This window comes from Tabrizicola piscis (assembly GCF_003940805.1).
GTDB classification, from domain to species: Bacteria; Pseudomonadota; Alphaproteobacteria; order Rhodobacterales; family Rhodobacteraceae; genus Tabrizicola; species Tabrizicola piscis.
This window is the reverse complement of record NZ_CP034329.1, coordinates 57,672-114,630: the sequence shown is the minus strand read 5'-3', so window position 1 is coordinate 114,630 and position 56,959 is coordinate 57,672. Positions and strand designations below refer to the sequence as shown.

52 protein-coding genes and 2 pseudogenes (2 of these 54 only partly in view) are annotated in these 56,959 nt (G+C 61.9%); 22 read left to right on the top strand and 32 right to left on the bottom strand.

The window, feature by feature from the left end:
• The 6 genes from EI545_RS20860 to EI545_RS20835 form a co-directional block, all read left to right on the top strand.
• Positions 1-353: the 3' portion of a DUF6878 family protein gene (locus tag EI545_RS20860; protein ID WP_125327878.1), read on the top strand. It extends 139 nt beyond the left edge of the window; only the last 353 of its 492 coding nucleotides appear in the window; its start codon lies off the left edge, out of view; the stop codon is at positions 351-353.
• Positions 354-363: 10 nt separating this feature from the next.
• Positions 364-741: a DUF6915 family protein gene (locus EI545_RS20855; protein WP_125327877.1), complete on the top strand. Its 378-nt coding sequence runs from the start codon at positions 364-366 to the stop codon at positions 739-741.
• 1 nt (position 742) lies between these two features.
• The gene (locus EI545_RS20850; RefSeq protein WP_125327876.1) at positions 743-940 is read left to right on the top strand and encodes a hypothetical protein; all 198 of its coding nucleotides are present in this window, start codon (positions 743-745) and stop codon (positions 938-940) included.
• 74 nt (positions 941-1,014) lie between these two features.
• Complete coding sequence (locus EI545_RS20845) at positions 1,015-1,434, top strand: hypothetical protein (RefSeq protein WP_125327875.1); 420 nt, start codon at positions 1,015-1,017, stop codon at positions 1,432-1,434.
• A complete protein-coding gene (locus EI545_RS20840) occupies positions 1,427-2,071 on the top strand; it encodes an antitoxin of toxin-antitoxin stability system (RefSeq protein ID WP_125327874.1) in 645 nt (214 codons plus the stop codon). The genes EI545_RS20845 and EI545_RS20840 overlap by 8 nt, the downstream gene beginning before the upstream one ends.
• 57 nt (positions 2,072-2,128) lie before the next feature.
• Entirely contained in the window at positions 2,129-2,722 is a 594-nt protein-coding gene (locus EI545_RS20835; protein ID WP_125327873.1) for a DUF6088 family protein, read from the top strand.
• 84 nt (positions 2,723-2,806) lie between these two features.
• Here EI545_RS20835 and EI545_RS20830 read toward each other — a convergent pair whose 3' ends face one another.
• The 3 genes from EI545_RS20830 to EI545_RS20820 all read right to left on the bottom strand — a co-directional run bounded on the left by EI545_RS20830 (position 2,807) and on the right by EI545_RS20820 (position 4,662).
• On the bottom strand, positions 2,807-3,484 hold the full coding sequence (locus EI545_RS20830) for a nucleotidyl transferase AbiEii/AbiGii toxin family protein (protein ID WP_174258200.1): 678 nt from the start codon (positions 3,482-3,484) through the stop codon (positions 2,807-2,809).
• On the bottom strand, positions 3,485-3,748 hold the full coding sequence (locus EI545_RS20825; protein ID WP_125327872.1) for a hypothetical protein: 264 nt from the start codon (positions 3,746-3,748) through the stop codon (positions 3,485-3,487).
• A 92-nt stretch (positions 3,749-3,840) separates the two neighbouring features.
• Positions 3,841-4,662 carry a type IV toxin-antitoxin system AbiEi family antitoxin gene (locus tag EI545_RS20820; protein ID WP_125327871.1) on the bottom strand — a complete coding sequence of 274 codons (822 nt, stop codon included), beginning with the start codon at positions 4,660-4,662 and terminating at the stop codon, positions 3,841-3,843.
• Positions 4,663-5,022: 360 nt separating this feature from the next.
• Here EI545_RS20820 and EI545_RS21480 point away from each other — a divergent pair.
• Positions 5,023-5,154: pseudogene (locus EI545_RS21480) on the top strand (IS3 family transposase); the annotation flags it as partial.
• Between the two features lie 33 nt (positions 5,155-5,187).
• On the opposite strand, the gene EI545_RS20815 reads toward EI545_RS21480, so the two are convergent.
• Entirely contained in the window at positions 5,188-7,548 is a 2,361-nt protein-coding gene (locus EI545_RS20815; RefSeq protein ID WP_125327870.1) for a 1-deoxy-D-xylulose-5-phosphate synthase N-terminal domain-containing protein, read from the bottom strand.
• 137 nt (positions 7,549-7,685) lie between these two features.
• On the opposite strand from EI545_RS20815, the gene EI545_RS20810 reads away from it, so the two are divergent.
• Positions 7,686-8,138, top strand: a complete 453-nt coding sequence (locus EI545_RS20810; RefSeq protein ID WP_125327899.1) for an Lrp/AsnC family transcriptional regulator — start codon at positions 7,686-7,688, stop codon at positions 8,136-8,138.
• Positions 8,139-8,208: 70 nt separating this feature from the next.
• Here EI545_RS20810 and EI545_RS20805 read toward each other — a convergent pair whose 3' ends face one another.
• The 7 genes from EI545_RS20805 to EI545_RS20775 all read right to left on the bottom strand — a co-directional run bounded on the left by EI545_RS20805 (position 8,209) and on the right by EI545_RS20775 (position 15,896).
• A complete protein-coding gene (locus EI545_RS20805; protein WP_125327869.1) occupies positions 8,209-9,249 on the bottom strand; it encodes an alpha/beta fold hydrolase in 1,041 nt (346 codons plus the stop codon).
• 29 nt (positions 9,250-9,278) lie between these two features.
• Positions 9,279-10,322 carry an ABC transporter ATP-binding protein gene (locus tag EI545_RS20800; protein WP_100196011.1) on the bottom strand — a complete coding sequence of 348 codons (1,044 nt, stop codon included), beginning with the start codon at positions 10,320-10,322 and terminating at the stop codon, positions 9,279-9,281.
• A gap of 1 nt (position 10,323) precedes the next feature.
• Positions 10,324-11,355 (bottom strand): ABC transporter ATP-binding protein, encoded by a 1,032-nt coding sequence (locus EI545_RS20795; RefSeq protein ID WP_125327868.1) that lies wholly within the window; start codon positions 11,353-11,355, stop codon positions 10,324-10,326.
• Positions 11,355-12,197: a carbohydrate ABC transporter permease gene (locus tag EI545_RS20790; protein ID WP_125327867.1), complete on the bottom strand. Its 843-nt coding sequence runs from the start codon at positions 12,195-12,197 to the stop codon at positions 11,355-11,357. Before EI545_RS20790 ends, EI545_RS20795 begins: the two co-directional genes overlap by 1 nt.
• Complete coding sequence (locus EI545_RS20785) at positions 12,194-13,060, bottom strand: carbohydrate ABC transporter permease (RefSeq protein WP_125327866.1); 867 nt, start codon at positions 13,058-13,060, stop codon at positions 12,194-12,196. Before EI545_RS20785 ends, EI545_RS20790 begins: the two co-directional genes overlap by 4 nt.
• A 208-nt stretch (positions 13,061-13,268) precedes the next feature.
• Positions 13,269-14,798: a type 2 periplasmic-binding domain-containing protein gene (locus EI545_RS20780; RefSeq protein ID WP_100196111.1), complete on the bottom strand. Its 1,530-nt coding sequence runs from the start codon at positions 14,796-14,798 to the stop codon at positions 13,269-13,271.
• A gap of 45 nt (positions 14,799-14,843) precedes the next feature.
• Positions 14,844-15,896: an NAD(P)-dependent alcohol dehydrogenase gene (locus EI545_RS20775; RefSeq protein ID WP_100196007.1), complete on the bottom strand. Its 1,053-nt coding sequence runs from the start codon at positions 15,894-15,896 to the stop codon at positions 14,844-14,846.
• Between the two features lie 311 nt (positions 15,897-16,207).
• Here EI545_RS20775 and EI545_RS20770 point away from each other — a divergent pair, with 311 nt between their 5' ends.
• Positions 16,208-18,070 carry a sigma-54-dependent Fis family transcriptional regulator gene (locus EI545_RS20770; RefSeq protein ID WP_125327865.1) on the top strand — a complete coding sequence of 621 codons (1,863 nt, stop codon included), beginning with the start codon at positions 16,208-16,210 and terminating at the stop codon, positions 18,068-18,070.
• Here EI545_RS20770 and EI545_RS20765 read toward each other — a convergent pair.
• From EI545_RS20765 to EI545_RS20745, 5 genes are all read right to left on the bottom strand, one after another.
• Complete coding sequence (locus tag EI545_RS20765; protein WP_164517416.1) at positions 18,043-18,843, bottom strand: 2OG-Fe(II) oxygenase; 801 nt, start codon at positions 18,841-18,843, stop codon at positions 18,043-18,045. The two genes, EI545_RS20770 and EI545_RS20765, sit on opposite strands and share 28 nt — an antisense overlap.
• Positions 18,844-18,925: 82 nt before the next feature.
• The gene (locus EI545_RS20760) at positions 18,926-19,867 is read right to left on the bottom strand and encodes an MBL fold metallo-hydrolase (RefSeq protein WP_164517415.1); all 942 of its coding nucleotides are present in this window, start codon (positions 19,865-19,867) and stop codon (positions 18,926-18,928) included.
• Between the two features lie 18 nt (positions 19,868-19,885).
• The gene (locus tag EI545_RS20755; protein ID WP_125327862.1) at positions 19,886-20,185 is read right to left on the bottom strand and encodes a hypothetical protein; all 300 of its coding nucleotides are present in this window, start codon (positions 20,183-20,185) and stop codon (positions 19,886-19,888) included.
• A 78-nt stretch (positions 20,186-20,263) separates the two neighbouring features.
• Positions 20,264-20,551, bottom strand: a complete 288-nt coding sequence (locus tag EI545_RS20750) for an aldehyde dehydrogenase family protein (RefSeq protein WP_164517414.1) — start codon at positions 20,549-20,551, stop codon at positions 20,264-20,266.
• Positions 20,552-21,147: 596 nt separating this feature from the next.
• Positions 21,148-21,444: a hypothetical protein gene (locus tag EI545_RS20745; protein WP_125327860.1), complete on the bottom strand. Its 297-nt coding sequence runs from the start codon at positions 21,442-21,444 to the stop codon at positions 21,148-21,150.
• A 177-nt stretch (positions 21,445-21,621) separates the two neighbouring features.
• Here EI545_RS20745 and EI545_RS20740 point away from each other — a divergent pair, with 177 nt between their 5' ends.
• The 8 genes from EI545_RS20740 (at position 21,622) to EI545_RS20705 (ending at position 37,041) form a co-directional block, all read left to right on the top strand.
• Positions 21,622-25,983 (top strand): strawberry notch family protein, encoded by a 4,362-nt coding sequence (locus EI545_RS20740; protein ID WP_125327859.1) that lies wholly within the window; start codon positions 21,622-21,624, stop codon positions 25,981-25,983.
• A gap of 3 nt (positions 25,984-25,986) precedes the next feature.
• Complete coding sequence (locus EI545_RS20735; protein WP_125327858.1) at positions 25,987-27,018, top strand: DUF7146 domain-containing protein; 1,032 nt, start codon at positions 25,987-25,989, stop codon at positions 27,016-27,018.
• A 364-nt stretch (positions 27,019-27,382) separates the two neighbouring features.
• Positions 27,383-28,315, top strand: a complete 933-nt coding sequence (locus tag EI545_RS20730; protein WP_125327857.1) for a DUF2493 domain-containing protein — start codon at positions 27,383-27,385, stop codon at positions 28,313-28,315.
• Between the two features lie 84 nt (positions 28,316-28,399).
• Complete coding sequence (locus EI545_RS20725; protein ID WP_125327856.1) at positions 28,400-28,660, top strand: WGR domain-containing protein; 261 nt, start codon at positions 28,400-28,402, stop codon at positions 28,658-28,660.
• Positions 28,661-29,088: 428 nt separating this feature from the next.
• Complete coding sequence (locus tag EI545_RS20720) at positions 29,089-30,258, top strand: IS5 family transposase (protein WP_125327898.1); 1,170 nt, start codon at positions 29,089-29,091, stop codon at positions 30,256-30,258.
• 147 nt (positions 30,259-30,405) lie between these two features.
• On the top strand, positions 30,406-34,248 hold the full coding sequence (locus EI545_RS20715; protein WP_125327855.1) for an Eco57I restriction-modification methylase domain-containing protein: 3,843 nt from the start codon (positions 30,406-30,408) through the stop codon (positions 34,246-34,248).
• Positions 34,245-35,282 carry an SIR2 family protein gene (locus EI545_RS20710; protein ID WP_125327854.1) on the top strand — a complete coding sequence of 346 codons (1,038 nt, stop codon included), beginning with the start codon at positions 34,245-34,247 and terminating at the stop codon, positions 35,280-35,282. Before EI545_RS20715 ends, EI545_RS20710 begins: the two co-directional genes overlap by 4 nt.
• 7 nt (positions 35,283-35,289) lie before the next feature.
• Positions 35,290-37,041 carry an ATP-binding protein gene (locus EI545_RS20705; RefSeq protein ID WP_125327853.1) on the top strand — a complete coding sequence of 584 codons (1,752 nt, stop codon included), beginning with the start codon at positions 35,290-35,292 and terminating at the stop codon, positions 37,039-37,041.
• 82 nt (positions 37,042-37,123) lie between these two features.
• On the opposite strand, the pseudogene EI545_RS20700 reads toward EI545_RS20705, so the two are convergent.
• Positions 37,124-38,172, bottom strand: a pseudogene (locus EI545_RS20700) (Fic family protein).
• Between the two features lie 626 nt (positions 38,173-38,798).
• On the opposite strand from EI545_RS20700, the gene EI545_RS20695 reads away from it, so the two are divergent.
• Positions 38,799-39,161, top strand: a complete 363-nt coding sequence (locus EI545_RS20695; RefSeq protein ID WP_125327852.1) for a bactofilin family protein — start codon at positions 38,799-38,801, stop codon at positions 39,159-39,161.
• Positions 39,162-39,167: 6 nt separating this feature from the next.
• Here EI545_RS20695 and EI545_RS20690 read toward each other — a convergent pair whose 3' ends face one another.
• Complete coding sequence (locus EI545_RS20690; RefSeq protein ID WP_245990433.1) at positions 39,168-39,428, bottom strand: WGR domain-containing protein; 261 nt, start codon at positions 39,426-39,428, stop codon at positions 39,168-39,170.
• Positions 39,429-39,524: 96 nt separating this feature from the next.
• Positions 39,525-39,734, bottom strand: coding sequence for a hypothetical protein (locus EI545_RS20685; RefSeq protein WP_125327850.1), 210 nt, complete (start codon positions 39,732-39,734; stop codon positions 39,525-39,527).
• 169 nt (positions 39,735-39,903) lie between these two features.
• Here EI545_RS20685 and EI545_RS20680 point away from each other — a divergent pair, with 169 nt between their 5' ends.
• The gene (locus EI545_RS20680) at positions 39,904-40,284 is read left to right on the top strand and encodes a hypothetical protein (protein WP_125327849.1); all 381 of its coding nucleotides are present in this window, start codon (positions 39,904-39,906) and stop codon (positions 40,282-40,284) included.
• 39 nt (positions 40,285-40,323) lie between these two features.
• Here the strand turns inward: EI545_RS20680 and EI545_RS20675 are convergent, their stop codons facing one another.
• The gene (locus tag EI545_RS20675) at positions 40,324-40,998 is read right to left on the bottom strand and encodes a hypothetical protein (protein ID WP_125327848.1); all 675 of its coding nucleotides are present in this window, start codon (positions 40,996-40,998) and stop codon (positions 40,324-40,326) included.
• Positions 40,995-41,759, bottom strand: coding sequence for a ParA family protein (locus EI545_RS20670; protein ID WP_125327847.1), 765 nt, complete (start codon positions 41,757-41,759; stop codon positions 40,995-40,997). The genes EI545_RS20675 and EI545_RS20670 overlap by 4 nt, the downstream gene beginning before the upstream one ends.
• A 1,145-nt stretch (positions 41,760-42,904) precedes the next feature.
• Here EI545_RS20670 and EI545_RS20665 point away from each other — a divergent pair.
• Genes EI545_RS20665 through EI545_RS20655 form a run of 3 tightly spaced genes read left to right on the top strand, consistent with a single transcriptional unit; the run spans position 42,905 to position 47,035 of the window.
• The gene (locus EI545_RS20665) at positions 42,905-43,306 is read left to right on the top strand and encodes a plasmid mobilization protein (protein WP_164517413.1); all 402 of its coding nucleotides are present in this window, start codon (positions 42,905-42,907) and stop codon (positions 43,304-43,306) included.
• Complete coding sequence (locus EI545_RS20660) at positions 43,303-45,180, top strand: relaxase/mobilization nuclease domain-containing protein (RefSeq protein WP_125327845.1); 1,878 nt, start codon at positions 43,303-43,305, stop codon at positions 45,178-45,180. The genes EI545_RS20665 and EI545_RS20660 overlap by 4 nt, the downstream gene beginning before the upstream one ends.
• A 10-nt stretch (positions 45,181-45,190) precedes the next feature.
• Positions 45,191-47,035, top strand: a complete 1,845-nt coding sequence (locus EI545_RS20655; protein ID WP_164517412.1) for a type IV secretory system conjugative DNA transfer family protein — start codon at positions 45,191-45,193, stop codon at positions 47,033-47,035.
• Between the two features lie 64 nt (positions 47,036-47,099).
• On the opposite strand, the gene EI545_RS20650 is transcribed toward EI545_RS20655, so the two are convergent.
• The 11 genes from EI545_RS20650 to EI545_RS20600 all read right to left on the bottom strand — a co-directional run.
• A complete protein-coding gene (locus EI545_RS20650; protein ID WP_125327843.1) occupies positions 47,100-48,074 on the bottom strand; it encodes an ATPase, T2SS/T4P/T4SS family in 975 nt (324 codons plus the stop codon).
• Positions 48,074-49,396, bottom strand: coding sequence for a TrbI/VirB10 family protein (locus EI545_RS20645; RefSeq protein ID WP_125327842.1), 1,323 nt, complete (start codon positions 49,394-49,396; stop codon positions 48,074-48,076). The genes EI545_RS20650 and EI545_RS20645 overlap by 1 nt, the downstream gene beginning before the upstream one ends.
• Position 49,397: 1 nt before the next feature.
• Positions 49,398-50,147: a TrbG/VirB9 family P-type conjugative transfer protein gene (locus EI545_RS20640; protein WP_125327841.1), complete on the bottom strand. Its 750-nt coding sequence runs from the start codon at positions 50,145-50,147 to the stop codon at positions 49,398-49,400.
• Entirely contained in the window at positions 50,144-50,803 is a 660-nt protein-coding gene (locus tag EI545_RS20635) for a VirB8 family type IV secretion system protein (RefSeq protein WP_164517411.1), read from the bottom strand. The genes EI545_RS20640 and EI545_RS20635 overlap by 4 nt, the downstream gene beginning before the upstream one ends.
• Before the next feature lie 32 nt (positions 50,804-50,835).
• The gene (locus EI545_RS20630; protein WP_125327839.1) at positions 50,836-51,855 is read right to left on the bottom strand and encodes a TrbL/VirB6 family protein; all 1,020 of its coding nucleotides are present in this window, start codon (positions 51,853-51,855) and stop codon (positions 50,836-50,838) included.
• 3 nt (positions 51,856-51,858) lie between these two features.
• The gene (locus EI545_RS20625) at positions 51,859-52,365 is read right to left on the bottom strand and encodes a hypothetical protein (RefSeq protein WP_125327838.1); all 507 of its coding nucleotides are present in this window, start codon (positions 52,363-52,365) and stop codon (positions 51,859-51,861) included.
• A complete protein-coding gene (locus EI545_RS20620) occupies positions 52,362-53,084 on the bottom strand; it encodes a type IV secretion system protein (RefSeq protein WP_164517410.1) in 723 nt (240 codons plus the stop codon). Before EI545_RS20620 ends, EI545_RS20625 begins: the two co-directional genes overlap by 4 nt.
• 83 nt (positions 53,085-53,167) lie before the next feature.
• Entirely contained in the window at positions 53,168-54,271 is a 1,104-nt protein-coding gene (locus EI545_RS20615) for a lytic transglycosylase domain-containing protein (RefSeq protein WP_125327836.1), read from the bottom strand.
• A gap of 8 nt (positions 54,272-54,279) precedes the next feature.
• The gene (locus EI545_RS20610) at positions 54,280-54,486 is read right to left on the bottom strand and encodes a hypothetical protein (protein WP_125327835.1); all 207 of its coding nucleotides are present in this window, start codon (positions 54,484-54,486) and stop codon (positions 54,280-54,282) included.
• Positions 54,483-56,861, bottom strand: coding sequence for a VirB4 family type IV secretion/conjugal transfer ATPase (locus EI545_RS20605; RefSeq protein WP_125327834.1), 2,379 nt, complete (start codon positions 56,859-56,861; stop codon positions 54,483-54,485). Before EI545_RS20605 ends, EI545_RS20610 begins: the two co-directional genes overlap by 4 nt.
• Positions 56,851-56,959, bottom strand: the 3' end of a protein-coding gene (locus EI545_RS20600) for a VirB3 family type IV secretion system protein (protein ID WP_125327833.1). 167 nt of this gene lie beyond the right edge of the window; the window shows 109 of its 276 coding nt (coding positions 168-276); the start codon falls outside the window, past its right edge; the stop codon is at positions 56,851-56,853. Before EI545_RS20600 ends, EI545_RS20605 begins: the two co-directional genes overlap by 11 nt.

Here is a 56,959-nt window from a genome sequence, read left to right as displayed (position 1 = left end):
GCCTCACGGCCGCCGGCATCACCCATGTCACTATCACCTTCGATGGTGCTGCAGACAGCGGCCAGATCGAAAGCATCGGCGCATGGTCCGGCGAGACCACTGTCGATTTCCCCGCGACCGAGATCGAATACGCCGCGCTGACCTGGGACAATCCTGAGGTCGAGATGCGCAGCCTTTCGCTGGAGGATGTCGTGGAGCAGCTCGCGTACGACTTCCTCTCCGACACCCATGGCGGTTGGGAAAACAACGACGGCGCTTACGGCGAGTTCTGCTTCGACGCCCCGGCTCGCTGCATCCATCTTGAGTTCAACGAGCGCTTCACCTCGTCTGAACTCTTCACCCATGATTTCTGAGGGGGCGGCGATGGCACATCCCTATCACCACGCCCTCTCCTCGGTGAAGAAATGGGGCGGCACGGTCGACTGCTACTTGGCGCTGCATTCTTGGTTCGATGCCAGCAAGGAGATCACGGCCGATTTCCGGCACCGGGCGCTCCGCCACCATGCCGAGGGTATTTTCATGGCCGAGACGATCTTCGGCCAGACCCTCACCCTCTCGACCGGGCGCATCATCCCGACCCGGTGGGTCGGCGAGCAGCATGTGAAGGAGGACCTCGGTTTCATCCCCAGTTTTGCCGACTGGGTGAAAGCGATCCGCCCCGAGCCGTGGATGGGCCGGGCCGAGAGGATCGAGGCGCTGGTGGATCCGCATCTCGCCTCGCCCGTGGTCGAGGTCACCTGACATGACCGATCCGACCTATCAGCGCCTCGGCCTGCTCGTGACGGCGTCGCCCTATGCCGTCCTGCGGGCGGCAGTCCGGGCGCTTCACCCCGACACGCGCGCTGTTCGCGGCTTCCGGACCGCGCGCAAGCGCTTCTATCGACAGATGCTCTGCGCGCATGCCGCGCGACAAGTGGAGGGCGACAGGTCCACAGGCTGATCGCCCCAACCACCCCTTCAACCCGACACAGCGCCCGGCCGTTCGGCCGGGCCTTCCCCATTCAGGAGGTTCCCATGGCGGATTACTTCACCCATTTCTCGTGCCTGCTCGATGTCGGCACCCCCGACAAGGCGGCCCGCGTGCTTGCGCTGTTCGAGGAACTCCGCGCCGCGGATCAGGACGCCGACGACCCGGAGGTCGCGGGTTTCACTCTCGCGCGTCAGGACGCGCCCGAGGGCAGCACCCTCTGGCTCCATGACGAGGACCACGGCGATGTCGAAGCCGTCATCCGCTTCGTCCTGCGTCTCGCGGAAGAGTTCGATCTCACCGGCCTCTGGGGCTTCCAGTATGCCCTCACCTGCTCCCGACCGCGCCTCGACGCCTTCGGCGGCGGCGCGCATGTCATCGATCTCGGCGCACGCAAATCCGTCGGCTGGACCAGCAGCCAGGAATGGCTGGCCGCCGCGCTGAATGGGGAGGACGTCGATGCCTGAGATCATCTGCACCAACGTCTACCAGTTCCCCGAACTCTCGGATGCCGCCAAGGAAAAGGCGCGCAGCTGGTATCGCGAGCTTGGCCCCCACGACGATTGGTGGGACGCGGTCTATGACGATTTCGAGCGGGTCTGCGAGATCCTCGGCATCCGCCTGAAAACCACCCCCGTCCGCCTGATGGGCGGAGGGACGCGGGCCAAGCCCTGCATCTGGTTCTCCGGCTTCTGTAGCCAGGGCGATGGGGCCTGCTTCGAGGGCTACTGGTCCCACGCCAATGGCGCGGCCGTGCGCATTCGGGACTACGCCCCAACGGATGCGACGCTGCATGGCATCGCAGACCGGCTGCAGGCCATCCAGCGGCGCAACTTCTACCAGCTTGCCGCCGAGATCAGCCATCGCGGTCGCTACGATCACGAATACACCATGTCCGTTGACGTCACGCGCGACAGCCCGACCTGGCAGCTGCCGACTGATGACGCGGAGGAGGTTGTGACCGAGGCGCTGCGCGATCTGGCCCGCTGGCTCTACAGCCAGCTTGAGGCCGAATACGACCACCTGACCTCGGACGAGGCCATCGAGGAAGGGATCATCGTCAACGAGTACACCTTCACCGAAGGAGGGCGCCGCTTCGGGTGAGACCGCACGGTTGAAAACTGTCAGAAATTGGTACAATTTTCTGACAAAGGAGCGATCATGGAGCGCATGGCCGAAAGCATTATGAATGTTGCGACGACGTTGCCGGAGGGAGTGCCCTTGGCAGCGAAGGGGCTCCTGCACCTCGGCTCGCGCGCGGCGGTCGATCAGACGCTGTCGCGTTTGGCCGCGCGCGGCGAGTTGATCCGTGCGGGACGCGGCATCTACATGAGGCCCGTCCAGACACGCTTTGGTCCGCGCAGTCCGTCGGCTGAACAGGCGATTGAAGCGCTCGCTGTGCAGCGGGGTGAGACGATCGTCCCGAGCGGTGCTGCTGCTGCGAACGCTCTGGGCCTGACCACGCAGGTGCCGGTCAAGTCGGTTTACCTCACTTCCGGTCGAAGCCGTGTGCTGAACCTTGGCCGGCAAGCGGTCGAACTGCGTCATGCACCGCGCTGGCAGTTGGCCCTTGGGAGCAAGACCTCGGGCCAGGCCGTCCGTGCGCTGGCATGGCTCGGGCCGGATGAGGCTCCCAAGGCCCTGCAAATCCTGCGATCCAAGCTCACGGAGACGGCAAAGATTGAACTGATGTCCGCCGCGCCGCAGTTCCCGACTTGGCTGGCACGATTGGTTGGAGAGATGCTCCATGGCTGAGGCATTCCTGCGCCTCAACGGCAAAGACCGGCTGGATGCTCTTGGCGTCGCAGCCGATCGGCTTGGCCGGCCGTCTGCGACCGGTCAGCCTGCTCGCGCGATCGCTTCGACCAGGACTGCCTTCGTTACTCCCTGTGCATGGCCCTGAAGAATCTGAAATCCCTCTGACACCAACAACTTGCCTGTGACGGCATCAACCAGCGCAGGATTCATTTTCTCGGCGACTGCGAGCGCTCCCCGGGAAGCATCAGGAAATCTGGAGCAGGCTTCAACGACGTAGTCGGTGCCAAGTGCATGGGCGACGGCGGCGATGTCGAACATGTCCCGGGGCTGGAGGTGTGAACCGCGGAAGACTACCTTCTTGGCCAGGATTTCGGCTGGCGTCTCGAGTTTGACGCGTCGTCCGCGGATATCGGTAATGACATACGGTTCTTGGGTGACTGGGTCGCAGCAGATGAAGTCGATCTCGCCGACGCCATTGAACACGATCTTCAAGGCGCGCGTGCCATCGGTTTCATAGTCGCTCGGTGCGAGTGCGAGATTGTATCCTTGCGTCTCAGGGTTCAAATACGGGAGATACTGGGCATCGTCGATAAAGAGATCGATGTCGTGGCTTTCGCGATGCTTGATTTGGAGCATGAGAGCCGTTCCGCCCCCAAAGCTCCAGTTCGTCATGCCGATACCCTGACCGTTGGCTTGGTCAACGATCGCCATAGCCACATCAAAAAGCTCGGGCCAGCGGCTTGGCTGCGGGACGTTCATTCAGATCGCGAGCGGGAGCTTGTATCCGGCGAGCTCGGAGAATTTTTTTGCGACCACGATGACTGCGTCCTTGCTAACACCCATCTCGTCGATAAACGACTGCTGCAGTTTGGGGGACACTTCGGACAGGAAGGCGAACACGCTGCAATCGAAGGCATCGACGCTCTTGCTGTCGGCGATTTTTTCGGCCAGCTGGGTAGCCGTCACCTGCACGCCGTAGGGCGCGCTGACTGTCGACATCACTTTCGCTGCGACCGAGGCCATTGCATCATCTCTGTGAGGTAACTTCTCGCGTAATGTAGTCGATGGGCATCAACAAAGCAATAAAGCCCCGCTTTACCTGGGCTTCCTAGGTCTCACGCGCCACGGTCGCCTACCGGTTGCACGAAATCTTCCGGCACCATGATCCGATAGCGCGGGTGGATCTTGCCGCCTTGAACCAAGGCTCGGTCGCCGCTGCCGAGATCAAATGCCTGCGGGTCGATCCTTTTGCGCCAAGGATGATTGTGACGGTCGGCAAAGACGAAGAACAGGCGCTTGACCTTGATCTTGCGGCAAGCCTCGAGGAGGTCGGAAAGCAGTTTCGGGCGCAGGGTTGTCAGGCTCTCGAAAGCCATGTCGAGCGTGTGGAAACTCTCATGGTCGGGCAACTCGTCCATGGCCTCCAGGATCGCGCGCTCCGGCGTCGACATCGTGAGACCCCAGTCCCACGGCTGGCCGGTCGTCATGCCTTCGATCAAGCCCAGTTTCGGGTCGGCAAACAAGGATCGGGGGCGGGTTCTTATCGGGGCATCCATCGGCAGTTTCGCCAGCCAATTGGGGATACTGACCCCATAGACCCAAACTGGAGCGCTTTCGCCGAGGCGCAGATAGTGGGCATGTCCCTGTTCGCCGAGCGCCGTGGTGCCGCCAATATGCAGGTCATGACCCATGATATGCTGCGTGGAGAGGATGCAGGTCTTCCAGTCGATGCTGTTCGACGTCGGGGGGGCTGCGGTGCTGGGGAGTGGGCGGCGGAATACGCCTCGGGTGATGCGGTCGAGCCAGCCGCGCTTCACATAGTCACGGAAGCTCTCATAGGCGATGCCTTGGGAGACGAGCCACGCGGCATCGACCAGATACCCGGCGGGCACGGCATCAAGCAGCTTCTTCAGATTTTGTGACCTTACGGCGTCCATGATGCCTAAAGTGACATATTTTTAAAGAGAACACCATGGATTTCTTTGACGGAAGCGACACTTTAGCGTTTCGGACGCTCCAAAGTCAGAATTTCCAAAGAACTGAGGGTAGCCCTAATTGATGGGAGATTTGAATGCGCGGGGATAAGGGACGGCTATAGATTTGCGGTGGTTGCCGAAGGTCGCAGCGGTGTACCTCCCGGAGAGCCGCCGCGACCAGACCGTGGTCCTTCGGACAGAAGCTTGACCGAGGCTGATGTCCCTAAGCGCCCCTGCCAACCTATAGGTTGGCAACTACGCTCGGTTTGCCAAGCCACGGTATCGTTCTCAATAGCGATTGCCTTGTCCTACAATAGCTTGCGGGCCCGCAGTGGAGCCCGACAAGACGTGTTCGACTACATCGAGTTCTTCTACAACCCGCAGCGCAAACACGTTAGGAACGGCATGCTGTCACCGATCGCCTTCGAACAGCAGCAGAAACTGAAACTGTAAGGAGTCTAGCAAACTAGGGGCTGTTCACTGACCCTAAGAACCTCGTCCCGTTGTCAAACCCGCTATGGACTGCGCAAGGGAGTCACGGTCCAGCCCGAAGTGGTGATAGAGGTCGCCGATTGTGCCAGTCTGGCCGAAATGCTCGACCCCGTGTGACACTGTCTTGTGCCCGCCGACCGACCCTAGCCAGGCCAAAGTGGCCGGGTGTCCGTCAATGGCCGTGATCAGCAGACAATCTCGTGGCAGGTCCGCCAACAATGTCTCAATGTGGCTGCGTGCCGCCCGGTTACCACGTGCGCGGGCGCGCTGTGCGGCCGTCCAGCCCGCGTTCAGCCGATCGGCCGAGGTAACGGCCAGCACCCCCACATCGCGGCGGTGTTCGCCGATGATGCCCGCTGCCGCAATAGCCTCAGGCGCTACAGCCCCCTGATAGGCGATCACTGACTGGCAATTTGGTCCGGGCTTTCGCAGCCAGTAAGCTCCGTCGATGGCTCCTTGCAAGAAGGCGTTGTCGTGGCGCTTGCCCGGCTGTTCGAGCGGGTTTGTCGTCAACCGCAGATAGACCGACCCGCCTGTTTTGTCGCGCAGCCAGGTGCGTTCGTCCGGGTCGCCATCGCCGTCGCGTTGAAGGTAGTCGAAGGCCCATTCCATGATCACCGCCAATTCATCGGCAAAGGCCGGTTCAAACGCCGCCAAACCATCCTGCGACATGCCGGTCAAGGGTGTCCCGATGGACTGATGCGCGCCGCCTTCGGGCGCCAGTGTAACGCCCGACGGGGTGCCGATGATGATGAAGCGGGCATCCTGATAGCAGGCATAATTCAGGGCATCGAGGCCCCGATGCACAAAGGGGTCATAGACTGTGCCGATGGGGAACAGCCGCTTGCCGAATAGGCTGTGTGACAGGCCCGCCGCCCCCAGCAGCAAGAACAGGTTCATCTCGGCGATGCCCAGTTCGATATGCTGTCCCTCGGGCGCAAACTCCCACTTCGCGGTCGAGGGGATGCGGTGCTCAATGAAGGCATCGGCCTGCGGCTGACGCGCAAACAACTTGCGCCGGTTGACCCAGGGGCCGAGGCTGGTGGTTCCCGTTACGTCAGGCGAGGTGGTAACGATCCGCGCGGCCAACGCAGAGGAGCTCTTGGAAAGATCGTCGAGGATCTTGCCGAAGGCAGCCTGGGTCGAGATCTCGCGGCCAGTATCGACGATGATCTTCGGCACGGCAATGCGGTCGTCGTGATAGCGGCGGCTGCCATTTGCAAAAAACGGCACACGCGAGAGGAAACTGCGCAGGGCGGTCGGGTCTTGGACGGTGGCCATCGGCTCCCACTCCTGGCCCTGCGGCACGCCCATGTGCCTTTGCCATGACGCAAACTGAGTGGGGTTCATCAGCCCGCCGTGGTTGTCCTTGTGGCCGGCAATCGGGGTGCCCCAGCCCTTGATCGTATAGGCGAGAAAGCAGGTCGGCCGGTCGTGGGTGACGGCGTCAAACGCCTCGGCCATGGTCTGCACGCAGTTGCCGCCAAGGTTTTCCATCAGCGCTGCCAATCCTGCGTCGTCGCGCCGGTCGATCAGCGCCGACACATCGCCCTGATCGCCCAGATCCTCCATCAGCCGCTTGCGCCAGACGGCCCCGCCCATAAAGGTCAGCGCGGCGTATTGCTGGTTCGGGCAGCGGTCGATCCAGTCGCGCAGGGCGCTGCCTCCCGGCTCGGCAAAAGCCGCGCGTTGCAGGGCGCCGTATTTGACCCGCACCACATCCCAGCCGAAGGCGTCGAAGATCTGCTCGATCCGCGCAAACAGCCCTTCACGCACGATCCCGTCCAGCGACTGGCGGTTGTAGTCGATGATCCACCAGCAGTTTCTCAGATCGTTCTTCCAGCCCTCTTGCAGCGTCTCATAGACGTTGCCTTCGTCCATCTCGGCATCACCGACCAACGCCACCATGCGGCCCAAAGGCAGATCGCCGCCCCAGTCCTTGGCGGCGATATAGTCCTGCACGATCGACGCAAACGACGTGATCGCGACGCCAAGGCCGACCGATCCGGTAGAGAAATCGACATCATCCACGTCCTTGGTCCGGCTGGGGTAGCTTTGCACCCCACCGAAACCGCGGAAATTCTCCATCTTTTCGCGGGTCTGGTTGCCCATCAGATACTGGATGGCGTGAAAGAGCGGCGAGGCATGGGGTTTGACCGCGACCCGGTCTTGTGGCCGCAGCGCGTGGAAATAGAGCGCTGTCAGGATCGACACCATCGAGGCCGACGACGCCTGATGCCCGCCGACCTTGATCCCGTCTACCTTGGGCCGGATGTGATTGGCGTGATGGATCATCCAGTGCGACAACCACAGCAAGCGCTGTTCAATGGTTTTCAGATGGGGAAAATCAGGCATCGGCAACTCCTTTAGGCAAGAATATCGCAGTCCTTGGGCGAGATACCTGCATTTTACCTGTCTTTTCGCACTCCGATTGCTCATATTCGGCGTCAAATTGACAAGGGGCGCTGATTTTCGGCGTATATCATGTGAAACTGGATCAGATCGACCACCGAATTCTGAAAGAACTGCAGGCAGATGCGCGCATCTCACATCAGGAACTGAGCGAGCGTGTCGGCCTGTCGCCCTCACCCTGTGCGCGGCGCATCCGTCGGCTAGAGGCCGACGGCTTCATCACCGGCTACAGCGCCGTGGTGGACGAGGTACGCATGGGCTTTGGCTTCAGTGTCTTCGTCTCTGTCAAGCTGGATCAGCAGGTGGACCGCAAACTTGTCGAGTTCGAGCGTGAGGTCAAACTCTGCCCCGAAGTTGTGGAGTGTTGGCTGATGACCGGCAGCTTCGACTATCTACTTCGAATTTCGGTTGCCGACCTGAACGACTTCGAGCACTTTTTGACCGGACGTCTAACGAAGATCGGCGGAGTCGCTTCGATTGAGTCTTCAATACCTATCCGATGGGTAAAGCGGCAATCCGCGCGGATCAGCTGAGCTTAGGACGAGACTCCAGACGCAATCAAGTCCACCAGATGACTGATCAGATCGCCCGCAAGAAGATAGCCTAGACCTGTTCACCTAGCAGCCCGGAGAGAGCCGCGTTGATCTGCGGCATGTAATCAGGCTCGATGGCGAAAAGACCAAGATGGCCTGCCTTGCCTTCGATCACGGTCAGGCGGGCACCGGGGATCAATGCTGCCTCTGCGATGCAGGTGGTCACAGGGAAAATCTGGTCTGACGATATCGGCATCAGCAGCACCTTCGACTTCACCTTCGCGTAGGCGGCCTTTGCATCGCCGCCCGCAATGCCACCCACATCGGCGCGTTGCCATTTGCTGACCTGTGCCAGCAGGTTGTTGGCATCCATCGGCGCGAAATAGCCGGTCATGAAATCGGTCAGAAAGGCATCCAGAGACGCATGGCCCAAGGGTTCCCACCCCTTGCGGTCTAGAAAATCAGGGCACCAAGCAAGGTTTGTCCAGTAAAGCGCGTGCTGGCGCAGTGGCACTGCCATGTCGGCAGCGGCATAGGCTCCGCCGTTGAAGCCTGGAGCAGAGGTCAGGATGTCCTGCACGATCTTGCCTATGACCACGGCATGGGGGCGCGTGGTGCCAACCCCCGCCAAGGCCGCAACACGCTGTGCAAAACCGGGGTAACGGCAGGCCCATTCCAGCGCCTGCCCCGCCCCCATCGACCCGCCGAACACCAGCGCCAGATGATCGAGGCCAAACGCCTCTGTCACCAGCCGGTGCTGTGCGTTGACGTCATCTCCCATTGACACTGCGGGAAAGGCCGCCCCCCCTTGCGCCGCAGAGTTAGAGGGCGATGTGGACAGGCCTGATCCCAACTGATTTGCCAGAATGATGAAATACTTCGATGGGTCCAGCGCATGGCCCGCGCCTATGTAAATCTGCTCCATGATCTTGGTGGTGCCCGTGTACCAGGTGGTGACCAGCACTGCGTTGTCCTTGGCCGCGTTCAGCGTGCCTTGGGTGGCGTAGGCAATTTGCGCGTCCTTCAGCACCTGCCCCGAGGTCAGGGTGAAATCGCCAAGGCTGTGCAGATGAAACGGACCGTGGTTTTCCTGTGAATAGTAATCACTCATTGTTGCCATCTCCTCAGGTTGCAAATTTCTCAGGCCACAAGGCGGCCTTGGTGGTATAGCCGCAAGCAGTCTTGCGGCACGTCAAAACGCACGATTGCCCCGACCGTTTCGGCCCCTGCTACGGCACGGATGCGCAACGACGCGTCGCCGACCGACAAGGCCAGCACCTGATCGGCACCTTCAAACCAAATGCGCGTCACGGTGCCTGCCAGGGGGCCACCCGCAACCGCATGCTCCGGGCGAAAGGCCAGTGTCAGATCTGTGGTAGGCAGGTCCGCGGGGGCTGTGCGGGACAGGCCGGCGCCGGGGACAAGCACCCGGTCACCCTCGCGCACGGCGGGCAAAAAGTTCATCGCTGGGCTGCCGATAAAGGTCCCAACATGGGTGGTGGCAGGGCGTTCAAACAGCTCTTGCGGAGTGCCCGCCTGTATCACCTCACCGTGGTTCATCACGACAACTGTATCGGCAAAGGTCAGCGCCTCGTTCTGGTCATGCGTGACCAGCACCATAGTCAGGCGAAACTCGCGGTTGATGTCCTTCAGGATCTTGCGCAGCTCGAACTTCATCTGCGGGTCGATCACCGTCAGCGGTTCGTCCAGCAGCACCGCTGAAACATCTTCGCGCACCAGCCCGCGGCCCAGCGAGATCAGTTGTTTCTGATCTGCCGTAAGCGCCACGGCGCGGCTGTTCAGATGCCGCGACAGGCCCAGCCGCTCGGCAATCGCCTCGACCCGCGCCTTGATGCGGGGGGTGGGCACGCGGCGGCACACCAACGGGAAGGCCAGATTTTCGCCCACCGTCATCGACCGGTAGATCACCGGCACCTGAAACACCTGCGCGATATTCCGCGCGCCGGTGTCTTTATCAGTCACATCCTGCCCGTCAAACAGGACCCGGCCCTCAGACGGCTTCAATAGGCCCGAGATGATATTGAGCATGGTGGATTTGCCACAACCAGATGGCCCGAGCAGCGCATAGGTGCCGCCATCGCGCCAGGTCATGTCCAGCGGTTTCAGCGCATTTGTTCCGTTGCCGTAGGAGTGGGCCAGTTTGGCCAGCCGAATTTCTGCCATGTCAGACCCCTGCCCTTTGCCCGTCTGCGCCAAAGACTAATCCTTTGTGCAGATCAAGATGCACGCCCACCACATCACCGGGGCTTCGCAGCACGACGCTTTTTTCCTGCATCACCAGGTCAAGGCCGTTCAACGACAGGTGGGTCAGCGTTTCAGACCCGGTGACTTCGGTAAGCGTGACCCGCGCCTGATTCGGCCCGCCCGCGCGGATATCGCTTGCGCGCAGGCCCAGCGTGTAGGCACCCGACGGCAGAGTAATTGCCTGCTGGCCAAGCGCGCCGAAATCGGCAACGCCGTTCTGGTGAAATGGGATCGGGTTGATCGGCGGGTCGTTCACGACCCTGGCGGCGGTCAGGCTGGCCGGGTTGGCAAAGACATCACGCGGGCTGCCCGATTGCACGATGCGACCGTCCGCCAGCAGCACGATCTGGTCGCCCATCTGCAAGGCCTCACGCGGATCGGTCGAGGCGTAAAGCACCACTGTGCCCGTCTCTACTGCCAAGAGGTCAACCAGATCTTTGCGAAACGCCTCGCGCAGATTGTAATCAAGGTTCACAAACGGCTCGTCCAACAGAAGGACCGGGGCCTTTTTCACCAGCGCGCGGGCGATCGCCACACGCTGTTGCTGGCCACCTGACAGCGCCGAGGGGCGGCGGTCCACCATCGCGGCAAGACCCACGCGCGCTAGGGCCGCCTCGGCGCGGGCGGCGGCGTCGGCCTTGGCCACACCCGCGCGCACCAGGGGGAAGGCCACATTGTCGCGCACGTTCAGATGTGGATAGTTGATGAATTGCTGCGTCACCATCGCCACCGGGCGCTTCCAGGGCGGCAGGCGCGTCCAACCCGTGCCGTCCAGCAAGATCTGGCCCCTGTCCGGCGCAATCAGCCCCGCAATCGCGCGCATCAGCGTGGTCTTGCCCGCCCCAGTGCGGCCCAGAATGGTGGTCAGCGTGCCGGGCTGAAAGCTGGCGTTAATGGCGGCTAGATGCGCCACGCCCCCCACCAGCAGCTCAAGATCTGTGATCTTCAGCATCAGCGCACCGCCCCGGCCAAGCCGCCCTTTGACAGGAACCGCTCTACCACAAACGCCAGCACAACCAGCGGCGCGATGGATACCAGCGCCGCCGCCGACAGCGACCACCACGGCGTCACCGATGAATTCAGCGACACGATGGCCACTGGCAAAAGCTGCGTCTCGGTAAAGGTCAGCGTGAAGGCAAAGAAAAAGTCATTCCAGCCAAAGATGATGCAGAACATCCCGGCCACCACCAACCCCGGCAGAGCATTGGGCAGGATCACCCGCCAGAAGGTGGTGATCGGATTGCAGCCATCCATCCACGCCATCTCATCCAGCCCACGCGGCACGCCGTTGAAGAAATCGACCATGACCCACACGGCAATCGGCATCAGCAGCGCCACATAAACGAGGATCAACCCCGGCAGACTATCCAGCAGGCCAAGCGAGCGCAGCATCAGGAAAAAGGGAATGGCCAGCACGATAGGTGGCATGATTCGCTGGCTGATGAAGAAGAAGGTAATGTCGCTGTTGCGCATCCACAGAAACCGGAAGGTGAACCGCGACAGCGCATAGGCGGCCAGTGTGCCAAGCGTGATGCTGATCACGCTGGCCGAAAGGGTAACGACGAGGGAATTGTAGAACGGCTTCACCACATTGATACCGCCCACCCCGCCGAAAAGCGACTGCCAGCCCTGCAAGGATGGTTCATACTGCACCCACGGGATCCATGTCGCCCCGCCGGTCACGCCATTGGCGGATTTGAAACTGGTGGTCAGCGCCCAGAGGAACGGGAACACGACAAAGGCCGACCACAGCGCGATCGCCAGATATTTCAGCGCCAGATACAGGGTTTTCATGCCGCGTCCTTTACCAATGCGCGCACCAGAAGCTTGGCAATCACCGTCAGCGCCACGATCATGATGATCAGGTAGGTCAGCGACAGCGCCGCCGAATAACCGATCTGGAAATCCCGCATCCCCCGAATGTAGATGTAATAGCTGGATGTTTCGGTACTGGTGCCCGGCCCGCCAGATGTCAGCACATAGACCGTTTCCATGATCTTTGACGCCTCGATCAGGCGGATCAGGATGGCCCCCACCGAAATCGCGCCCAGCATCGGAAAGGTTACTGAAAAGAACGTCCGCACAGGCCCCGCACCATCAATCTTTGCAGCGAGATATGGCTCGTTTGGCAAGGACAAAAGCCCCGCCAGCAGCAGCAGAAACATGAACGGCGTCCATTGCCAGACCTCGACAATCACCACCGCCGCAAAGGCCCAGCCTGCGCTGGAGAGCCAAGGTGCGGCGCCGATGCCGAGACTTTCCAGAATGGGGTTCAGCGGCCCGAGGCTTTCATGAAAGATCGTGCGCCACAGCACCGACATGACGACGGGCGTGGTCATCATCGGGATCAGGAACAACACCCGGAACAGCCGCCGCGCGGCTAGGTCGCGCCAGACCATCAGTGCCAGCGCAAAGCCAAGGACATACTGGATCAGCACCGTGGTGACCGAGAGCAGCGTCAATCGCCCGAGAGCCTGCCAATAGCGGGCGTCCTCCCACAGGCGGCCATAGTTCTCGCCGCCGATCCAGTTCAAGCCGGGGTTATACACATCCCAGGAGGAAAAGCTGACGCGGATGGTGAACAGAAGCGGGAAAAGGATGATCGCCACCAGCACCAGAAGGCCGGGCAGAAGGAACAGGTATTTCTGGCGGTACATCGGCGTGCGGTCCTTTTTGGTTTCGGATCGGCTTGGTTGCCGTCACTAAAGCCGCCCCACCCAACCCTCCGCCCCAAAGGCGGGAGGGAGAAGCGGGATCTGCAAAGCTGTCTTGCGACGCATCCGGCAAGACGTGCCACGTCAGTGCAGGGGCCTCCCCCATGGGGAGGCGATGGGGGTGGGGGGGGCTGCAACAGCCCCCCTTTGATCACTTGTCTTCCAGTGCCACCACGTTTGCATAGGCGGCTTTCACCTTGTCCTTGCCAATCCGGTCCACGATTGCGGTCCATTCGGCGGCCACACCATCCAGCGCCTCTTGCGCCGTGGCCTCGCCCGATTGCGCCCGTGCCACACCTGCAGCCAGCGACGACATGAACTCGCCCACCCCCGGCACGCGCAGGTCGAACACCTGATTGGGGGCGCTGTCCACCGCCTTCAGCGTGTCGGCATAGGTGGTGGCAACGGCAGCATCCCAGCCAAGGTCGTTCTGATAGAACGCCGGGTCGAAATGTTCGGCCCGGTACGGGTTCACGCCAAAGCGGCCGATTTGCAGGTCAGCCATGGTGTTCGCCTCGTTGGAAAAGAAGCACAGATAGTCGAATGCCATATCCTGATTGGGGCTTGCCGCGGCCACTGCAGACGACCAGCCCCAGGTGACATAGGATACCTGATTTGGCGTCTCGAACGTATCCCACGCGCCGGTGGTGCGGTTCCAGACCTCTTTCGCGCCCGGCAAGGGTGCTGCGGCCACCTTGTTGCGGATCGGGCTGTCAGCCTGCATGGCCTGAATGAAAGCATCGTCCCATGAATAGGACATCAATGTCTGCCCGCCACCGAACGAAAAGATCTCATCCCCCAGACCGAAAGACGTGCCACCGGGCGGCATCGACGCCTGTGCCGCCACGAACAGTTCCAGCCCGCGCACCCAGCCGGGGGTGTTGATCAGGGGCGTCATGGTTTCCAGATCAAAGAAGAAACCACCCTTCACGTCGGGGTGCTTGGCATAGGCCGCAACACGGCTGATGAAGGCGGAAAACATCAGGTCGTCGCGCTTGGTCACTTCGGCAGTGCCGAAGTTCGGCGCACCGTCGCCGTCAAAGTCGAAATCGTTGAAGACGGCGGCGACCTCGTTATATTCCTCCCATGTTGCAGGCACGGTCAGATCGCGGCCAGTGGCCTCTTTGAACTTCGCCTGCATATCCGGGTTTGCGAACACATCGCTGCGGTACTTCAGATAATGGCGGTCGCCGTCCATCGGGTATTGCAACAGCTTGCCATCCACAAGCGACACGCCACGGTAGGTGTCGGTCACAGATTTCATCCCCGATGTTTCCTGATATGCCGCAGGCACTTCGGCAAAAAACGGACTAAAATCCCCCAGCCACAACGAGGCATGGAACAGCACGTCATACGCCGCCTGCTGTGTCTGGAACGGAATCATGATCCGCTGGAACAGATCGCCGAACGGCACGTGCACCACGTTGACGGTGGCCCCGGTCAGTTCCTGAAACTGCTGAGCGTGCAGCGCTGTCGGCTCGCCGATCACCGGGATGGCATGGGTGATGATGTTCAGCGTGCGCCCGGTGTAGTCCTTGGCATCAATCGCTTCGAAGGAACAGGTGCCCGGCACATCGGCCTTGATGCCGTATTTGGTGTAATCCTCAGCCATTGCCGTGCTGGCAATCAGGCTCAGGGCCGTCGTTGCGGCAAACGCGCCGCGCAGCGTTGTCTTGGTCATGGTTTCCTCCCGAAAGATCATGTTTATTGCAAGGGAAGCGGACGGTCAGGGGACCAGAACCGCACGTCCCTTGATCTTGCCGTGGTGCAGGTCTTGCAGTGCCTGATTTGCTTCGCTGAGTTTGTAGTGCTTGGTCGCCAGTTCCACCAAACCGCGGTCAGCCAGCGCCATCAATTCGGTCAGTTCGGCCCAGGTGCCGACAAGATTGCCGATAATGTTTCGCTCGGTAGAGATCAGGTCAACGGTGGGAATATTGATGTTTTCGCCGTATCCCACGATGTAATAGCTGCCGTTGGCTCGGGTCATGTCGAGCCCCTTCTTCGTGGTGCCTTTTTCGCCCACGAAGTCGATCACTGCCTCGGCTCCCTTGCCGCCAGTCAGCGCCAGCACGGCGTCAACCTCGTCACCGTCAGCCTTGACCAGATGATCGGCCCCGCCTTCACCTGCCAGCTTCAGCGACACATCGGAAATATCAACGACGATGATCCGCGCTGCACACATGGCGCGCAGAACCTGCACACCGATGTGGCCCAGACCGCCCGCGCCGATGACAACCGCCGTCTGGTCGGGCAGCAACACTTGCGCGGCTTTCTTGGCTGCGCGGTAGGCCGTCAGTCCGGCGTCGGCATAAGGGGCCACGTCCTTGGGGGCCAGCGTCTTGGGCAAGGCTACAAGATTGCGCGACGATGTCAGCAGCGCCTCGGCATAGCCGCCGTTGCTGTCCAGCCCCGGAAACTTGCCGTCACCGTGCATGTCATGGCCACGGCGGCAGGCAAGACAAGTGCCACCCGTGACCTTCGGGTGCACGATGACCGGATCGCCAATCTTGAAGCCTTCAACCTCAGGGCCGATTTCTTCGACCCAGCCTGCGTTCTCATGCCCCATAATGAGCGGCAGCAGCTTATCGCCGGTGGGGTCGGTGATCGGCATCCACACGCCTTCAACGATATGAAGATCGGTGCGGCACACACCGGCCCCGCCGATGCGAACAATTACATCTGTCGATTTTGCAATCTTGGGATCCGGCACGTCTTGCAAGGTCACCCAGTTTGGCGCGGTCAAAGCCATGTCGTATTTGTGAAGAACCTGCGCCTTCATTGGGTGACCTTTCCTGTTTTCCGCCCGGTCGGGCATTGTGGTTGCATGACCGACAAAGCAGCCTTCCGTCGGCCCGGCAAATCAAAGGCTTCCCCCCTGCGGAAGCGTTCAAACTGTGGACGAAACAGCCCCAGAGCGTGGGTTTTCTGAACAGAGTCCAAGCGATTCAGAGCCATGTGGACAGCATGCGGCCCCATCATCCGGCCACTGTGCAAAATCTGGACAGTCGCCTGCGAATCGGTTGGCGCGTTGACAAAACGGCTCTGGCCACTTAGCCAAAAGGGGGGTCAGCCTGGGGAGGAGGACCGACAATGTCACATCAAAGCGCGGCGCTGTCGCGCGCTCGCATGATGCTTGAATCGCAAGGGCGGTTTCCGGGCGGCGCATTGCCGGGTGATATCTCTGATAGCTGGCTGCGCAGTCTTGGGTTCGGCCTTGATCCGCTGGCGCGCAGCGAGGGTCTGGTTCTTACCGACACAGCCTTTCGCGCCAGCCGCGCGGACCACGCCGACCTGATCCATTTCGCCCGGCCAGAGCTGGAATTGCTGTTCGACCAGATCGCCGGGTCAAATTTTATGATCGCGCTTGGATCGCCCGATGGGGTGGTGCTGGACACGCTGACCGACGGTCAGTTCGCCGATACTGATGCAGGGCGAGCCGTCATTGCGGGGTCGGTCTGGACAGAAGCGACACGGGGTACGAACGCCTTGGGTCTGTGCATCATCAACCGCGCTCCGACGCAGATTTACGGTGGCGAACATTTCCTGCGCGCGCATGGCGATGTTAGTTGCATTTCGGCCCCGATCTTTGACGGGCGAGGTGGTCTGGCGGGGGTGCTGGATGCGTCATCAGGGTCCACGATCCGGCAGCAACATACGGCGGCGCTGGTGCAGATGTCGGCGAGCAACATAGAAAACAGCCTAATTCGCGCCACACATGACCGGATGATCGTTTTGCAGTTCCACCCAAGACCGGAATATCTGGGTACGCTGTCGGTGGGCATGCTGGTGCTGGATGAAGAGTTTCGGATCCATGCCGTGAACCGGCGGGGCGAGATGTTTCTGACCGGGTTCAAAAACCTGCTATCCGAACGGTTTGACCGGCTGTTCGACCGGCAGTTCGAGGATATTGCGCAGCGCCTGCTGCAGGGCGAAACCCTGCGCCTGCGTGACAGAATGGGGTCGGGTGTGTCGATGCGCTGCGTTGCAAACCGCGCAAGCTTCGCGCTGGCGGGGCGGCAAAGCCCGGTGGTGTCGATGCCCGCCAAACCTGTTGCTGTCGCAGACCGCGAAGCCGACCCGTTCCGCGAGATCGTGCTGGATGACCCCGCCCTACGCCGCGCGCTGTCCGGCCTGCCGGATGCGGCGCGCAACGGCCAGCCAATCTGCCTGATCGGGCAAAGTGGTACGGGCAAAGAAACCTATGCCCGCATTGCCCATGCCATCGCGCGGAAGGGCAAGCCGTTCGTGGCGGTGGATGCAGCCACTTTGAATGCCACGCAGGCAGTCACAACACTGCTGGGACAGACGGAAAGCACGGGCCTTTTGGCCGAGGCGGTAGGGGGCAGCCTGTATCTTGGGGACATGACGGCCCTTGCCGGACCCTTGCAGTTGGTCATCGCTCGGCTGCTGGAACAGGGCGAATATCGCCATCCGATGACCGGCGCGCTTGTGCGGCCCGATGTCCTGTTCTTGCTCGGCGCGACCACTGCCCCGGCTGCGGCTGACCTTGTCCCACAACTGCGCTATGCAGCGATGGGGACGGTAATTACCCTGCCATTGTTGAACGACCGCAGTGATCTGCCCGCGCTCGCATTGCGCTTTGCGCGGGCAGCACGCGCTGATGCCACGCTTGGGCGAGGGGTCGCAGACCTTCTGGCGGCACATGATTGGCCGGGTAACCTGCGCGAATTGCGGGCGGCGATGGCCCAAGCCGCGGGGCGGCGCCAGAGCGGGCCTGTGCAGATGGCGGATTTCGCAGGCCTGCTGGTCAATAGGTCAACCCCTGCTATTCAACATGCCTGTGCCAGTTGTAAAGGCGTGCAGTGGAAGGCCGATCAGTGCCTTGCCGTGCGTGCGGCCGTGCGCCGCCACGACGGCAACGTAACCCGTGCGGCGCAGGAACTGGGCATGTCGCGCACCACGGTCTACAAGCACCTTGGTGCTTCGAACTGACCGGCTGCAACTGATTGCAGATCATACATGACGTTGATGCGCGCCACATATTTGCTGGTACCCGCGCCCAGCCGTGCGCCTGCATGCAACACTGACGCCCGGTTCTGCCCGTGGCGAAAGAACAGAGCCCGCCCGGTGTGGGGGGTGATGGTGGCCCCGGCTTCGCCCTTGTCGTAAAGCACCGTTTCGCCGCCGATGATGCCATCCTCGGAACCGTTCAGGTACAATAGCATCGTCAGCATCGAATGGGTGCCGCGCCATTGCGCCATGCCCGTTCCGTCTGTCGAAAGCCCGAATCCCGGCCAGTCGCCATCGGTATGCAGGTTAAATTCATCCCCGATATCGTAACGGTACATGTTGATCCGCTGGCTAAGACGCGGTGACAGTGCGCGCCCTTCAAGCGTCGCGGGAAGCAAGGATTTCATGCGGCGGTGCAGTTCCGCCATGGCCGCCTCGGGCGCAATCCAGTGCACGGTCTTGTTGCGGCGCATGCCCGGCGGGGTCTGAATGCCGGGGGCGGCATCGCGGTAGCCCAGACTTTCGGTCAGGTCGATGAACCGCGCGGCCTCGGCGCGGGTGATCACGTCTTCCATCAGAAAGGCCAGCTTTTCACCCAATGGCACGGCGTCAAGCCGTGTTTCGGGTGCGTCGGCTGGGTCCAGCAGGCCCGGCGCGTCACAGGCCCAGATCGGCGTGCCCTCTTCAAAACCGCCTTCGGGCAAGGTGCCGGTCAAGCGGGCGACAACGCGGGAATCAACGGCAAGCTGGGTCATGATGTCGGGAACTTTCGGGGCATGAGGCGGGAAGATCGGGCGGATGGAAGGGGATATCCCCATCCATCCGTTTTGTTTGGGATCAGACCCAATCAGCCGGCAGATAGACAAAGCCGCTGTCCTTGGCCTTGAATTTGCCAAAGCCGGGGAAGTTGACATGGGTGAACGCCGTCAGGATGCCATCGGCGGCTGCCATTTCCAACAGTTTGCGGCGCGACTGCGCCGCAAGGGTGGCATCGGTATCAAACCCGAAACCGGCCTCAGGCACCGCCGTGTGGATGGCGATGTTGTGCAGCGTGTCGCCCATGATCATCATCTGCTGGTCACCGCTGGCAATGTGCAGCACCGAATGACCCATCGTATGGCCAGGCGCGTGCTTCAGCGTCAGGCCGGGGAACACCTCACTTTCGGCCACTTGCCGCGTGCGGTCGGCATAGGCGCCAAGCGTGCGACGGGCGGATTCGAACAGGCCCTTGGCACTGTCGGGGGCTTGAGCCAGGATCGCGTCATCGCCCCAGAACTTCATCTCGGCTTCATGGATGACGATCTCGGCATTCGGGAAGACCGCTTTGCCTTCCGCGTCCACCAGCCCCTCGGCGTGATCGGGGTGAGCGTGGGTCAGGATCACGCCGTCGATCTGGTCGGGCGTGATGCCAACGGCGGTCAGGTTGGCCAGCGTATTGCCAAGGCCGGGGCCGAAAAGCTGTGCGCCTCCAAGACCTGCATCGACCAGATAGGTCCCGCTTTCCGTGTTCACGACGAAGGTGTTGATCGGCGTTTCCAGCGTGGAATCTTGTCCGACCGACTCCAGGATAGCGGCCATATTGGCGGGATCGACGCCCGAGAAGTAATCAGGGCTCAGCGCCAGAACGCCGTCTAAAAGCGCTGTCACCTCAGTAGTGCCGACTTTGACACGGTGAAAGCTGGGCAGGGTCACACCAAGCGGCGCGCGGGCAAAAGCGGGGAGTGCGGCACTTGTGCCAAAGGCGGCGCCCGTCAGGGCGAAGGAGCGACGTGACAACATCAGATACCCTTTCATATATCAAATAACGGCGGATTTCCGTGGGTCGTAATCGGATGTCTCCGCCGGTCCTTTAGCGCAGTTTGGCACAACGAGTATGACCTGATCAGCGAACGCAATGAACAGGCACTGTGCGCTTTTCTGTGATTGAATAATGACCAGCGAATATTCAGCAACAATATCAATGTGAAGCAGCAATGCAACGCGCTGCATTCTGACCGTTGTCATCCCGAAGTGTGAATAGTGGTGGATCGCCTCGATGCCCTTTTTGCGGCCATATTCATTGTTTTTGTGGACGCCAAAGGGCGTTTGCAACGACACCGTATTCTAGACCTTGATGAGACACTGCCCTGCCTTTACCCGGACGGCCACGCGCAGGCCACGACTGATAGTGCGGGTTCACAGCGCGCCAATCAGGCCATGGTCGCTGCCATTGGCGATACGGCTCGCATTATGGTCGGTGTCAAAGGGGATGAGCACGCCCACTGGGCCGAATGCCTCTTCGAGGGCCACGCGCATATCGTTGATCACATCAGCATAGACTGCCGGGGCGATGTCGAAGCCGCCGTCCTGCCCTGTGATCGTGGCAGCTGCGCCACCAGTAATCAACTTGGCCCCGTCCAATTTCGCCACGTCGAAGAACGCCCGCACCCGGCCAAACTGCTGTGGTGTGATGGTCGGCCCCAAGTGTTTCGCCGGGCACAAGTGCCTCGGCCACGCGCTTTACCGCCGTCACGAACGTCGGATACTCTGCGCGCCGCATAGAATGCCGCGTGCCCGCCTAACAGACCTGCCCTGCATTCAGAGTGAAATTCTTCACCGCCCCGGTCGCGGCAATGTCAGGGTCGGCATCGGCAAAGATGAAGTTGGCCGATTTTTCCACAGGTCCAGCGTCAGGGGGATGATCTGATCAGCCGCGATTTACCTGCCGACGCGGTCCAAGCCGACAGGCCCGGTAAGGGCCATGTTGGTGTAGACTTCCAATCGCATGTGCCGAAAATCAGCCTTTGATGAACCCGACCAACACCCCATTTGACGCTGAATCTGCATAGGTGCACCACGCACACAACCCTTTCTCTCGATGAAGATGTCCTGCTTTTAGCCAAGGCAATCGCGGGTCAACAGGGGTGCTACTTTTGGAAAGGTGGTTTCCGGGTTTGCGCGGCGTTCCTTGCAACGACCTGTCTCCCGGGCCAAACGCAAGGGCATCCCACTGCTGGCATCACATCTCGACTTCGAGTACATCTAACAGAGCACAGTTGCCGCTCGTCTGAGATGCTCGATCACCTGTTCCCGTCGATCCACTTCGACATCAGCCCTTTGTCGCGGAAGCACTCGTCCGGGACGGCGCGGCGTTTGATCCGCGCGAGTTTCTCCGCGAAGGCTACCTGCTTCGACGTGGGCAGCCGATCCATTTCGGATACCGGCTTCAGCTGGGCCTGTGCCTCGATCCAGGCGCTCAGGGACCGGCGGTCCTGCTGAACCTCCCACGGCAGAAGGGTCTGGTTGCGCAAGGCGAGGGACCGCGCATAGGCGATCTGCTTGGGCGTTGCGGGCAAGTCGTATGTGGTGCTGTCCATCGGGAAACTCCCTTACTGGCTTGATCCCCAATATAGAACATAACAGGAACAAAATCAAGCCAAGCGTCCGGGACGCGTCGGCTCGAGAGGAAGAGGGGGGCCGGGGAAGATCAGGCCTGAGGGTGCCCGAGAGAGGGTGTCCGGGGCTGGTCCTGTCCCTCATTCCGGAGTTCCCCGATGACCTATCTCGCTGCTGTCGCGCCTCCAGTTCCTGTTCCATCTCGCGATCCCGCGCCCGCGATCCTCGCCGTGGCCGAGGTGCTGCAGCCCGATCTCGCCCAAGGCTTCCAGATCGACGCGCTGCGTCTGCGCCTCGAGATGGAACGCGCCTTTGGCGGCTCCGATGCCGATGGTGCCTGGGACTGGAAGCTTGCCTATGAGGCGGGCGAGGTGGCGCTGGTCATCTTCCTGCGGAAGTTCGGCCGTGCGCTGCTCGCCCGTGCGGGATCGCCTTCGGCACTGCTGCCGATCCTCGCCAAGGTCGCGGACCTCTTGCCCACGCATACCCGGCGTTCGGAGGAGATGGAGCGCTTCCAGCAATTCTCGACGCCGTTGCCCATGGGGCTCGCGGCGCTCACTGCTGCGCAGATCACGCCGCGTGACCTGGTCCTCGAGCCTTCGGCCGGGACCGGCCTTCTGGCGATCCTCGCGGAAATCGCCGGCGGCAGCCTCGCGCTGAACGAGTTGGCAGACACCCGCGCCGATCTTCTGCGTCTTCTCTTTCCAGGGCGCGCCGCCACCACCTTTGATGCCGCACAGATCGACGATCATCTGGACGCAGGCCTTCGCCCGAGCGTCATCCTGATGAACCCGCCATTTTCGGCGGTTGCACATGTCGATGGTCGGACGACCGAGGCGACGGCCCGGCATCTGCGCTCGGCGCTTGCGCGCCTTGTGCCCGGTGGTCGGCTCGTGGCCATCACCGGGGCCAACTTCGCGCCCGATGCGCCCGCCTGGGCGGAAACCTTCGCCCGCCTGACCGAGTCTGCCCATCTGGTCTTCACCGGCGCTGTGTCGGGCGCTGCTTTCGCCAAGCACGGGACCAGCTTCGAGACCCGGATCTCGGTCTTCGACAAATGCCGCGGCGGCGAGCCGGGCGGCATCACAGCCGATCTGGCACGCCCGATTTCGCCGGATGTGGCCCACCTCCTTGCCCGGATCACCGCCGAGGTCCCGCAACGCCTCGAGTTGGATGCGGGTGTGGGCGCATGCTCCCAGCCCATTTCCTCTTTCCGGGGAATTCCGGGCCGTTCCTCCGGCCTCACCGCTCGACCCTCGCGGTCAACGGCGTCGGCCAGGATGGATGCGCATGTCACCACGCCCGATGCCGAGGACCTTGCATACACCCTGCGCGAGACGGCGGACGACATCGGCGCTTCGCGCCTTTCCGAAGCGATCTACGAGACCTTCCGCCTGCAGGCCATCGACATCCCCGGCGCGGCACCGCACCCGACCAAACTGGTGCAGTCTACGGCCATGGCGTCCGTCTCGCCGCCGAAACCCAGCTACCGCCCCAAGCTGCCGCCAGCCGTCCTGCACGACGGCCTGCTCTCTGATGCGCAGCTTGAAACCGTGATCTACGCAGGCGAGGCGCATGGCGCGTATCTCGCCGGATCGTGGACCGTCGATGAAACTGGCGACATGGTCTCGGCCGCGCCTGACGATGCCGCGGACGCCGTCCGCTTCCGCCGCGGCTTCTTCCTTGGCGATGGCACGGGCGCGGGCAAGGGCCGCCAATCGGCCGGGATTGTGCTCGACAACTGGGCCCAAGGTCGCCGCAAGGCGCTCTGGATCTCGAAGAGCGACAAGCTTCTCGAGGACGCGCAGCGCGACTGGTCGGCGCTTGGCCAAGAGCGGCTGTTGGTGACGCCCCTCTCGCGCTTTGCGCAATGCCGCGACATCCCGCTCACTCAGGGCATCCTCTTCACCACCTACGCCACCCTGCGCTCCGAAGAGCGGGGCGCCAAGAAATCCCGCGTCGACCAGATCGTCGACTGGCTTGGGGCGGATTTCGACGGGGTGATCCTGTTCGATGAAAGCCATGCCATGGCGAATGCCGCCGGATCGAAGGGCGAGCGCGGTGACACCGAGGCCTCGCAGCAGGGCAGGGCGGGCCTGCGGCTGCAACACAAGCTGCCCAATGCCCGCGTGGTCTATGTCTCGGCCACCGGCGCCACGGCCGTGCACAACCTTGCCTATGCGCAAAGGCTCGGCCTTTGGGGTGGGGAAGATTTCCCCTTCGCGACGCGGGCGGAATTCGTCGAGGCTATCGAGGCAGGCGGCGTCGCGGCGATGGAGGTCCTCGCCCGCGACCTGCGGTCGCTCGGCCTCTATACCGCCCGGTCGCTTTCCTATGATGGCGTCGAATACGAGATTCTCGAACACGCGCTGACCCCCGAGCAGCGCGGCATCTACGATGCCTACGCCGGGGCCTTCGCCATCATCCACAACAACCTCGCAGCTGCGATGGAGGCGGCCAACATCACGTGCGATCGTGGAACGCTGAACCGCCAGGCCAAATCCGCCGCGCGGTCTGCCTTCGAGTCCGCCAAGCAGCGCTTCTTCGGCCATATGCTGACCTCAATGAAAACCCCCACCCTGATCGCCGCCATCGAGGCCGACCTGGCCGCAGGCCATGCGGCCGTCATCCAGATCGTCTCGACCGGCGAGGCGCTGATGGAGCGGCGGCTGTCGGAGATCCCGACCGAGGAGTGGAACGACATCCGCGTCGACATCACCCCGCGGGAATATGTCCTGGACTACCTCGCCCATTCCTTCCCGGTGCAGCTTTATGAGCCCTTCACCGACAGCGAAGGCAATCTGTCCTCCCGGCCCGTCGTGCGAGATGGCCAGCCGGTCGAATGTCGCGAGGCAGCTCGTAGACGTGACGCCCTGATCGAAAAACTGGCGTCATTACCGCCCGTGCCGGGGGCGCTCGACCAGATCGTCCAGCGCTTCGGCACCGATCTCGTGGCCGAGGTCACGGGCCGGTCGCGCCGCATCGTGCGCAAGGGCGAGGGTCCTGCGGCGCGGCTCGTCGTGGAAAGCCGGGCGGGGTCTGCCAACCTCGCGGAAACCGCTGCCTTCATGGATGACCAGAAGCGCATCTTGATCTTCTCCGATGCTGGGGGCACGGGCCGCAGCTATCACGCCGATCTAGGCGCCAAGAACCAGCGCCTGCGGGTCCACTACCTTCTGGAGCCCGGTTGGAAAGCCGATGCGGCCATCCAGGGTCTGGGCCGCACCAACCGCACCAATCAGGCGCAGCCGCCGCTGTTCCGGCCGGTGGCCACCGATGTGAAAGCGGAGAAGCGGTTTCTTTCGACCATCGCGCGCCGCCTCGACACGCTGGGTGCCATTACACGCGGTCAGCGCCAGACCGGCGGGCAAGGGCTGTTCCGACCCGAGGACAATCTCGAAAGCCCCTATGCCCGCGATGCCCTGCGCCAGCTCTACCGCCACATCTACCGCGGCGATGTGGCGGGATGCTCGCTTGGGGCCTTCGAGGATGCGACGGGGCTCAGCCTGACCGATGAAAACGGTCTGAAGGATGAGCTGCCCCCGATCACCACCTTCCTCAATCGCCTGTTGGCGCTGACGATCGACATGCAGGCCGTGCTGTTCTCGGCCTTCGAGGAATTGCTCGATCAGCGGATCGAAGGCGCCATCGCGGCCGGGGTCTATGACCTTGGACTCGAGACGCTGCGCGCAGAAAGCTTCCGTGTCACGGATGCGCGGGTGATCTACACCCATCCCGGGTCCGGCGCGGAAACCCAACTGCTGACCATCGCGGAAAAGCGCCGCAACACGCCGACCTCCCTCGCGGACGCGCTGGACTGGCTCGATGACCCGAAGGCGCGGCTTCTGGTCAACAGCCGCTCGGGCCGGGCGGCGGTGCAGGTGCCGGCCACCAGCCTGATGCTGGACGACGGCACCATCGAGCCCCGCCTGCGGCTGATCCGGCCGATGGAGACCAGCACCGTCCCAGCCCGGATGATGGAGGAAACCCACTGGCTCGAGGCCGACCGCGCAGCCTTCGCCGCTGCCTGGACTGCGGAACTGGCCGAGGTGCCGGAGTACAGCGAGTCCACGCTGCACATCGTGGCGGGCCTCTTGCTGCCGATCTGGAAGCAGCTTCCCCAAGACGAGACCCGCGTCTACCGGCTGCAGACGGACGATGGTCAGCGCATCATCGGTCGCCGCGTCTCGCCCGCTTGGGTCGCGACAACGCTTGCGGATGACGCGCCGAAGCTTTCGGCCGCGCAGATCCATGCTCTCGTTCTTGAGGGCAAGACCGTCGTGCGGCTGGCCGAGGGGATGGAGTTGCACCGGTCCCGCGTCATGGGCGTTAACCGGATCGAGCTCTCCGGCTTCTCGGAAGCTGCCAAGGATAGGCTCAAAGCCTATGGCTTCTTCTCGGAGATCATCAGTTGGAAGCTGCGCCTGTTCTGCCCAACTGACGCCAGCGGGATCGCGGTACTGGAGCGTCTGCTTGCGCGTTGTCCTGTGACGGGACTACAGGCACGCGGAGGGTGTTGAGCCATGTATTCCGAGACCGAAGATGTGATCCGCGCTCTGGCGGAAAACGCAGAGAGCGTGTGTCGCCATTACCTTCCCGCCGGACGGCGGGAGGGGTCCTACTGGATCGTGGGCGATCTGCAGAACAATCCCGGCCGGTCACTCTTCGTGCGGTTGACCGGGCCTGCCTCGGGGCCCGGTGCGGCAGGCAAGTTTACCGACGGCGCCACGGGCGAGCATGGCGATCTTCTCGACATCATCCGCGAGAGGACCGGGATCTCCCGCTTTCCCGACCTTCTGACCGAGGCCCGGGCGCATCTTGGTCGCCCGCAGCCGGTCTTCCCGGCTCCGCCGTCCCCAAAGAAGGCCAAAGCCCCCGGCGGCACACCCGTGGCGGCGGCGCGTCTGTTCGCAGCCTCGGTGCCGGTCGCAGGTACGCTTGCTGACACCTACCTCCGCTCCCGGGGCCTGACCCAAGGCGGCAGGATGAGCGCCCTTCGCTTTCACCCGAAGTGCTGGCATCGGGATGAGGGCCAGACTCGGAGTCTCCCCAGACCGGCGCTGATCGCCGCAGTCACCGATGGGGCAGGGGCGTTGCAGGGTGTGCATCGTACCTGGCTTGCGCCTGACGGTCAGGGAAAGGCGCGGGTCGAGACGCAGCGGCGTGCCATGGGTCACCTCCTCGGCAATGCCGTCAGGCTGACCCCGCATGACGACATCCTCGTGGTCGGCGAAGGCATCGAGACCATGCTGTCCCTTGTCGAGGCTGTGCCCGGCCTTCCCGTCTGGGCGGCGCTCTCGTCGGGTCACCTCGGGGCTGTCCTGCTGCCGGAGGGGCTTCAGCGCCTCTACATCGCCATCGACCGCGATCCCGCTGGCCAACGCGCGGCAGAGAGGTTGCGCGCCAGAGCAACCGAGGCCGGGATTGCCGTTCGGGTGCTGGAACCGCGGCTCGGGGATTTCAACGATGATCTTCGGGCGAACGGCAAGGAGGCGCTGCGCCAACATCTGGCAGGTCAGTTCGGGCCCGCGGATTGGCATCGCCTGTCAGGCTGATCCGCATCGCGCAAGGTGCGGTCCGGGATAGCGGGGCAGGGGTCACGGATCCCTGGCATGGCTCTGGATCGTCGCTTTGCCTCCTCCCGGGCAGTCTCATCCACCCGTCACCCACACGGCCTTCAAGAGATGGGCAGGCGGCCGTCAAAGGGGCCGCCCCTTCAAGGACGGGGGGCGACTGATTTCCGCCGGCGGCAGAGCCGCCTTTGCATCGCGAAAGACAAATCAGCCGCCCCCCGTCCTCCTTCACATGCGTTCCGGCCCCGAAAGGGGGTGAAGGGGCGTCCCCTCCCACGGCTTTCGCAGCCCATGAAGGCCGCGCGGGATGACGCGCGGACAAGACAGGCCCGGAGGCAAGAAACCAATGACGATCCACACCCACGACGACGCCTATGAACCCGCCCACACCGCATCACAGACCGCCCATGCGCTCGACGAGCTGCAGCTTTATGGCTACCGCCCCTTTGACGAGCCCGATCCGCGCCCGATGCCCGATGGGCAGCGCCTCGCGGTCGCCGTCGCCGACATCTTCGATGCCCTCGTCGCGACCCTAGAAGACACCCGCATGGAACCCGACCTCGAAGAGGTGCTCTGGGGCCAGGTCAACCTCTTCCACCGCGCCACGGCCCGGATCGAGCGGTCGCTCGATGAGAACGAGCAGGCACAGCGCCGACTCCAGCGCGAGCAGGACGGCTCCGAGGTGAAATCCACCGAGCTTGAGCGCCTGACGGCCGAAGGTCTGACACTGATCGAACGGCGCAACTGCATGGACATGATGCGTGATCACGCCGCCACCGAGTTTGTCCATCACACGGGATCGACTTGGCGCCCCCGCACCGGCTCGATGGTGAACCGCCAGCACATGACCGCAGCGCTTATCGACAGCCGCGATTTCCTGGCCGCGAAGCGCCGCGCGGAAACCGAGGTGATGCTGCCCGCTGGCCCCAAGGTCGCCCTCACCGGTGGGACCGACTTCAACGATCACCGCCTGATCTGGGGCAAGCTCGATCAGGTCCGGACCAAGTATCCCGACATGGTCCTTCTCCATGGTGGCAGCCCGAAGGGCGCAGAACTCATCGCCGCCAAATGGGCCGAGGCGAGGGGCGTGACGCAGGTGGCCTTCAAGCCCGACTGGACCAAGCACGCCAAGGCCGCTCCCTTCAAGCGCAACGACGCCATGCTGGACGTGCTGCCGGTGGGTGTCCTCGTCTTCCCGGGCAATGGCATCCAGGAAAACCTCGCCGACAAGGCCAAGAAGCTGGGTATCCCGGTCATGAAGTTCAAGAAGGGGGCGTGAGCCCCCGTTCCCCTCGCGGGGAAATCGAGGTGGAAGCGCAAGCTTCCACCTGATATTGTCAAGAGAACCTCAGTCGATCACTATATGTACCACAGCCCGATCCAGCTCGATGTCTTCCCAACCGACGTGCAGATGCGCCGGATCGATCCGGCGCGCAACTTGCGTCGCTACTATCGGCTGAGTGTGCAACGCGACCTCTTCGGTCGCGCCAGCCTCGTGCGCGAGTGGGGCCGGATCGGCTTTCGGGGGCAGATGATGGTCGAGACGCACCCTGATGAGGGCAAGGCCATCACGGCTTTGATGAAGCTCGCAGGGGCGAAGAAGCGGCGCGGGTACGTCGACTGACCTCTGTGGAGCTTCGCGTTGCTGTCAGTTCGATTTGGGATGCCTTCCTTGGTTACGGCTGCTACCAAGGGGGAAAAGCCGGAGGCGCAGCGTTGACCATTGAGATTACAGGACAGGGGAGTCTCTTTTCGTCAGATTTCTTGACGGAAACCATTCAACAGACACAAGAGTGGCAAAAGTTCTCGTCCAGCGCGTCTTCGAGCTTAGAAGTGAAACTCCGCTCCGCGTTTGACAAGTTTCCGATCAACCAAAACACAAATGAAAGTCAGACTGAGGATGATCTTATCTGGCCGGTCCTTTCTCTTCTCGGTTGGACTGATGCTCTTCGCCAGCAGAATCTGTCTGCTAACAGGCCGCTGAAATAGTCCTGCCTCGACAGTGGTTTGAGAACATGATTCACCCTCGGGACGATAAGGGCGGGGGTTATGATGCGCGGGACGGACGAGATGAGCGGGTCGCTGTTCAGCTATGTCGATCTGAAGGCGCGCATTCCGGCACGGCATCCGCTGCGCAAGATCCGTCAGGTGGTGAACGAGGCGCTGGCCAGCCTGGATAGCGAGTTCGAGGCGCTTTACACCGATTTCGGTCGCCCCTCGATCCCACCGGAACGGCTGATCCGGGCGAGCCTGATCCAGATCCTGTTCTCGGTCCGCTCCGAGCGGCAGTTGATGGAACAGATGCAATACAACCTGCTGTTCCGCTGGTTCGTAGGGCTCGGCATCGACGACGCCGTCTGGGTGCCGACCGTGTTCACCAAGAACCGCGACCGGCTGCTCACGACCGACATGTCGCGCAAGGTGATGGCTGCGATCCTCGCCCACCGCGAAGTCGCGCCGCTCCTGTCGGACGAGCACTTCTCGGTCGACGGCACGATGGTCAAGGCCTGGGCCTCGATGAAAAGCTTCCAGCCGAAGGCGGGAGACACGCCGCCGGATGACGACCCGGGCCGCCCGCCCGGACGCGACGCAACCGATGAAGCTCAGACCGAACCAACCGAAGTCGAAACCACCCCGATGCCCCGCCCAACACGCCAGAGCCGCAATGCAGAAGTCGACTTCCGGGGCGAGAAGCGGTCCAATGCCACCCATGCCTCGACCACCGACCCCGATGCCCGGCTCTACAAGAAGTCCCCCGGCACCGGCGCCATGCTGTGCTTCATGGGTCATGCCCTGATGGAAAACCGCTCCGGTCTGATTGTGCAGGGCGACCTGACGCAGGCCGAGGGTCATGCGGAACGGCGCGCCGCCCTCGACATGATCCATCGCCATTCTCCTGGGTCAACCCGACAGTTGACGCTGGGTGCAGACAAAGGGTTCGACGCGGCCGAGTTTGTCGCCGACCTACGAAAAGCCTGCGTAACCCCGCATGTCGCTCAGAAATCGAGATATTCAGCGATCGACGGTCGCACGACCCGGCACAAGGGTTACGCCCTGTCGATCAAACACCGCAAACGGATCGAAGAGGCCTTCGGCTGGGCCAAGACTGTCGGCGGCATGGCTCAGACCGTCTATCGCGGCCTCGAACTTGTGCGCGCCCGCTTCATCCTCACGATGGCCGCGAACAACCTCGCCCGACTGCCTCGCTTGCTGGCTGCGTGACGATGGAAAACCGCGTCGAACAGGCATGCTTTCCGTGCAGAGACGAACGAAGCCAAACCCGGAGAGCTCCGCCAAAAGGAAACCGTTCCGCGGCGGCGACTTCTTCAGCGACCTGCTAAGGGTCGTGATGACGTTCCTGATGGACTCTTGTTTCAAGACGGTTCGGCCAAAGAGAAAGCCAATAATCACGGACAGGAGTGGAAGCGCTATTCATTTGGCTCGGCCATCGTAGAATCCAAGAGGTGGTTGCGTCCGCTTGATCGGCGATCAGGTAAGCGCGGCGAGGAAACTGCTCCTTCAACGCAAATGCTTCGTTATCTGCGCCGCATCGACGACGTCACCTCCGGGTCTCTTCGTTGGGGAATCCTTACAAACGGCGCAAAGTGGCGTCTCTACTTTTCCGGCGCTCGCTCAGTGTCGGAGCAGTTTCTTGAGCTGGACCTCGCACAAATTCTGAATCTTCCAGGCCATAACGACGGATTATTCAGGCTATCAGACGATGACCGCGTGCACTGGTTGCGTGTCTTCATTCTTATGTTTGGTAGAGAGGCTTTTGCCGCAGTTGGCGCCGAGTCGAAAACCTTCCACGAGCGGGCCATCGCAGAGGGTAAATTTTACGAAAAGCGAGTGTCTGAAGACCTTTCGAAAAAGGTCTTTGAGGAAGTGTTTCCCGATCTTGCGCAAGCGATTGCGAAAGCAGCTCCCGATGCCGCTCTACAAGATGTCAGGCAAGGAGCTTTAATCCTTCTCTACCGGCTTCTATTCATTCTCTATGCGGAGGATCGCGACCTTCTGCCTGTGAAGGACCATAGATACGACGATTATGGTCTCAGAAATCGAGTGCGGCTCGATGTCCGTGATAGGAAGGATCGTGGGGATGTCTTTTCGGACACAGCCGCACGCTACTGGTCGGCTATGTCGGACCTGTTTCTGGCTATCGACAAGGGTGACGCTTCAATTGGGTTACCACCATATAATGGTGGTCTTTTCGATCAAGATCGGACGCCAATACTGACGCGGGTGCGGCTTCCGGATGATGTGATGGCCCGTGTGATTGATGCGCTCTCCTTCGAGCGGACCGAAGACGGCCGAAAGTACATCAATTATCGTAACCTCTCTGTTCAGCAGCTTGGTTCCATCTACGAACGCCTTCTGGAATTCGATATTGCGCGGGATGGAGGCAAGCTGATTGTCCGTCCAAACATCTTTGCGCGAAAAGGATCCGGCAGCTATTACACGCCTGATGACCTCGTGCAGCTTATTCTCACTGAAACACTTGAGCCTCTAATTTCATCCCGCAAAGAGGCCTTTCGTGCCCGCATAGCAGAGCTTGCGACTTCTGACTTGCCGCCACATCGAAAGATCGGCTCTCTCAAGGTTATTGATCCGGCGACTTCGCTTCTAGACCTGAAGGTGGTCGATCCGGCGATGGGATCCGGGCATTTTCTCGTAAGCCTCGTTGACTTCATGGCGGACCAGGTCATTGCCGCGATGGCCGAAGCTGAGGCAGAGGTGCCCGAGGACTGGGGCGACTACGCCTCGCCTTTGGGCGAGCGGATCGACACGATCCGCAACACGATCTTGGCCAACGCCGAGGCGCGTAAGTGGACGATCGACGAGCAGCAGCTCGATGATCGACACGTTATTCGCCGCATGGTTCTCAAACGCTGCATCTACGGCGTCGATAAGAACTTCATGGCAGTCGAACTCGCCAAGGTGGCGTTGTGGTTGCACACATTTACTGTCGGCGCCCCATTGTCGTTCCTCGATCACCATTTGCGCTGCGGAGACAGTCTCTTCGGTTCGTGGGTTCGGGCAGGGATCGACAAGGCAGGAAAATGGGGTAGCCCGCTCTTGCTGCATGATCCAATTCAGCGTGCATTGCGTGCTGCATCCAAGATGCAGATCGTCGAAGGACTGACTGATGCCGAGATCGCGGAGGCGCATCGCTCTGCAGACGTCTTCGCCGAGGTGAAAGACATGACAGCGCCGCTGGACGCGTTGTTGTCCTTCATCCACGCGCTCGACTGGCTGAACCTCAAAGGCAAACCCGTGAGTATGGCGTTGTCGGCCTTCTTCGACGGCGAGTTCGGGGACCCGATTGAAATTGTTATGGGCAAGCGAAGCCTGAAGCGGCCCAAGGAACTTGGAGCCGGCACGAAAAAGCAGATGAGCGCTGCCGAGAAGTTCGATCTGTTTGCTGGCATCTTTTCGCAAGCACAGGAGCTTATAGCTGAAGAGAACTTCCTGAATTGGCAGGTTGCGTTCCCTGGCATCTGGTCGAACTGGGACGCCGAAGGTTTGACCGGTGGCTTCGATGCGGTCATAGGCAACCCGCCTTGGGACCGTATGAAACTTCAACAGGTGGAGTGGTTTGCTGCACGGCGGCCCGAGATCGCGATGGTGCAACGCGCCGCAGACCGGGCTCGGATGATCAAGGCGCTGGAGGCGGCGGGCGATCCACTGGCTGCAGATTTCGCCAAGGCCAACGCGAGGGCAGAGGCCGCCAGTCAGATGGCTCGCAAAGGTGGCGACTATCCCTTGCTGTCGGGCGGTGACACCAACCTGAACTCGCTTTTTGTCGAGCGCGCTGCCCGGATTGTCTCACCAGGTGGTGTTGTGGGCCTCTTGATTCCGTCCGGCATCGCGACCGAGCAGACCTCTCAAGTCTTCTTCTCGCGCTTGATAGAGGGGCAGGCAGCGTCTTGCTACTTCGACTTTTTCAACAAGCGCGCGAGCGGGCCACTGTTCTTCCCGGATGTCTACTACCGCTTCAAGTTCAGCGTTCTGGTGTTTTCGGGCGGCGAGCGGCGGTTTGCAGAATGCCGTTTCGCGACCTTCGTGAGGGACTTGGACGAACTGAACGATCCGGCCAAGGTCTTCACGATGGGTCTGGATCACTTCCGGCTCGTCAACCCGAACAGCATGACCGCACCAGTCTACAAGGCGAGCCGTGACCGCCAGATCGCTACTGCGCTCTACGAGCGCTTGCCCGTCCTGGTGAACCGGTCGGGCGGCAGTGAGGTGAAGGCCTGGCCGGTAAAGTACACGACCCTATTCCACATGGCCAACGACTCCGATCAGTTCCGAACCGTCGAGGAGCTGCAGGAAAAGGAAGGTGCTTGGCCCGAAGGCGGGGGAAGGTGGCGCAGCGCCGCTGGTATTTGGGTGCCGCTGTTCGAGGGCAAGATGGTCCAGGCGTTCGATCATCGTGCGTCGGGCATCACCACGGTGGCCGAGAACCTCTATCGCAGCGGACAGGCCGCTGTCACTTCGGGCGAGCAACGCCACGATCTCGACCATGTCGCGGCTTCACGGTACTATGTCTTGGATAAGGGCGATCTGAACATCGAACTGGCGATCAAGGACGTCACGTCCACGACAAACAGCCGGTCGCTGATCGCTTGTATCATTCCTCCGGTCGGCGCGGGGCATACCTTGCCTGTGCTGCGGTTTGAGATTGCCGACGCTTTGGAACGCGCAACGGCGCAGGCCATTCTAGCTGCGACTCTTAACAGCACGGTGGTCGACTTCGTCGCGCGCACGAAAATCCTGAGCAACCATGCAAGTTGGTATGTGCTTGAACAGTTGCCTGTTGCGCCGCCAGAGGTTTTTCAGAAGACGATGTTTGGAAGCCAAACGGCGGCCGAGGTTATTCGCAACGCAGTGCTAGAATTGACTTACACGGCACATGATCTGGCGCCCTTCGCAAGAGACTTGGGCTACGTCGATGAAGCCGGAAATGTACTTCAGCCGTTCGCCTGGGACGACGCGCGCCGCCTGATGTTGAGGGCAAAACTGGATGCCGTGTTCTTCCATCTGTACGGGATCACCGACCGTGACGAGATCCGCTATATCTACTCGACCTTCCCGATCGTCGAGCGAGAGGAGGGCGAAGCGTTCAACGGACAGTATCGCTCTCGCGAACTTTGCCTGGCTTACATGAATGCGCTCAAGGCCGGCGCACCTGACGCAGAGATCGGCCTATGAGTGATGACCGCACGGTACTTGAGGCGGTCGCCCGCGCAGCGCAAGCCTGCTTCCAGCAACACCCGGTCGTGATCTTGGGCAGCGGGGCTTCTGTTCCACACAAAATAAGAGGAATGGGCGAGCTCGCAACTTTTCTCTTGGAAAATGTCACCGCCTCCGAAGGTCAAGAGGCGGACGCTTGGCTGTTGATCCGCACTGCGTTGGCTAACGGTGATGGGCTTGAGGAAGCACTCTTGAAAACAGCGGCGCCGCCCTCGCTAGTGCAAAAGATCGTAGCGCTGACATGGAAGGCGATTGCGGTAGACGACCTGGGCGTCATGTCGAGGGCCATTCAGGGCGAGGAGACTTTTCACCTGTCTCGGCTAATCCAAGGGATGCTCCGCACGACCCATACGGTTATGAACATCGTCACGCCTAACTATGATCGGGTCGCCGAGTATGCGACTGATATGGTGGGCTACATTCACGCGACCGGCTTCGTTCCTGGCTTTATTCGCACGAGAGAGGGAACCGACGCGGTTACGATCCGGCGGGGTGCACATCCAGCAAGGACAGTCAGAATTTGGAAAGTGCATGGCTCGCTTGATTGGTTTGCAGGCCCGAAAGGTCAAGTTGTTTCCTTGCCTATATCGGCTGAGTTGCCCGATAAATTCGATCCGCTAATCGTGACACCAGGAGTAAGCAAATTCGAGCGAACCCATGATGAGCCTTTCCGCTCAGCAATCCAAGGTGCAGACGCTGCTCTAGAAGCAGCGTCGTCTTTTCTTTGCGTCGGATATGGGTTCCGAGATCGTCATATCCAACCGAAGATCGTTGAAAGGTGCCTACAAAGGAATGTACCCATCGTGATTTTGGCCCGGACGCTGACAGACGAAGCGAAGAACTTCCTCGCTGGGAGCGCAGGGCAAGCTTATTTGGCTCTTGAACGGGACGGCGAAGGCACGCGCATCTACTCTCCGGACCACCCAGCTGGAATTACGGTTGCGCGCTCCGATGTCTGGTCACTGGAAAACTTTAATAATCTAGTTCTGTGAGGTTGAAATGCCGATTTTTGATTACGAGGATGCCGAAGCGCTTGGCAAGATTATCGCCGTAGACACCGCGATCGTCGTTGTGCGCGTCGATGAGCTTGAGCGACTGAAGCGCGTTCAGGTCAACAGGCTCGTGGCGATCCAAAGTAGCAAGGCCGGGCAACATCTCGTTGGCGTTGTCTCTAGGATAACCCGGAAGGCCTCGGACGCGACACCAGACGCTGAAGCGGTGGAAGCAGATGGTATTATTGAGCTTCCTGAGAACAACCTTGTTCGTATTTCGTTGATAGGCACGTTGATTGCTAAACTTGGACTGGCCGAAAACGTCTTCAGGCGCACTCTGGAAACCGTGCCAGAAATTGACGCGAACTGCTTTGCCCTCGAGGGAAAGCGCCTTACGGACTTCATGCAGGTCATATCAAACGTTACGGGCGACGGACCGCAGCTTGAGCTGGGAAAATACACGCTCGATGAGAACGCCACAGCGTTTCTGAATGGCAACAAGCTCTTTCAAAGGCATGCGATTGTGGTCGGAAGTACCGGCTCAGGAAAGTCCTACACAACGGCTCGGATGCTGGATCAAGTAGCCGCTCTGGATCAAGCCAACGCTATTCTCTTCGACATTCATGGGGAATACAAAACGCTCAGTGGACCTGAATTCCGACACCTGCGGGTCGCTGGACCTGGTGATTTAGGGACTAGTGTAGCTCTAGATCAGGGCGTGCTCTATCTTCCCTACTGGCTTCTTGGCTACGAAGCCATGGTGTCGCTTTTTGTTGACCGTTCTGACCAGAACGCACCAAATCAGGCGATGGTAATGGCGAACAGTATTACTGACGCCAAGCGAAAATTCCTGCAGGATGGCGGCCATTCAGAAGTTTTAGCGAACTTCACGGTGGATAGTCCGGTTCCGTTTCCGCTGAAGGCTATACTCGAGCGCCTCTCATTTTTGGACAGGGAGAGAGTTGAGGGTGCCAAGCCTGGCACAGACAAGGCTGGAGACTTTAACGGCAAGCTCAGTCGCTTGATCGCGCGATTTGAGGCGAAACAACTTGATCGACGGCTAGGGTTCCTTTTCCAACCTCATGCAGAATGCATGACCATGGAATGGTTGCCTAAACTGGCGCACTTGCTGACAGGTAGTAGAGGTATTCAGGCCGACAAGAATGGTGGAATCAAGATCATCGACTTTTCAGAGGTGCCATCGGACATTTTACCTTTGATGGTCAGCCTGATCGCACGGCTTATTTTCAATATCACGCAATGGACGCCTGCCGATGCGCGTCATCCTGTTGCGCTATTCTGTGATGAAGCTCATCTCTACATCCCCGAGCGCGCGGGACGTGACGGGGTTGACGACATCTCGGTCGGCATCTTCGAACGGATCGCAAAGGAAGGACGGAAGTACGGCATGGGCTTGGTAGTCATCAGCCAGCGGCCTTCCGAGGTCAATCGCACAGTCCTGAGCCAGTGCAACAACGTAATTGCCATGCGCCTGACGAACGGAGACGATCAAGCGGTTATTCGGCGGCTCCTCCCTGACAGCCTTGGAGGGTTCGGGGACCTGCTTCCTGTTCTAGACGTAGGCGAAGCTCTTGTTGTCGGCGACGCAAGCCTTCTGCCTACGCGGGTTCGGGTCGGCGAGCCAAGGTTCAAGCCAAACAGCGCGACAGTTGAATTCTGGGATCGATGGGCTGGGGATGTCCCGAAGGCAGAGATTGAGAAGGCTGTTTTGTCTTGGCGACGTCAGAGTAACCGCTAGAAGACTGACCCCAAGTCTTGCGTAGTGCGGGTGCGATTGGCCAATTGACAGCATGCAGCGCATACAAATTACATAATCAAAATTATCGGAGTGAGTACCAGGCCCCCCTCCCGGCACCGTTCAGGCTGAGGTGGCCATCCGCGACAAGTGTGCGGAAGTGCTGCTTCAGCGTGTTGCGATTCTGGCCGGTCAGGCGCTCGGCGTCGCCGATTGTTAGGCGACCATGATCGCGCACGAGGTCGAGAAGTTTCGCAGAAACTTCCGGAAGGCTGCCCATCAGCAGCCGCTCACGCTCAACTTTCGAGCGCAATCGAAGCATTTGGCGCTGCAGTGCGGACAAGAAGAAGCCGAGCCAGGGTCCCCAGTCCGGAGTGTCGGACCTGATCGTCCCCTGGGTCTGCCGCAGTGCCAGGTAATAGGCCTCTTTGCTTTGCTCGATCACGCTTTCGAGGGATGAGTATGGGACATAGGCATAGCCTGAGCGCAAAAGCAGCAAGGTGGTCAGGATCCGGCTGAGACGCCCGTTGCCGTCCTGGAACGGATGGATTTCGAGAAAGACCACGACGAAGATTCCGATCAGTAGCAGCGGATGCAGATCATGGTCCTGGGTGGCGGCGTTGTACCAGTCGATCAGTTCAGCAATGCGGCCCGGCGTGTCAAAGGGGCTGGCGGTCTCAAACACCACGCCAAGCTGCTGCCCTGCCTCGTCGAAAGCTGCGATCGAGTTTGGCGCGGTCTTCCAGGCCCCCTGTGTCGCTGGTCTTTGCTGCTGTACCGCAGGAGGTCCCGGTGCAACTGGCGGATATGGTTCTCGGTCACATCGATGTCGCGCCACGAAGCGAAGACTGTGTCCATGACCTGAGCGTAGCCAGCGACCTCCTCTTCGTCCCGGGTCGAGAAGGTCTGGATGTCGAGATTGGAGAGCAGACGCTGAACCTCCTGATCGGAGAGCCGGCTTCCCTCGATGCGTGTCGAAGAGCCGATGCTCTCGATGGTGGCGACACGGCGTAAGGCGGACAGACGCTCGGGGGCGAGACTTCCGAGTGCGCGCCATGCGCCTTTGAACTCGTCGATCTCGGCGATGATCGAGAGAAAGGTCGGAGTGATGCGGAGCGTATGGGTCTGGATCATATCCAATCTCATACCCAATAACACCCATTTTCTGCAACCCAATTCGGAACCCAATTACACCCATTAGCAGTCGGACCAACGGTCACGCATAGGATCTGGACAGCTGTGACGACAAGGTCGCGGTCGGCCAGTGGGTTCGACTCGAACGTATCAGGCCATGTCTCCGTTGCCGAATCCGGCAACGCGGGCAAGATGAGCTCGAGCTCTTCTTGTTAGGGACTCTCCCCTGCCGATGGGTTCCCAGGCATCAAAGGGAAGAGCGAGGCGCCGCTGCATCTCGCCTTCGACATGCTCATGCCTGAAGTTGAAGGCGGTACCGGTCGGGCTATCACGCTCTTCGTGTTTCATCATCACGACCCCGGCCGGAAGTTCACAGGAAAACCCTAGCCGTTCATTGTCATCGTTCCAACAGTGGACCACACAACCAACGGTCCGAAGGTCTCGGATGAACGATAGACACAAAATCTATAGCTCACGAGGGACGACCGGCAACAACCCTGGTCGGACGTGTTGTGCAGCGCCGACGGCTATTGCACTTCTTCGCCGATCACAGCGCCGCGCGTTGCCCTTTCGTTTCGCTTCTGGTCCAGTCGTGCGGTACGAAGTTGAGCTGAGGCAGCACCAAGATGAAGACTCCACATGGCGATTTGGACCGTTGGCCGGACCCGGCAAGTTCGAACGCTCGTCGCAGCGTCTTCGCGCAGGACCTTGTCGTCGAAGGCGATGCCACCTCCAGTGGACCGATCGAGGTCCAAGGCAATGTCGTTGGCTCACTGCGGGCGCCGGAGATCACCGTGGCTGGTTCAGGTCGTGTTGAAGGTTCCGTCGTCGCCCACGACCTCGTCGTGCTTGGGGCGGTTTCTGGAATGATCTCGGCGCGAAACGTTCAGCTCGCGTCGAGTGCAGTCGTGCAGGCAGATGTCACCCATGAGCAGATCGCCATCGAGGCAGGGGCCGAGCTGGAAGGCAGGCTTCAGCGCAAGGTCTGACAGATCTCACACCGCAAGGTCTGGCGGCAGCATTTGGCCGGCAGGCAAGTAGCCCCGCCGCATCTTCTCACGGAGCGTCAGAGTCGCGGATATCTCAGCATCTTCCACGGTGGTGCAGGTCTCGAAACTCGTCCGCCCGTGCGTTCCGATCCGGCCCCAGGTTCGCAAGACGCTGACGTCTCCGAACAGCGTCGCCGCGACATCGATGCAGTAGAACCGCGCCATGTTGGCCTGAGGGTCGATGCGGTGCAGATGTGCCAGAGCCAAGGCGGTCCTCCCCTGCACAGACTCCGCCTTGTTACTCTCCAAGTCCAATTGCATTTATGAATCGATCCATGCGCTCCGATTCATAAAGCTGACGGGTCATCGTGACGGATCGCCCGGTGTTTCCTCGACAACCTCGACCCAGAGGACGCCACGCAGGGTTTCTTCCGGGACCAGCCACACGGTCCTGAAACGGCCATTCACGGTGCGATGCCGTTCTGCGACGAGTTCCCGGTCTCCGCGGTCGATCCGCCACAGGCGACGATCGATGGTCGGGCTTTTGGAGCTGCTTCTAGCGACCTCTTCCATACCGGCCTCCTGTCATCCGCTGACGGCTAGTGGTCATGGACAGGGGCGCCGTCAGAACATATCTAACGACATCAGAAGTGGTGCTTTGCTGTCGCCACGCGAACCACGAAAGGCTTTCCTGTCGATGCATGTTCTGTCCCCCGTTCTGGCTGTTTCCGCGTTTGCGGCGATGTCTGTTCCCGTCCACGCGCTTGACGCCTGGACGGTCGGTGTCGAGCGTGGCCTGCCGACCTACGCGCTCACCAGCGAGGCGGGTGAGGTGCGGCTTGTCTGCGATCCGGATCGCGTCTTCGGGCCAACGCCCAACGGCGCGCTCGTGGTTCGCTTCGACAAAGACGCCGCTCCTGACATGGTCGTCGTTCTCGCGAAGTCGGGCGAACAGGCCCGTCTGTCGGTCAAGAACGGCATCGCCGCACAGGCATCGGTTGACGCAGCGGACTGGTCGAAAATGGTGGCAACCTTCCGCACGGGCGGCGAGTTCGCAATGGTCACCAGCGCTGACAGCCTGACCTTCGAGACAGCGCCGCTGCCCGATCTTGCCTGCGAGTAACCGCAGGCAGCTCATCGATTTTTGTTGCATGGGTGAGGTCTACCTGACGCGTCGCGCCTCGATGAGCTGCGACGCGATTGCGGCGAGGAAGGCACCAACGATCGTCGCCCGGGGCTCGATCAGCCATGGGTCATCAAGTGCCGCATGCATAGCCCGGATCGCGGAGCCTTGGGCGTAGACGGTCATCGGCTCGCCGACCGCCATGTCCGATGCTGCCATGGTGAAGATGCGCTTCGCCTCGTCGACATGCGGCGCAAGATCATCTTCCGCCAAGAGCCGCCGCAGTTCGGCCCGCGCTTCCTTGGCAAAGGCGCGCAACATGTAGGCTGGGGTCACGTCGCCCGCGCCCGGGATCTGCTCAAGCTGCTTCTCGGCTGCCAACGGCAGCCGAAAGAGGACAACCAGCTTCTCTTTCCGGGGCTTCGCCAACCCACTGGCAGCACATTCGGGCGGCGAAGCGGGGGACTGCGACTGACGACTCTCCCCTTCCCTCTTCCCGGCAAACTCCGGGTCGGCCAAGTGCTCCGTCGTCATGTCGGGAAGCTGGGCCTTGACGCCCTCGACATTTCCTCCCTGCTCCGGCGCCCGCCGTTCGGCAAGAATGCGCGACTGCACCTCGCGCGATGACCGCAACCGTGCGGCGGAGTTCTGCAGGCCCGGTTCTTCCGCCGCCGGGGAGGGTGCGACACGTGCAGGAAGGCGGAAACGGCTCATGCAGGGATCACCTCGTCGATCCCGGTCAGGACAAGTTCCGCAACTTCAAGCTGGCGTGTGATGGCATCCGCCACCAGCCGACCGCCGGGTGCTTTGGCGTTGGCGCGGGCCGCCGGTCCAAGGGGGCCGTGATAGCCGAGTTGTTCGAGGATCCTCGAATGCGGAACGATCACGTCGAGATGGTCGAGACGCAGGATCTCTTGCAGCACGTCCTGGTCGCGCTTTGGCAGTTGAGCCATTCCCCCTTCCCGGGTTGCGGCGTCGATGATCTTCGGCCCCGCGTCCATGACGAGGACCCGAACCGCCGGGAACCGCTCGCCCTCGGCAATCGAGGCGCGGAGGTCGTCCATCCAGAGGACGGCGCGATGGGTCATGTCCCATTCGGCGTAGACGGGGCGGGCTGGGATCAGCACCAGATCGGAGATCAGGCAGAAGTCCTCGGTGTCGGTGTGGGTGCCAGGCCGGGTGTCGATCACGACGAGATCGACGCCGCGCGCTTCCTCGGCCTCGAGGAGCGACAGAAGCCCTTCAACACTTTCCGGTGGCGAGAGGATCGCCAGGCTCTCCGGCCAGTCGGGCTTTTGCGCACTCTCCCACGTGGCCAGTTCGAAACTGTCGCGCCAACGGCCGAGTTGAGCGTTCACATCACCGTCGATCAGGGTGACGCTGCGCCCGAGGTTCAGTGCTGCAGATGCGAGAAGCATGGCGGTCGTGGTCTTGCCCGAGCCGCCCTTGGTCTGCACGATGGTAATGACTTGCATGAAATGACGCCTCCACAAACGGTACTCGATACCCTTGCACCGACGCCCGGCGCTCTTTCATGACGCTGCGGAAGGCGATGCACCGCTGGCAAGCCAAGATCAAGCGAAGCCGTTGTAAAGGCGTCACTAATCCGACCGACGTGCGGTGCGCCGTTTAGGCATAAGGTTGCAGAAACGTCAAATGACATGTGCTGGAAGTTGTAACACACCGCCGAAGCCTTCATGTTTCCTAAGGATTCCCGCAGCCGTGATGCTGCGGCGCGGCGTCCGAGCACTCCTTCGGCCTAGCCGCAATCGAGGCTATCTGCCTTCCGGCCCGTATGACGGGTTGCATGTCTGCATGCCTGCATAGGTGACAGGCCGCATGCCTGCGTTGGAACCTGTCCGCACGGCTGATCCGAAGGCAGGGTGACATCAGGCCTCCGTCTAGGGACGATCCCGAATATGACCCGCCAACCGGATGCATGCCGGACAATCTGCCTGCTTGCCTGTCGGCCTGCTTGCCAGTTCGCCTAGTGACGGGTTGACGCTACGCCGATCCAGCCTGTGGCTTCATGCCCAAAGCCATTCATCGTCGGCCATCTTCCGCAATGGGCAGGCCTTGAAGCATCTTGAGGCCCCTTCCCCGGCCCCCCTTCTCTTCCCGGGCAGCCCTTCCTTCAGACTGTCGTGCCCGTCCCAACAGCCCTCATGGAGGGACCGCACACTTCTGCAAAGCCCAAGGTTTCAAGGCGCTCGACCACTTTGGTCTCGCGTTGCACGGAGGCCTGACGGCCGGGGCGCAGGGACGCAGTCGGCGGGCAAGCCGCCGACCCCTGACGCCATATTGAGTCCTCACCGGCTGTCCGCTTTCCGCACGCGGGCTCCTCTTCGGAGGAGCGGAAACCGGCCGGTGAGGACGGTTGGCCGGTGAGGACGGTTGGCAGGAACGGTGGTGTGTGGTACATGATGCGCTATGATGGCAAAACACATGTAATGATACAATGACACGCTCACGCCTGACCTCTACTGAGACTGCAGCCATCACGGCGCGGCTCCTCGCTGGCGAGAGCGTCGCGGCCGTGGCGAGGTCGATGGGCCGTTCCCGCCAGGCGCTGTCACGGATCAAGGGCAGCCTTGACCGGAAGGAGGTGCGGCGGCTTTCGGTGAAGCTGAACATCCGCATCACGGAAGACGAGCATGCAGCCTTTCAGGCGGTTGCCGAGGCAAGCGGTCTGACGGTTTCCGAGGCAGTCAGGCATCTGGTCAGACAGGCAAGCGATCGTCTGGCGATCCAGGCAGACGAGCTGGATGCCATCGCTTCGGCCAGGCGGGAGCTGTCGGCCGTCGGCAACAACCTCAACCAGATTGCCCGACTGGGGGCGGTCGGGCGTCTGACCTGGAATGCCCGTGATGCTGCCCTGGTGCGCAAGGTTGGAGCGCGGGTCGATGACCTTGTTGAAGAAGTCGTCCACCTTCTCTCGGCGCTTCGGGCCAAGCAGGGACTTGGTGATCAAACCTCTCCTTTCGTTGTAGCGACTGATCCCTCTGCCGAGGCATCGAAATGAACCGGTCTCCTTCCGTCGAGGATCTGGTTCTCGGTCATGTTCTCGACGACCTGCGTCGTGGGCGAGGAAGCGGCGAGGGTGCCGCGTCCCGTCTCGGCACGCGCAAAGAACGTCAGACCCGGGCGCTTCTGCGAAACGCTGGTGGACCACGCGGCTGGCAGTCGGTCGTCAAACGCATCGCTGGTGGGAGTGCTCGCACCCCGCAGGAGCTGAAGCGCCTTCTCAACTATGTGGCCCGGGAAGAGGGGGTGCAAAGCACCTGGTGCAATCTGGCGGGCTATGAACGCGACTTTGACCCTGCCCGAACGGAGCGGACAGCAGATCTCTGGTCTTCGACCTGGACAGGCGCGCCGCGACGGGGACATGCCGATCACATCGTCCTGAGCTTCCCGCGTGGGGTGGACGCCGAGCGCGCCGAGGTGATCGCCCGGGAATGGGGGCAAGCGGTGTTCGGGTCCGGTGAATGTGGGGATGTCTGGCGCTACGTCGCGGCCCTTCACAAGGACACCGACCACTTGCACGCACATTTCGTGGTCGACAAGCATGGCATCGAGGAAGGCCGGTTCCTATCGATCTGTCGGCATGCCGCACTGAACTTCGATGTGATGCGAGAGCTTCACGCCGAAATCAGTCAGTCGCATGGGCTGAACATCCTCGCCTCTTCGCGCCTTTCCCGCGGCATCATCGAGAACCCGCCGCGCCAGTCCGAGCTACGCGCATCGCGAGACGGTGGGAAGTCCACGCCCCCTCCCCCGCCGCCGCTGTCCGACGGGGAGCGGAGCCGACGGCTTGCCACATTGCAGGGCTTCGCCCGCGAATACGAGACCCTTGGCGACCTCGCCGACCTTGCCGCCGCAACCGGCACCGAGGCGAGTGCCGCTTCCTACCTTTCCCGGCTGGCCCGGGCGCTTGGCGCGTCCGCCGCCGCACTCAGACAAGGAGTTCCTTTCATGCCCGACCACTCGCTTCATGCCGAAGGCGATCCCGCCGCGCGGGTTGAGGCTGCGCGCAACGAGATGATCGCTTCGGCCACTGAGGCTTGGGAGGCAATTCGCGCCATGGAACCTTCAGCTGAGCGGGTCGATCTTGAACGGAGCTTTGCCGAACAGGCGCGCGCCTCGATGAAACTCGCGCCAGACAGCATCCTCCTGGCAGAGCATGCCCAAATTGCCGACCAGAACATCGATCCCTACCACAACCCGACCCTCGCCTCGCTTGCACGACTGGAGCATGGCCAGACCGAGGGGGTTTCCCTCGATGAGGGCCTGCGCGCAACCCTTGCACATGTTCGCGACGAGATCGGCGAACGGCTGACGGCGCTGTTCTCGATCCGGGAAGACGAGCTTCGCATAGCAGGCACGTCCGTCGAGGAAATGGTCGCCCGCTTCAGTTTGGCCGAGCGTAGCGAAGGCCAGCGGGCGAGCTGGATCACGGAGCAGCCGAACACGATGCAAAAGGTGTTCTGGATGGAAACGGAGCGCGCCCTCGGCCAGGAGGTTCGGGCAGAAGTCGCCGCTTTCAACTTTGCGCCGGAGTTGACGGAGGCCATTGCGCGCGACCAGTTGCTCACCGTCGATCGCCATATGAAACTCTCTGATGTGCCCGCGCTGGAAGCCATCGTCGACCGCCTGCACGACACCCTGAAACCCGAAGATCTCGACCGCGTCCGGTCCGGCGATCTCGCCCCGCTCAACGAGCAGGTCCGAGATCCGGCACTCAGGGCGGCCGTTGCGCATGAACTGAAAAATGAGGGCGACCTTGGCGCGACGAGCGAGGTTGGACCCTGGGCAGACCTGGCACGTGCACAGAATCGCGCCGCCGAGCTGGGGCAGCGCGACCGCGCCGTCGAACGCGACACCGGGCACGAACTCTGAGGACAGACCTATGCTTTCGAATCTCGACACCGCCTGGCGGTATCCGCTGGCGCTGCTTCTTGGTCTGCTGACCGGTCTTTATATCGGCGGCATGCTTGCCACGATCTATGTGATCACGGCCTTCCGGGAGAGCCTCGACACCCTGAGCCCCATAGGCCCTTGGTTCCTTCGATACGCCTGGGCAGATCTCGCTGCGCGGCCTTCGGTCCTGCAGGGCGCACTGATCATCACCGGCGCCGTCACAGTCGCCCTGACTCTCGTCGGATTAGCCGGGGTACATCGCGGCCGCCTCAACCAGTATGACGACGCACATTTCCAGTCGCGCCGCGAGTTGAAGCGCAACCACATGGTCGGAACCCTCGATCAGAACGGTTTCATCTTCGGCAAGCTCGGCTTCCCGAAATCCGACGCACCGTTTGTGATGGCGCCGCCCGACCGCTTCCCGCATGCGATGATGATCGCTCCCACGGGCCGCGGGAAGGGCGTCGGCTTCGTCATCCCGAACCTTCTGCACTTTTCGGGCTCCGCGATCATCCTCGACGTCAAGGGCGAGAACTTCGCGAAGACCTCGATTCATCGCAAGCACGGGCTGAAGAACGGCATCTGGTACTTCTCGCCCTTCGATGAGGACCGTGGTTCGCACCGCTTCAACCCGCTTGCCCGTATCGCCGCCCTGCCCTCCGCCGAGCGTCAGTACACCGCGCTGAACTCGATGGCCGACCTCTTTCTCATCCCGGAAGGCGAAAGCGCTCAGAGCTTCTTCAATGCAGGCAAGCGGCTCTTCATCGCCTCATGCCTCTACGCCATCGAACAGCGCCGCCCGACCTTGGGCTTTGCCGGTGAGATCATGGCCGGAGGCGGAGACAAGAAGAAGAGCTACACGGCAATCGCCGAGACCACGAACATTCCAATCGTTTCCCGCACGTTCCTCGAAATGGCCGACGTCCCGGAAAAAACCCTCGGGGCCTATGTGTCCGTCATCCAGGGATCCGGTCTCGAACTTTGGAACGACCCCGCGGTTGACAGAGTGACCTCAGCCAGCGACTTCGACTTCTCAACCTTCCGGCGCGATCCCCAAAGTCTCTACATCGTCGTCCAGCCCGAGCACCTGAAAACTCTCGCCCCCCTCGTCCGGCTTCTCTTCGCGGATGCCATCGCCTCCCTCCAGCGCCGCGAGCCGGGACCGGACGAACACCATGCTGTCACGTTCCTGATGGACGAGTTTGACCAACTCGGACGCCAGCCCCTCGTCCTCTCGTCCATCAAGACCATCCGCAGCTTCGGCGGCCGGTTCTTCATCATCTCCCAGACCATCCCCGGTCTCGATGACATCTATGGCGAAACCGGGCGTCGCTCCCTGCAGGGTGGCGCAGGCGTGCAGATCTACATGACGCCGCAGGATGACCGGACGGCCGAGGTTCTGTCGAATGCCTTGGGGCGCTCCACGATCACAGCCGTGACTGAGAGCCAGTCACGGGTGCGAGCGCTGGAAGACAGCGCGAATGTCAGCAGGCGGTCGGAAGAGCGGCCGTTGATTTCGGCGAACGAGGTGCTGCGGTTTCCGCTGGACGAAGTTCTGGTTCTGCCAGAGGGGCAGTATCCGATCCGGGCGCGGCACATCCGGTACTACGAGGATCGGCACTTTGGGCCGATTGATCGAGCGCGGAAGGGAAAGGCGTTGCCGACTACACGGGGCAGCGGAGCGGATAGCAGGCAAGTTGCTGTTGGGAAGCTGTCGGGCTTGGCCGCGTCCGCTGAGCGTGCAGATGCCGAGGTCTTCGGGGAGGCGTCACGGGTGTTTCAGGCGATTGCAAAGAGCGCAAAGAGCCAACGGAAACTGCCCGCAAGGGTCTGAGGGGTGTTTATTAACTGAACGTCACAGCCCACACTGGTGGGCGGGTCTCAGCCCTGCGCCGTTATCAAAAGCAGAGAATCTCCGCCACCCCACGCCGCCCGTCCTGCCGCGAAAGCTGCACCACCAAGTCCACGCTCCCTTCGCAGTACCTCTTCACCTCCTCGAACCCCATGCCAAGCCCGGCGGCCATGACCATTATCGCCAACCGGTCGATGGCTTTTCGCGCTGTATCGGCATGGATGGTCGTAAATGACCCGCCGTGGCCAGTGTTGATCGCTTCGAGAAAAGTGCGACTTTCCTCGCCCCGCAGCTCGCCCAAGATGATCCGGTCCGGTCGCATCCGCAGCGAGGCTTCCAGTAGCCGCGCCGGGGTGCGTTCGCCTTGCGCGCTGCGGTCCGCCTTGAGCGCCACAGCGTTCTCCTGGCGGGGGAAGAGTTCATAGGCATCCTCAATGGTCAGGATCCGCTCCCTCGGGTCCACCATCGACAAGAGGGAACGCGCGAATGTCGTTTTGCCGGTCGAAGTCCCGCCGGCGATCAAGATGTTCATGCGCTCCTCGACGCACAATCGCATGGCATCGACAACTTGCCCGGCCTCGGCCAGATTCATCGCCTCCCCTGCCCTTTCCCGACGTTTGGCGTCGAGATCGATGAGACAACCGTGTAAGAGGCGCGGCTCGATCAGCTGATCGGCGGAAAGCTTGAATGGCCGGAAGGTGATTGCCATCCCGCCTTCCACGATCGGCGGTGCCACGACCTGCGCCCGGATCGCCATATCGCCCCAGACGATCTTTCCCGAAACGGTCGGCTTCTTGTCGGAGAACTGCACGCCAACGGCAGAAGCTATTGCCTGCCCAAGGTTGTTAGACAGGATCCGATCGATGGACAGATGCGCGACCCGCTCCATGTGCGTCGCGCCCTTCCGCTCGATCCAGACCTTTCCGTCGGGGTTGATTGCCACCTCCACCAGATCGTCTCGCATAAACAGGGGTGCAATCGGTGTCAGGTAGGTGCCGAGGAAACTCGGCCGATCATCCATCACCAGATTTCCAGATCGCGGTCGACCATGACCGTGATCGCGGCCCCAGGGGCGACGGTGATGATCGGCGGCAGGCTCGTATAGGCCTCGACCGCGGAGCCCATGGCAGTACCCAGGTCCTCGCCCATGCTCTCAGCCGTGTCGGAACTGATCTCGTCAGTGTATTTCGCGGCGGCGACAGCGGGAGCGGCCCCGAGAAGGGAAATGAGCGCAGCCGACCCGAACCTGGCACCGAAGCGCGTGTTGACCTTGCCGGTAATGCCGGAGCGACCCTGGGCGTCCCCACCGAAAGCCTCCATCTGCACGGACTGCCCATCCGGAGTGACGAGCCGCGTCCAGGCGACAAGAATGCGGCCTTGGCCGATGGCCACGTCCGAGGAATAATCTCCGAAGAGGCGCGCGCCGGCGGGGATCAGGATCTGGGCCTGATCGAAGGACCAGACCGGCCGGGTCACGATCGCTGTGATCTGGCCAGGTAGGCTCGAGTCGACCGCATTCTCAAGCGTTGCTTCAATCATCGTGCCCTGCAGGACGGTGTTTGACGGATTGGCGATCACCTGGCTCACTTCCGTGGTGGTGGCTTCGCGCCCCGACTGTACGAAATCCCGACCTGTCGCATCTCGACCCTCGGCTGGGGCCTCGGGCATCCCCATACGGGCATCCCCTGCCCCACCCTTTTGACCATCGTCGAAGACGACCGAAGGTGACGCCACGCGGGCCGCAAGCTGCGCCTCGCGCTCGGCACGCTTGGCCGCCAACTCAGCCTCTCGTTGGGCTTCCGCGGCACCCGCAGTGTCGGCGCTTGCCTTCAGGACGGCGATCTCCTGATCGAACTGCCGTCGCATGTCCTCCATCAGAGCAATGTTCTGCGACTGTGCCTCTTCTAGGGCGAGCGCCAGTTCCTTGGCTGTCTGGTCCTTCTCGGCATCGGCCTTGTCGGCAAGATCACCCAACTCGCGCTGCAGCCGTTCAACCTCGGACTGGAGTGTGGCGTTCCGCGCTTCGAGGTCTTCGCGCTGTGAGGCCAGTTCCCCTTCGATGTCTGAGAACCCATCACCTGAGGGCTTAGCTTCCGGTCCCGGCTCAATCGCTCCGAAGGGCGAGCCGCCCGCCTGATCCTGGAATTCCTCGACGGCTGAGGTTTCCACATCGGGGATTGTGCGGCTGGAAGGCCAGACCGTCCAGAGCGCGGCAAGGCTGGCTCCGGCCAAGAGTGCGCCCATGCCAAGTCGCTGCTGCCGGGTCATTTTCGGCTTGGGTCGCTCGACCTTGTATTCCGGCTCGGCGCCCGTCTTCGGATCGGTCATCTCGGGATCAGCCATGTCAGAATTCCCATCCCTGAAGCTTGGCGAGCAGGGCCAGATCGGTGGTCACGCCGCCATCTACCCGCTCGATGCAAAGAACCTGCGTGCCGATCCGGATCGAATAGGCGGAGCGCAGGCCGGAGACGCGGACGATGCTGCCTCGCGTGCCGGAGTTCAGCGTCACTTCGCGGCCCGTCGCATCCACACCGAAGATCGACGGCCGGAGGCCTGGGGCGAAGGCGAAGTACGTCGCTTGCCCATCGTTCCAGATATGGACGGGTTTCAGGGACTCGTCGCCCGACCAGGCATAGCCGATGTCGCGCGACCCTGAGGCCACGGTGCTGCGGGTCGCCCGGCTCGTGCCGGTCTCGGGATAACGCAGGACCAACCGGTAGGTCGGGTTGTGGGACCGGCCCTCGCCGATCGACAGCGAGATCGTGCGCCGCCCGGTATAGATTGTCATGTTGGTCTCGGCCCCTGCAATCAGGGGTTTCACCGAGACCGTGGTCCGGTTCGAGAGCACCTCGACCTCGAAGGCTTCACTGTCGCCGAGAAGAACCGAGTCGATCCGCTCGCCTGCGCCCAGTTCGATGGCTGTATTCACGCGCAGATGCGTGTCGAGCCGGATGACATCGACGGGGTTGTAGAGGACCGACCGGACGCGCGCGTCGGCACCCATCGATGCTGGGGCGACTTCGGCGGAGGTAATAGTCGCGAAGCCGAGGGCGCAGGCGCAGGCAAGTCCCGGGAGGAGAAGAGAACGGGTCATGGATTGGTCTCCAGGGTTTCGGCGTCGACGCGGTAGGCCGAGACGGTGAAGCCGAGCGGGTTTTCCCAGACATGGGCTAGGGAGCGTTCGGTTTTCGGCTCGAAGGCGAACTCGACAGTAGCGACGAAGGGCTGTGTCACCGGGTCCTGTTTTGTCTTGCGCAGGGTTTTCAGGAAACGGATCTGGGCGACGTTCGGGGAAAGGAAGGTGATCCGGCGCACGGTCACCGTGACTTCCGCACCGGGGCCGTAGACATCCGGCGGATAGGCCGTGTTGCCTCCGCCTTTCGACCAAAGAAGCCGCAGGCTCTCTTCGGCACTCCCGGTCGAGCGGCGCTGGACACTTTCGAGCCGGGCTTGAATGCCCGCGAGGAAATAGCCTTCGCGATCTGAGACGTAAGCCACGAGGAGGCTTTGCTTCAGCGCTTCCTGGTCCTCGATCCCGGTCGGGGCGACCTGCAGGATGTTTTCGGCGTCACCCGTCTGCCGATCGACGAGGACGGTGAAGACCTGGGTTTCCCGCAAAGGCAGGACGAGGACCAGTGCGGTTGCAAGGATCAGGCTCAGCCCGCCCGCGGCACTCGCGACAATCCAGGCGCGCCGGGCCGAGAGGCGGGGCTCCAGCACGAGATCGACATCAAATCCATGCGCCTCCATGGGCGGTCCTCCACTTCTCGAATTCTGGGGCATCAGCTTTTGTCCGATGTCCGGCTGGCGAGTCGCATCGCCGTCTGCACGGCGGACCTGCCGATCTGTCCGGCGGTATTGCCGTTCAGACGTGCATCCGATGGTCGGCGGCCGCCGGCATCCAATCCAGCCGCTCCCCGCCCTGCGCCGATCCCGGACGCGATGCCGGTGCGTCCGTAACCCTTGACGCTGTCGGCGGTACGGAAGGTCGAGGCTGCGACGCTGCCAAGACCGGTCGCGGTCGACGCGAGCGACTGCGCGATCGTCGGCACCATGGCCATGAGGCCAGTTCCGAGCATCATGACGACCACGAAGCTCAGGACATCGCCGATGGTTTCGACCGAGGCGAGCGAGGCCGGGGTGAGGTCCTCCGCGATGTAGATCGTGAAGGCCGCCATGCCGGACGTCAGCATCGGATAAAGAGCAAAGCCGAGGGCAAGGTTCACCCACCGGTCAAAGAGCGGGGCGGTGACCTTGAAAAGTGTGCAGCCGATTGCGACGGGTGCGAAGATGACGAGAACGCCGATCATGATCTTCGCGGCCGAGATCACGATGATCGACACGGTTGCCATGAGGGCTGCCACAAGAAACATCAGGAGGCCCGCGAGGGCGCCGGTGATGTAGCTGCCGTTCTGGCTGATCGCCTGACCCACATCGAGGGCTTGCAGATAGAGGGCATCCAGACCCTCGTAGAGATTGCCCGACCCATCCCCAAACGCGTTCATCACGACCGCGCCGATTTCACTCGGGGCGTTGGTCAGAACGCCATAAACCGAATTGAAGTTGGTCCAGGACGACAAGAACGCCGAAGCAACCGTGATCCGAACCATGAGGCCGAGCCCGTTGCGCAGCGTCATCGGCACGGCTTGTGCCATCAGATTGATCCCGATCAGAGCCACCACCAGGACCGACCCGACCCGGAAGACCGGCACAATCTCGGCTGCCACAGCATCAAATGCCGTAGCGCCAACCGCTGTTGCGGCGGCATCGACCTGGGTCAGAATGTCGGCGATGATGGCCATGGATCACTTGGCCCGGCAGCTTTGCTCAAGCTCGCGAAACCGCGCCTCGGTTGCACGCCGATCTTCATCGCGGATACGTTCCAGCGCCGGACGGTCTGCATCGGTCAGTTCTGCCGTCGACTTGCCCAAGGCGGCCGTTACGAAGGCGTCGAAGCTGAAGCCGTCGAAGAGGCAAGCGCAGGAGCCTTCTTCAAGCCGCCGCGACATCGCTACGCGAAAATAGGCCTGCCGAGCCACTGCGCGGAACTTCCAATCGGTGATCCCCTCGGGCAGGTCGATCACCTCTTCGCAGGAAGGCCTGTCAGCGGCAGCAAAGATGCCGGTACCGCGCCTCTGCATCTCGGTCAGGAGGACCAGCGCGGTCTCCGCATCCTGCGCGCCTACCGCTTCCCGGGTTTCTTCGATCAGCTGAACGTCACTGAAAGTGGCGATGTCTTGCGCAGCAGCGAAGCTGGTAAAGCAGACCATGACAACAACCGCCGCGACGTGGTGAGAAGCCCGCCGCATCATTCGGCCCCCGAATAGTCGAAGAAGCTCTTTTCCTTGGCCTGCTCTGCGGCCCAGTTCACACCCGTCTGCCCGGCGGCCAGCCCCGCAGCTGCGTTCAACCGCCACATCTGGCCGAGCATGTAGTTGGTTTCGGCCGCCATCCGGGTGTTGAGGTCGATGCTTTCCTTCAGGCCCTCCTGATTGGCGATTTCAGCCACCAAACCGTCGATCCGCGCGAGGCTTTGGGCGGCTTCCTCGTAGGAAAGCTGCGCCACGCCCATGGCCGTGGCACTCGTCGCTGCGGTCGTCGCGATGAGCTTGTCCTGCGGATTGGCGGAGGAGGACAGCCCGGCCAGGGTTTCCGAGGTTAGGCCGGCCCCTTCCAGCGTGTCGCGCATGTATTCGGCGGCCATCTTGTCGCCCATGGTCACATCGCCATCTAGAAGGCTGTCCAGGAGCCCATCGAAATCCCCGATGGTCAGCGCATCCTGGAAATCGGAGAGATCGGTGATCTTGGCCGCCCGTGAGCGCAGGTCCTCCACCGAATTGTAAAGGCTCGCGATCTCGTTCAGGCCCGAGATTGATCCGAGGATGCCTTCGAGGTTGGTCAGCTGCTCGAGACCGGTCTCGACCTGCTTCTTCAATTCTTCGATCTGCGCGATCTGGTTTTCGGCATCGCGAAGTGCCGCCTGCAGCTGCTCGATGTTCTTGGCAAGGTTGGTGCCGTCGATGACGGGCACGCCTTGGGCCAGAAGAGGTGATGCCAGGATCGATGCACAGACGGCGAGCGCGAGGCGCGCCCTCGTTCGAAGGACGGCAGGTCTCACGGAGTGTACTCCCAGAAGGTGGTGTATTGCAGGGATTGCGCGGCGTCCGAGAGCCCACGGGCCGCCTCGACTTTGACGGCACCCGCGCGCAGCCGCAGCGTCAGGGCCGTAAGGCGCGCGCGTTCGGCGAGCATGTAGGTGTTCTGATCGACCGCTTCTTTCGGGGTCTGGGGCTTGGCCTCTTCAAGGAACCCCTTGATCCGCGCCATGGCCGCCTCGATCTGCCCCGACTGCTGGCCGGAATAGCCGATGAAGGCTGAGGACATGTTGCCCCATTCGGCACTCGCACCCTCCACCCCCGCCAACGTGCCCGTCACGTCCGCGCCGGTGATCACCGAAAGATAGGCGTCATAGTAGCCCGAGATCCGGCGGACGTAGTTCTGGGTTTCCTCGAAAGGAGGGATGCCACCGTATTTCTGGACGTTGCCGGGCCCTGCGTTGTAGGCCGCAAGCGCGAAGTCGATCCGGCCGAAGCTGTTGAGCTGGGTCGCGAGATAGCGGGCGCCACCATCGAGGTTCTGCAGCGGGTCGGTCGGATCAACGCCGAGATCGGCGGCAGTGCCCGGCATCAACTGGCAGAATCCCATGGCCCCGACCGGGCTGATCGCCGCGTTGGAAAACCCGCTTTCCTGCTTCACCAGCGACTGGAAAAGAATGCGCCAGGTCGTCGGAGTGAGCCCAACCTTCACGACGCCGGGATGCGTCTCATAGCGCGCCGCCGTCGCGATGATCATCGCCTCAACCGTCTCACCTTCCCCGAAGAGCCGCTGGCTTTCCGGGCTTGTCTCCTCAAGGGGATATACCTCGTCGGCAGGAGGGAAGGTTCCCGTCCCCATCTCGAAGCCGCTGAGGTCGGTCACGCCGGTCGTATCCGCGAGGAAACGCTCATAGGCGGCCAGCTGGTCGTCTTCGATCTCGCTGAGTTCCGTGCGCGTGGCGAGTTTCTCCCCCTGCTTCACCGCATCCTCAGCCTGTTCGACAAGACGCGAGATGAAGTTCGACAAGCGCGAGCCATCGATGATCGGCACGCCCTGGGCCAGGAGGCCCATAGGCACCGCAGTGCCGAGAAGAAGCCCGAGAAGGAGCGGTGCGCGACTCATGCGGTGTCTCAGTTCGCGCAAGTCGTGTCGGGTGCGTTCATCGTCGAGACGACGACCGTCGTGCCGTCACTTTGCTCGTGCGCTGCGAAGTATTTGCCCTCGGCCCGGAACTGACCGTGGCAGGGGGAGACGGCCCCCGTCTCGACACCGGCGCAGGCGGAGAGGATGGTGAGCCCGAGAAGGGAAGCGGGGATCAAGCGGTTGCGTCTGGTCACGTCATGTCCTTCCAGAAGTCGGGGTTGTCGCGCCAGCCATAGGGCGCGCGGTCTTCACCGGATCGGCCGCCGCCAAGCACGGCGAGCGCGGGTCCGAGGGCCGCGAGATCCATGTTCACGAAGACCGAGTCTCCGGCCGAGCGCAGGAGGGCGAGGCGCAGGCCGCCCGTGGGCGTGCAGAGGAACTCGGCCTCTTTCTCGTTCAGCCGCAGGATCCGGTAATCCTCGGGGTTTGCGCGCGGGTTCGGGTAGAGAAGCTGGGTCACTACGCTTTCCGCGATGATTTGTCCGACCTTGACCCGGGTCAGATGGGTCGGAGTCTGGGTCAGCATCATCACCACGGCATTCTTCTTCCGCATCGTGACGAGCCAATCGTGCAGGCGCTTCTCGAAGATCGGATCGTCGAGCATCTTCCAGGCTTCATCGATGACGATGAGGGTCGGACGGCGATCCTCGATCACCCGTTCGATGCGCCGGAAGAGGTAGGCCAGAAGCGCTGAGCGCTCGGTCCCGAGATCGAGGATCTCCGACATGTCGATGCCGACCACATCTTCGGACAGGCTGATCTGGGATGTGGCCCCGGGCCCGAAGAGCCAGCCATGCCGACCCCCCTGCCCCCATTCCCGGACCCTTCCCACCAGATCGCCCTCGTCGTCTGTCGAGGCGACGAGGGTTGCGAGGCCGTCGAAAGTCCTGAGCCGCGGATCGGCCGAAACGATCTGACGGACGGCGGCGTTCAGGCTGACGGTTTGGGCGGTCTCGAAGGGGCGCGACCCTGCAAGGATGTCACCAAGCCAGTCGGTGAGCCAGGCCGCCCCGCGCTCATCGGTCTCGGTCTGAAACGGATTGAAGCCTGTCGCCTCGCCGATCCGGATCGCAGAATAGCTGCCACCCAAGGCGCGCACGGCCATCTCGAGGCCCCGGTCCTTGTCGATGACGAGGATGCGGGCATGCACTCGCCGCGCCTGCGCCATCAGAAAGGCCGTGCCAAGGGTCTTGCCCGATCCGGTGCGGCCCAAGACCAGCGTGTGGCCGGCGCTCGGCTCGGCACCGCGCTCGCCCTTATCGTGGAAATTGAAGCGGTAGAGGCTCGAGGTCACCGTCGGCAGCGCCGTGATCGTCTCGCCCCAGGGCGACTGTGCCTTGGAGCGACCTTCCGTCACCCGGTGCAGCGCTGCGAGGTGGGCGAAGTTCTGGGCTGACAGAAGTGCGGTGCGCGGGCGGTAGGCCCAGTTGCCCGGGGCCTGGGCGAACCAGGCCGCGCGGGCGGCGAAACTCTCACGAACGAGGGTCGCCCCGCAATCCTGTCCGGCGCGCCAGACTTCGGAGGCGGCTTCCTCCAGCTGTTCCGGGGTCTCGGCCGTGACCATGACCGTCAGGTGATGTTTGCCGAAGACTTGTCGGCCTGAGGCGACATTGTCGGCGGCCTCATACAGTTCCTGACGCAGGGTTTCAGCGGCATCCTCAGAGGCACGCATCTGGCGTGCCGTGCGCTTGATGCGCTCTTCGATTTCGTTGTTGCGCGCGGGGGTGAAGCTGTTGGTGATGACGATGTCGTAGGGCAGTTCCAGCGCGTCGAGCATCCGCGCCCAGGTGCGGGCCGGATAGGATTTCACGCCGAAAATCGTCCCGAAACGCATCCCTTCGCTGGTTTCGATTTCCACCCGTTTGCCAGCAAAGATCATCTGCGATGACGCGACAGCCTCGGCAAGAAATTGGCCGCGCATCGGAAGCACCTTGGCCATCGGCTGCCCAAGAAGGACGCCAAGGAGACCCAGCCATTCCCCGGAGGAAACGGTCAGCCGCCGGAAGCCCAGACCCTGGCAGGCCCCGGCCAAAAGACCCATCGCTTCATTCAGGCGCTCGATCCTCTGGCCGAGGTCGCCTGTGAAGGCTGCCTTGAAGAGTGCGCCGATCAAAGGGACACGTTTTAGTACTGTGGGGCGAAGGATGAGCGAGACCACCAGCACTCGCCGCTTCAGGGTGCGGGCGCGAAGATGTCCCTGCCATCGGGCATCGACCATTGCCGCGAATTCGGCCCCGATGCCCTCACCATCGAAGGGCTTCAGCTGGGGTGCGTCCGGCAGGGTCAGCTTGGAGACATGGAACCCGAAGCCTTCGCCCAACTGGCCGATCAGCCGCGCAAGCGAAGTGGTCGCGAGTGAGAGGTCCCCTTCTTCCGTCGTGAAACTGTCCTGCCCCTCGACCACGGCAGAGGCGATCAGGTCACCCTGCCGGGTCAGGATCAGATTGTCCGCAGGTGCGGACAGCCAGGGCAAGTGCCGGGCGAAGGTCTCGGCTGCGAGATCCTCAGGCCGCAAGACAGATCGAAGCGCCGGGGTGGCCGGGAAGAGGGATTTGAGGTCAGCTGACATGGCGATCTCCGCCAAAGGCCGACTTGCCCCGTGTGCGCGGGGTGCGGGAAAAGACCACCGCAACGGTCTCGAAGAGGTTCGGGTTGCGATCCGCGACG

Coding starts and splice junctions, on each gene's coding strand:
- EI545_RS20855 (WP_125327877.1), top strand. CDS start 364: ATGGCACATCCCTATCACCACGCCCTCTCCTCGGTGAAGAAATGGGGC.
- EI545_RS20850 (WP_125327876.1), top strand. CDS start 743: ATGACCGATCCGACCTATCAGCGCCTCGGCCTGCTCGTGACGGCGTCG.
- EI545_RS20845 (WP_125327875.1), top strand. CDS start 1,015: ATGGCGGATTACTTCACCCATTTCTCGTGCCTGCTCGATGTCGGCACC.
- EI545_RS20840 (WP_125327874.1), top strand. CDS start 1,427: ATGCCTGAGATCATCTGCACCAACGTCTACCAGTTCCCCGAACTCTCG.
- EI545_RS20835 (WP_125327873.1), top strand. CDS start 2,129: ATGGAGCGCATGGCCGAAAGCATTATGAATGTTGCGACGACGTTGCCG.
- EI545_RS20830 (WP_174258200.1), bottom strand. CDS start 3,484: ATGAACGTCCCGCAGCCAAGCCGCTGGCCCGAGCTTTTTGATGTGGCT.
- EI545_RS20825 (WP_125327872.1), bottom strand. CDS start 3,748: ATGGCCTCGGTCGCAGCGAAAGTGATGTCGACAGTCAGCGCGCCCTAC.
- EI545_RS20820 (WP_125327871.1), bottom strand. CDS start 4,662: ATGGACGCCGTAAGGTCACAAAATCTGAAGAAGCTGCTTGATGCCGTG.
- EI545_RS20815 (WP_125327870.1), bottom strand. CDS start 7,548: ATGCCTGATTTTCCCCATCTGAAAACCATTGAACAGCGCTTGCTGTGG.
- EI545_RS20805 (WP_125327869.1), bottom strand. CDS start 9,249: ATGAGTGATTACTATTCACAGGAAAACCACGGTCCGTTTCATCTGCAC.
- EI545_RS20800 (WP_100196011.1), bottom strand. CDS start 10,322: ATGGCAGAAATTCGGCTGGCCAAACTGGCCCACTCCTACGGCAACGGA.
- EI545_RS20795 (WP_125327868.1), bottom strand. CDS start 11,355: ATGCTGAAGATCACAGATCTTGAGCTGCTGGTGGGGGGCGTGGCGCAT.
- EI545_RS20790 (WP_125327867.1), bottom strand. CDS start 12,197: ATGAAAACCCTGTATCTGGCGCTGAAATATCTGGCGATCGCGCTGTGG.
- EI545_RS20785 (WP_125327866.1), bottom strand. CDS start 13,060: ATGTACCGCCAGAAATACCTGTTCCTTCTGCCCGGCCTTCTGGTGCTG.
- EI545_RS20780 (WP_100196111.1), bottom strand. CDS start 14,798: ATGACCAAGACAACGCTGCGCGGCGCGTTTGCCGCAACGACGGCCCTG.
- EI545_RS20775 (WP_100196007.1), bottom strand. CDS start 15,896: ATGAAGGCGCAGGTTCTTCACAAATACGACATGGCTTTGACCGCGCCA.
- EI545_RS20770 (WP_125327865.1), top strand. CDS start 16,208: ATGTCACATCAAAGCGCGGCGCTGTCGCGCGCTCGCATGATGCTTGAA.
- EI545_RS20765 (WP_164517416.1), bottom strand. CDS start 18,843: ATGACCCAGCTTGCCGTTGATTCCCGCGTTGTCGCCCGCTTGACCGGC.
- EI545_RS20760 (WP_164517415.1), bottom strand. CDS start 19,867: ATGTTGTCACGTCGCTCCTTCGCCCTGACGGGCGCCGCCTTTGGCACA.
- EI545_RS20745 (WP_125327860.1), bottom strand. CDS start 21,444: ATGGACAGCACCACATACGACTTGCCCGCAACGCCCAAGCAGATCGCC.
- EI545_RS20740 (WP_125327859.1), top strand. CDS start 21,622: ATGACCTATCTCGCTGCTGTCGCGCCTCCAGTTCCTGTTCCATCTCGC.
- EI545_RS20735 (WP_125327858.1), top strand. CDS start 25,987: ATGTATTCCGAGACCGAAGATGTGATCCGCGCTCTGGCGGAAAACGCA.
- EI545_RS20730 (WP_125327857.1), top strand. CDS start 27,383: ATGACGATCCACACCCACGACGACGCCTATGAACCCGCCCACACCGCA.
- EI545_RS20725 (WP_125327856.1), top strand. CDS start 28,400: ATGTACCACAGCCCGATCCAGCTCGATGTCTTCCCAACCGACGTGCAG.
- EI545_RS20720 (WP_125327898.1), top strand. CDS start 29,089: ATGCGCGGGACGGACGAGATGAGCGGGTCGCTGTTCAGCTATGTCGAT.
- EI545_RS20710 (WP_125327854.1), top strand. CDS start 34,245: ATGAGTGATGACCGCACGGTACTTGAGGCGGTCGCCCGCGCAGCGCAA.
- EI545_RS20705 (WP_125327853.1), top strand. CDS start 35,290: ATGCCGATTTTTGATTACGAGGATGCCGAAGCGCTTGGCAAGATTATC.
- EI545_RS20695 (WP_125327852.1), top strand. CDS start 38,799: ATGAAGACTCCACATGGCGATTTGGACCGTTGGCCGGACCCGGCAAGT.
- EI545_RS20685 (WP_125327850.1), bottom strand. CDS start 39,734: ATGGAAGAGGTCGCTAGAAGCAGCTCCAAAAGCCCGACCATCGATCGT.
- EI545_RS20680 (WP_125327849.1), top strand. CDS start 39,904: ATGTCTGTTCCCGTCCACGCGCTTGACGCCTGGACGGTCGGTGTCGAG.
- EI545_RS20675 (WP_125327848.1), bottom strand. CDS start 40,998: ATGAGCCGTTTCCGCCTTCCTGCACGTGTCGCACCCTCCCCGGCGGCG.
- EI545_RS20670 (WP_125327847.1), bottom strand. CDS start 41,759: ATGCAAGTCATTACCATCGTGCAGACCAAGGGCGGCTCGGGCAAGACC.
- EI545_RS20660 (WP_125327845.1), top strand. CDS start 43,303: ATGAACCGGTCTCCTTCCGTCGAGGATCTGGTTCTCGGTCATGTTCTC.
- EI545_RS20655 (WP_164517412.1), top strand. CDS start 45,191: ATGCTTTCGAATCTCGACACCGCCTGGCGGTATCCGCTGGCGCTGCTT.
- EI545_RS20650 (WP_125327843.1), bottom strand. CDS start 48,074: ATGGATGATCGGCCGAGTTTCCTCGGCACCTACCTGACACCGATTGCA.
- EI545_RS20645 (WP_125327842.1), bottom strand. CDS start 49,396: ATGGCTGATCCCGAGATGACCGATCCGAAGACGGGCGCCGAGCCGGAA.
- EI545_RS20640 (WP_125327841.1), bottom strand. CDS start 50,147: ATGACCCGTTCTCTTCTCCTCCCGGGACTTGCCTGCGCCTGCGCCCTC.
- EI545_RS20635 (WP_164517411.1), bottom strand. CDS start 50,803: ATGGAGGCGCATGGATTTGATGTCGATCTCGTGCTGGAGCCCCGCCTC.
- EI545_RS20630 (WP_125327839.1), bottom strand. CDS start 51,855: ATGGCCATCATCGCCGACATTCTGACCCAGGTCGATGCCGCCGCAACA.
- EI545_RS20625 (WP_125327838.1), bottom strand. CDS start 52,365: ATGATGCGGCGGGCTTCTCACCACGTCGCGGCGGTTGTTGTCATGGTC.
- EI545_RS20615 (WP_125327836.1), bottom strand. CDS start 54,271: ATGAGTCGCGCACCGCTCCTTCTCGGGCTTCTTCTCGGCACTGCGGTG.
- EI545_RS20605 (WP_125327834.1), bottom strand. CDS start 56,861: ATGTCAGCTGACCTCAAATCCCTCTTCCCGGCCACCCCGGCGCTTCGA.